41 protein-coding genes and 1 pseudogene (1 of these 42 only partly in view) are annotated in these 57671 nt (G+C 51.8%); 17 read left to right on the top strand and 25 right to left on the bottom strand.

The genetic code is table 11. From position 1 onward, the window contains the following. Positions 1 to 378 precede the first annotated feature (378 nt). The 4 genes from ACQKDS_RS00590 to rluA all read left to right on the top strand — a co-directional run bounded on the left by ACQKDS_RS00590 (position 379) and on the right by rluA (position 6854). Positions 379 to 2745 carry a DNA polymerase II gene (locus ACQKDS_RS00590; RefSeq protein ID WP_399665170.1) on the top strand — a complete coding sequence of 789 codons (2367 nt, stop codon included), beginning with the start codon at positions 379 to 381 and terminating at the stop codon, positions 2743 to 2745. Positions 2746 to 3022: 277 nt separating this feature from the next. Continuing rightward, complete coding sequence (locus ACQKDS_RS00595; protein WP_399664825.1) at positions 3023 to 3166, top strand: hypothetical protein; 144 nt, start codon at positions 3023 to 3025, stop codon at positions 3164 to 3166. Between the two features lie 78 nt (positions 3167 to 3244). Next, a complete protein-coding gene (gene rapA / locus ACQKDS_RS00600) occupies positions 3245 to 6151 on the top strand; it encodes an RNA polymerase-associated protein RapA (protein ID WP_399664822.1) in 2907 nt (968 codons plus the stop codon). Between the two features lie 52 nt (positions 6152 to 6203). Further along, positions 6204 to 6854: a bifunctional tRNA pseudouridine(32) synthase/23S rRNA pseudouridine(746) synthase RluA gene (gene rluA / locus ACQKDS_RS00605; RefSeq protein WP_399664819.1), complete on the top strand. Its 651-nt coding sequence runs from the start codon at positions 6204 to 6206 to the stop codon at positions 6852 to 6854. A 91-nt stretch (positions 6855 to 6945) separates the two neighbouring features. Here the strand turns inward: rluA and djlA are convergent, their stop codons facing one another. Continuing rightward, positions 6946 to 7773 carry a co-chaperone DjlA gene (gene djlA / locus ACQKDS_RS00610; RefSeq protein WP_399664816.1) on the bottom strand — a complete coding sequence of 276 codons (828 nt, stop codon included), beginning with the start codon at positions 7771 to 7773 and terminating at the stop codon, positions 6946 to 6948. Positions 7774 to 7998: 225 nt separating this feature from the next. On the opposite strand from djlA, the gene lptD reads away from it, so the two are divergent. The 6 genes from lptD to apaH all read left to right on the top strand — a co-directional run bounded on the left by lptD (position 7999) and on the right by apaH (position 14776). Beyond that, positions 7999 to 10368: an LPS assembly protein LptD gene (gene lptD / locus ACQKDS_RS00615; protein WP_399664813.1), complete on the top strand. Its 2370-nt coding sequence runs from the start codon at positions 7999 to 8001 to the stop codon at positions 10366 to 10368. Positions 10369 to 10434: 66 nt separating this feature from the next. Next, entirely contained in the window at positions 10435 to 11736 is a 1302-nt protein-coding gene (gene surA, locus ACQKDS_RS00620) for a peptidylprolyl isomerase SurA (RefSeq protein ID WP_399664810.1), read from the top strand. Further along, positions 11714 to 12715: a 4-hydroxythreonine-4-phosphate dehydrogenase PdxA gene (pdxA, locus tag ACQKDS_RS00625; protein WP_399664807.1), complete on the top strand. Its 1002-nt coding sequence runs from the start codon at positions 11714 to 11716 to the stop codon at positions 12713 to 12715. The genes surA and pdxA overlap by 23 nt, the downstream gene beginning before the upstream one ends. After that, complete coding sequence (gene rsmA / locus ACQKDS_RS00630; protein ID WP_399664804.1) at positions 12708 to 13523, top strand: 16S rRNA (adenine(1518)-N(6)/adenine(1519)-N(6))-dimethyltransferase RsmA; 816 nt, start codon at positions 12708 to 12710, stop codon at positions 13521 to 13523. The genes pdxA and rsmA overlap by 8 nt, the downstream gene beginning before the upstream one ends. 21 nt (positions 13524 to 13544) lie before the next feature. Next, positions 13545 to 13922, top strand: coding sequence for a Co2+/Mg2+ efflux protein ApaG (apaG, locus tag ACQKDS_RS00635; RefSeq protein ID WP_399664801.1), 378 nt, complete (start codon positions 13545 to 13547; stop codon positions 13920 to 13922). 2 nt (positions 13923 to 13924) lie between these two features. Next, entirely contained in the window at positions 13925 to 14776 is an 852-nt protein-coding gene (gene apaH, locus ACQKDS_RS00640) for a bis(5'-nucleosyl)-tetraphosphatase (symmetrical) ApaH (RefSeq protein WP_399664798.1), read from the top strand. A gap of 43 nt (positions 14777 to 14819) precedes the next feature. Here the strand turns inward: apaH and ACQKDS_RS00645 are convergent, their stop codons facing one another. The 3 genes from ACQKDS_RS00645 to ygfK all read right to left on the bottom strand — a co-directional run bounded on the left by ACQKDS_RS00645 (position 14820) and on the right by ygfK (position 20786). After that, the gene (locus ACQKDS_RS00645; protein ID WP_399665167.1) at positions 14820 to 16214 is read right to left on the bottom strand and encodes a nucleobase:cation symporter-2 family protein; all 1395 of its coding nucleotides are present in this window, start codon (positions 16212 to 16214) and stop codon (positions 14820 to 14822) included. A 138-nt stretch (positions 16215 to 16352) separates the two neighbouring features. Beyond that, positions 16353 to 17675, bottom strand: coding sequence for a putative aminohydrolase SsnA (gene ssnA, locus ACQKDS_RS00650; protein WP_399664795.1), 1323 nt, complete (start codon positions 17673 to 17675; stop codon positions 16353 to 16355). 3 nt (positions 17676 to 17678) lie between these two features. After that, the gene (ygfK, locus tag ACQKDS_RS00655) at positions 17679 to 20786 is read right to left on the bottom strand and encodes a putative selenate reductase subunit YgfK (RefSeq protein WP_399664792.1); all 3108 of its coding nucleotides are present in this window, start codon (positions 20784 to 20786) and stop codon (positions 17679 to 17681) included. 419 nt (positions 20787 to 21205) lie between these two features. Here ygfK and ACQKDS_RS00660 point away from each other — a divergent pair. Further along, positions 21206 to 21982: pseudogene (locus ACQKDS_RS00660) on the top strand (XdhC family protein); the annotation flags it as partial. A gap of 107 nt (positions 21983 to 22089) precedes the next feature. On the opposite strand, the gene arcC reads toward ACQKDS_RS00660, so the two are convergent. The 5 genes from arcC to ygeW all read right to left on the bottom strand — a co-directional run bounded on the left by arcC (position 22090) and on the right by ygeW (position 28409). Next, a complete protein-coding gene (gene arcC / locus ACQKDS_RS00665) occupies positions 22090 to 23025 on the bottom strand; it encodes a carbamate kinase (protein WP_399664789.1) in 936 nt (311 codons plus the stop codon). Between the two features lie 2 nt (positions 23026 to 23027). Next, positions 23028 to 24419, bottom strand: a complete 1392-nt coding sequence (gene hydA, locus ACQKDS_RS00670; protein WP_399665164.1) for a dihydropyrimidinase — start codon at positions 24417 to 24419, stop codon at positions 23028 to 23030. Positions 24420 to 24665: 246 nt separating this feature from the next. Further along, positions 24666 to 25883 carry a YgeY family selenium metabolism-linked hydrolase gene (locus ACQKDS_RS00675; protein WP_399664786.1) on the bottom strand — a complete coding sequence of 406 codons (1218 nt, stop codon included), beginning with the start codon at positions 25881 to 25883 and terminating at the stop codon, positions 24666 to 24668. A gap of 44 nt (positions 25884 to 25927) precedes the next feature. After that, positions 25928 to 27127 carry a diaminopropionate ammonia-lyase gene (dpaL, locus tag ACQKDS_RS00680; protein ID WP_399664783.1) on the bottom strand — a complete coding sequence of 400 codons (1200 nt, stop codon included), beginning with the start codon at positions 27125 to 27127 and terminating at the stop codon, positions 25928 to 25930. 94 nt (positions 27128 to 27221) lie between these two features. Continuing rightward, the gene (gene ygeW / locus ACQKDS_RS00685; RefSeq protein ID WP_399664780.1) at positions 27222 to 28409 is read right to left on the bottom strand and encodes a knotted carbamoyltransferase YgeW; all 1188 of its coding nucleotides are present in this window, start codon (positions 28407 to 28409) and stop codon (positions 27222 to 27224) included. A gap of 442 nt (positions 28410 to 28851) precedes the next feature. On the opposite strand from ygeW, the gene ACQKDS_RS00690 reads away from it, so the two are divergent. Beyond that, a complete protein-coding gene (locus ACQKDS_RS00690) occupies positions 28852 to 30630 on the top strand; it encodes a sigma 54-interacting transcriptional regulator (protein ID WP_399664777.1) in 1779 nt (592 codons plus the stop codon). Here the strand turns inward: ACQKDS_RS00690 and ACQKDS_RS00695 are convergent. The 3 genes from ACQKDS_RS00695 to ACQKDS_RS00705 all read right to left on the bottom strand — a co-directional run bounded on the left by ACQKDS_RS00695 (position 30627) and on the right by ACQKDS_RS00705 (position 35127). Beyond that, entirely contained in the window at positions 30627 to 31211 is a 585-nt protein-coding gene (locus tag ACQKDS_RS00695; protein ID WP_399664774.1) for an NTP transferase domain-containing protein, read from the bottom strand. The genes ACQKDS_RS00690 and ACQKDS_RS00695 overlap by 4 nt on opposite strands. A gap of 232 nt (positions 31212 to 31443) precedes the next feature. Then, positions 31444 to 31905, bottom strand: coding sequence for a (2Fe-2S)-binding protein (locus ACQKDS_RS00700; RefSeq protein WP_399664771.1), 462 nt, complete (start codon positions 31903 to 31905; stop codon positions 31444 to 31446). Next, positions 31906 to 35127: a molybdopterin cofactor-binding domain-containing protein gene (locus ACQKDS_RS00705; protein ID WP_399664769.1), complete on the bottom strand. Its 3222-nt coding sequence runs from the start codon at positions 35125 to 35127 to the stop codon at positions 31906 to 31908. It lies immediately after the preceding gene. Between the two features lie 404 nt (positions 35128 to 35531). Here ACQKDS_RS00705 and aegA point away from each other — a divergent pair, with 404 nt between their 5' ends. The 3 genes from aegA to fdhF are packed head-to-tail and all read left to right on the top strand — an operon-like array spanning position 35532 to position 40187. Beyond that, positions 35532 to 37502, top strand: coding sequence for a formate-dependent uric acid utilization protein AegA (gene aegA, locus ACQKDS_RS00710; RefSeq protein WP_399664766.1), 1971 nt, complete (start codon positions 35532 to 35534; stop codon positions 37500 to 37502). Beyond that, on the top strand, positions 37502 to 38020 hold the full coding sequence (locus ACQKDS_RS00715; RefSeq protein ID WP_399665162.1) for a 4Fe-4S dicluster domain-containing protein: 519 nt from the start codon (positions 37502 to 37504) through the stop codon (positions 38018 to 38020). Before aegA ends, ACQKDS_RS00715 begins: the two co-directional genes overlap by 1 nt. Positions 38021 to 38042: 22 nt before the next feature. After that, a complete protein-coding gene (gene fdhF, locus ACQKDS_RS00720) occupies positions 38043 to 40187 on the top strand; it encodes a formate dehydrogenase subunit alpha (RefSeq protein ID WP_399664762.1) in 2145 nt (714 codons plus the stop codon). 43 nt (positions 40188 to 40230) lie between these two features. Here the strand turns inward: fdhF and ACQKDS_RS00725 are convergent, their stop codons facing one another. The 4 genes from ACQKDS_RS00725 to ACQKDS_RS00740 form a co-directional block, all read right to left on the bottom strand. Then, positions 40231 to 42120, bottom strand: a complete 1890-nt coding sequence (locus ACQKDS_RS00725; protein WP_399664760.1) for a PhoX family protein — start codon at positions 42118 to 42120, stop codon at positions 40231 to 40233. A gap of 340 nt (positions 42121 to 42460) precedes the next feature. Continuing rightward, positions 42461 to 42943, bottom strand: coding sequence for a type 3 dihydrofolate reductase (gene folA / locus ACQKDS_RS00730; RefSeq protein WP_399664757.1), 483 nt, complete (start codon positions 42941 to 42943; stop codon positions 42461 to 42463). 331 nt (positions 42944 to 43274) lie between these two features. Beyond that, the gene (locus ACQKDS_RS00735; RefSeq protein WP_399664754.1) at positions 43275 to 43739 is read right to left on the bottom strand and encodes a threonine/serine exporter; all 465 of its coding nucleotides are present in this window, start codon (positions 43737 to 43739) and stop codon (positions 43275 to 43277) included. Further along, positions 43736 to 44530, bottom strand: coding sequence for a threonine/serine exporter ThrE family protein (locus ACQKDS_RS00740; RefSeq protein WP_399664751.1), 795 nt, complete (start codon positions 44528 to 44530; stop codon positions 43736 to 43738). Before ACQKDS_RS00740 ends, ACQKDS_RS00735 begins: the two co-directional genes overlap by 4 nt. A 128-nt stretch (positions 44531 to 44658) precedes the next feature. Here ACQKDS_RS00740 and ACQKDS_RS00745 point away from each other — a divergent pair, with 128 nt between their 5' ends. Beyond that, on the top strand, positions 44659 to 45273 hold the full coding sequence (locus ACQKDS_RS00745; protein WP_399664748.1) for a LysE family translocator: 615 nt from the start codon (positions 44659 to 44661) through the stop codon (positions 45271 to 45273). Positions 45274 to 45328: 55 nt separating this feature from the next. On the opposite strand, the gene kefC is transcribed toward ACQKDS_RS00745, so the two are convergent. Beyond that, positions 45329 to 47182 (bottom strand): glutathione-regulated potassium-efflux system protein KefC, encoded by a 1854-nt coding sequence (gene kefC, locus ACQKDS_RS00750; protein ID WP_399664746.1) that lies wholly within the window; start codon positions 47180 to 47182, stop codon positions 45329 to 45331. Further along, positions 47175 to 47732: a glutathione-regulated potassium-efflux system oxidoreductase KefF gene (gene kefF / locus ACQKDS_RS00755; protein ID WP_399664744.1), complete on the bottom strand. Its 558-nt coding sequence runs from the start codon at positions 47730 to 47732 to the stop codon at positions 47175 to 47177. Before kefF ends, kefC begins: the two co-directional genes overlap by 8 nt. 398 nt (positions 47733 to 48130) lie before the next feature. Here kefF and ACQKDS_RS00760 point away from each other — a divergent pair, with 398 nt between their 5' ends. Next, positions 48131 to 48442, top strand: a complete 312-nt coding sequence (locus ACQKDS_RS00760; RefSeq protein WP_399664741.1) for a ubiquitin-like protein — start codon at positions 48131 to 48133, stop codon at positions 48440 to 48442. A gap of 69 nt (positions 48443 to 48511) precedes the next feature. Here the strand turns inward: ACQKDS_RS00760 and carB are convergent, their stop codons facing one another. The 7 genes from carB to ileS all read right to left on the bottom strand — a co-directional run. Continuing rightward, entirely contained in the window at positions 48512 to 51733 is a 3222-nt protein-coding gene (gene carB / locus ACQKDS_RS00765) for a carbamoyl-phosphate synthase large subunit (RefSeq protein ID WP_399664739.1), read from the bottom strand. A gap of 18 nt (positions 51734 to 51751) precedes the next feature. Further along, positions 51752 to 52900 carry a glutamine-hydrolyzing carbamoyl-phosphate synthase small subunit gene (carA, locus tag ACQKDS_RS00770; protein ID WP_399664737.1) on the bottom strand — a complete coding sequence of 383 codons (1149 nt, stop codon included), beginning with the start codon at positions 52898 to 52900 and terminating at the stop codon, positions 51752 to 51754. A 468-nt stretch (positions 52901 to 53368) separates the two neighbouring features. Continuing rightward, positions 53369 to 54190: a 4-hydroxy-tetrahydrodipicolinate reductase gene (dapB, locus tag ACQKDS_RS00775; protein ID WP_399664735.1), complete on the bottom strand. Its 822-nt coding sequence runs from the start codon at positions 54188 to 54190 to the stop codon at positions 53369 to 53371. Positions 54191 to 54753: 563 nt separating this feature from the next. Next, on the bottom strand, positions 54754 to 55707 hold the full coding sequence (ispH, locus tag ACQKDS_RS00780; protein ID WP_399664732.1) for a 4-hydroxy-3-methylbut-2-enyl diphosphate reductase: 954 nt from the start codon (positions 55705 to 55707) through the stop codon (positions 54754 to 54756). Continuing rightward, positions 55688 to 56158, bottom strand: a complete 471-nt coding sequence (fkpB, locus tag ACQKDS_RS00785; RefSeq protein ID WP_399664729.1) for an FKBP-type peptidyl-prolyl cis-trans isomerase — start codon at positions 56156 to 56158, stop codon at positions 55688 to 55690. The genes ispH and fkpB overlap by 20 nt, the downstream gene beginning before the upstream one ends. Position 56159: 1 nt before the next feature. Further along, positions 56160 to 56681: a signal peptidase II gene (gene lspA, locus ACQKDS_RS00790; protein ID WP_399664726.1), complete on the bottom strand. Its 522-nt coding sequence runs from the start codon at positions 56679 to 56681 to the stop codon at positions 56160 to 56162. Positions 56682 to 56695: 14 nt separating this feature from the next. Then, positions 56696 to 57671, bottom strand: partial view of an isoleucine--tRNA ligase gene (gene ileS, locus ACQKDS_RS00795; protein WP_399664723.1) — the 3' end only. It continues 1841 nt past the right edge of the window; the window shows 976 of its 2817 coding nt (coding positions 1842-2817); its start codon lies beyond the right edge, outside the window — the gene reads right to left on this strand; it ends in the stop codon at positions 56696 to 56698.

A 57671-nucleotide genomic window follows, 5' to 3' on the forward strand; every position in this document is an offset into this window, starting at 1 on the left:
AAAGACGAAGTATACCCAATGGATTTCATGTTGCAGCTAGGCGGCCAGAGGGTGAATTCCCAGGAGCTTACTCCGGTAAGTTACGGGGATGAACACACACAGCCAACAACGCTGCGGCTTGAAAGACGAAGTATACCCAATGGATTTCATGTTGCAGCTAGGCGGCCAGAGGGTGAATTCCCAGGAGCTTACTCCGGTAAGTTACGGGGATGAACACGCGCAGCCAACAACGCTGCGGCTTGAAAGACGAAGTATACCCAATGGATTTCATGTTGCAGCTAGGCGGCCAGAGGGTGAATTCCCAGAAGCTTACTCCGGTAAGTGACTGGGATGAACACGCGCAGCCAACAACGCTGCGGCTTGAAAGACGAAGGGTATATGACAACACCACAACAAGGCTTCCTCCTCACGCGCCACTGGCGCGACACGCCAGCGGGCAGCGAAGTCGAATTCTGGCTGGCAACCGATCATGGCCCAAAAAACTTACGTTTACCCCCGCAGACGTCGGTGGCGTTTATTCCGCTAGAACAGCGCCAGCGCGCCGAATTATTGCTCCGTGGCGAACGGCGGATCGAACTGAAAACGCTGCCGTTAAAAGATTTCCACGCCCGGCCGGTATTGGGTTTGTATTGCCTACAGCATCGTCAGTTGATGCGGGTGGAAAAACTGCTGAAAGAGGGTGGCGTTAACATTTATGAAGCGGATATTCGCCCGCCAGAACGTTATTTAATGGAACGCTTCATCACCGCGCCGGTGTGGTTCAATGGGCAAGACAACGGCAGTGGCGTGTTGGTGAACGGTCAAATGAAGCCGTCGCCAGATTATCGTCCGACGTTAAAACTGGTCTCGCTGGATATTGAAACCACCGCCCGCGGCGAACTGTACTCGATCGCCTTGGAAGGCTGTGGGCAGAGGCAAGTTTATATGCTTGGCCCAGCCAACGGGGGGAACGAAACGCTAGATTTCGATTTGGAATATTGCGCCAGCCGTCCGCAACTGCTGGAGCGCCTTAATGAGTGGCTTGAACGCCACGACCCGGATGCGATTATTGGCTGGAACCTGATTCAATTTGATCTACGCGTGCTGCAAAAACATGCTGAACGCTATCAGATCCCGCTACGCTTCGGCCGCGCTGGCAACCTGCTGGAGTGGCGCGAGCACGGTTTCAAACAGAATCACTATTTTTGCTCGGCCGCGGGCAGGCTGATTATTGACGGTATCGAGGCGCTGAAATCCGCCACTTGGAACTTTCCGTCATTCAGTTTGGAATATGTCGCGCAAACGCTGCTGGGAGAAGGTAAATCGATTGATAATCCCTATCAACGCATGGCGGAAATTGATCGACGCTTCGCGGAGGATAAACCGGCGCTGGCGCGTTATAACCTGAAAGACTGTGAGTTAGTGACACGCATCTTCGCTAAAACCGAACTGCTGACCTTCTTACTTGAACGCGCCACCGTGACCGGTCTGGCTGCCGATCGCAGCGGTGGATCCGTCGCCGCTTTCAGCCACTTATATATGCCGCGCATGCACCGGCAAGGTTATGTGGCGCCCAACCTCGGTGAATTGCCCGAAGAACACAGCCCTGGCGGCTTCGTGATGGATTCACAGCCCGGCCTATATGATTCAGTGCTGGTGTTAGATTACAAAAGTCTGTACCCCTCGATTATCCGCACTTTTTTGATCGACCCGGTGGGGCTGGTAGAAGGTTGCCTGCATCCTGATGATGCCGATTCCGTTCCGGGTTTTCGCCAGGCACGTTTTTCACGGAGCAAACATTGCCTACCGGCGATTGTCAGCCAGATTGGGCAAGGTCGTGAAGCGGCCAAACAGCAGCAAAATGCACCGCTGTCGCAAGCATTAAAGATCATCATGAACGCGTTCTACGGTGTGCTGGGTTCCAGCGGCTGTCGGTTTTTCGATCCGCGGCTGGCGTCATCCATTACGCTACGCGGCCATGAAATCATGCGGCAAACGCGCGAACTCATCGAAGCACGCGGTTATCAAGTGATTTATGGCGATACCGACTCCACGTTCGTGTGGTTGAAACAGCCCCACAGCGAAGCACAGGCGACACACATTGGGCGTAAACTAGTCAACTACGTCAATCAGTGGTGGCAGCAACATTTACAAGAAAAATACCAATTGGCAAGCGCGCTGGAGCTGGAGTTTGAAACGCATTATTGCCGCTTTTTAATGCCAACCATTCGTGGGGCAGAGCAAGGCAGCAAAAAACGCTATGCCGGGCTAATCGTCAACGCGGATGGCAGCGAGCATATGGTATATAAGGGGTTGGAAACGGTTCGCACCGACTGGACCCCGCTGGCGCAACAATTCCAGCAACAACTTTATCAGTTGATCTTCAAGCAACAACCCTATCAAGATTTTGTACGTGAATACGTAGCAAAAACGCTCAACGGCGAGTTTGACGATCGACTGGTGTATCGCAAGCGTCTGCGTCGACGGCTAGAGGAATATCAGCGTAACGTGCCGCCGCACGTGCGTGCTGCGCGCATGGCCGATGAGTATAATCGCCAGCAAAATCGGCCACTGCAATACCAGAGCGGCGGTTGGATCAGTTACGTCATGACGCTCTCCGGGCCGGAGCCCTTGGAAACGCTGCGATCGGCTATCGATTACGACCATTACCTTGAACGTCAGCTACAACCGGTAGCAGACGCTATACTTCCTTTCTTGCATGATGATTTTGCCACGTTAGTCACCGGGCAGATGGGGTTATTCTAAACGGCGGCAGGTCAAGCAAAAACGCCGATTTTTTGCCAAATGCCCCTAGAATGCGGAAGGAAAAAATTCCTCGGGTTTTACAGGTGACGAACGCGTCGCCTTCCATTACCATAGCGCCCTTCCCAAATTCTGAACATTGCCCGTGGCGTTGCATGACGTATATACCCGTCATACTTCACGTTGCATGTGTATTGGCTGCGCTCGTTCACCCGAGTTACTTACCAGTGGGATTCACTTCCTTGCCGCCTTCCTGCAACGCGAATTATTTAGGGTATACATGGGAGTTATAGCTATTGCCCGTCAAATCAAAAATATATACCCGGAGTCATTGGCGTTATCGCCAGACGGCCAAAGCGAATCACTACGAGCGTTGACTCAGGTCAGCAACCATGCGATTCGCCCATCAGCTAACGTCACGTGACAAGGGTATTACCGGGTTTAATACAGGTCGTTGTATCACAGCGACAGGACTTACTTTAAAGAATCGAGCCGACAAACTATGCCTTTTACACTTGGTCAACGCTGGATCAGCGATACGGAAAGCGAATTAGGACTGGGAACCGTCGTGGCGCTAGATGCGCGTATGATTACCCTGCTTTTCCCCGCCACCGGTGAAAACCGCCTCTATGCCAGAAATGATTCGCCAATCACCCGCGTGATGTTCAACCCGGGTGACACCATCAGCAACCACGAAGGTTGGCAGCTGCAGGTGGAGGAAGTGAAAGAGGACAACGGGCTTCTGACCTATATCGGTACCCGTCTGGACACCCAAGAAACCGGTGTGGCCATGCGTGAAGTGCTGCTCGACAGCAAACTGACCTTCAGCAAGCCACAGGATCGGCTGTTTGCCGGCCAAATTGACCGTATGGATCGCTTTGCCCTGCGCTTTCGGGCGCGTAAATATCAAAGTGAGCAATATCGTCTGCCGTTTGCTGGCTTGCGCGGTATGCGTGCCAGCCTAATCCCGCATCAGTTGCACATTGCCTATGAAGTCGGCCAGCGTCATGCGCCGCGCGTATTATTGGCTGATGAAGTGGGTTTGGGTAAAACCATCGAAGCCGGCATGATCATTCATCAACAACTGCTAGCTGGCCGCGCTGAACGCGTGCTGATCGTGGTGCCAGAAACCCTACAGCATCAGTGGCTGGTCGAGATGATGCGCCGCTTCAACCTGTATTTCTCTCTGTTTGATGACAGCCGCTATAGCGAAGCCAAGCTCGACAGCAGCAACCCGTTTGAAACAGAACAGTTGGTGATCTGCTCACTGGACTTTGTGCGCCGTAACAAACAACGTCTGGAAGAACTGGCCGATGCTCAATGGGATCTGCTGGTCGTCGATGAAGCACATCACCTGGCCTGGAGCGAAGAAGCACCGAGCCGCGAATATCAAGTGATTGAGCAGTTGGCGGAACATATTCCCGGCGTACTGTTGCTGACCGCAACCCCAGAGCAGTTGGGGCAACAAAGCCACTTTGCCCGCTTGCGCCTGCTGGATCCTAACCGTTTCCACGACTATCACGAGTTCGTGACCGAACAGCAAAAATACCGTCCCGTGGCCGATGCCGTTACCCTGCTGCTGAGCGGTGAACGTCTGGCTAACGACAAACTGAATCTGCTCGGCGAGTTGATTGACGAACAAGATATCGAACCGCTGCTGAAAGCTGCCAACAGCGATAGCGATGGCGCCGAATCGGCCCGTCAGGAACTGGTCACGATGTTGATGGATCGTCACGGTACCAGCCGTGTGCTGTTCCGTAATACCCGCCACGGCGTGAAGGGCTTCCCACATCGTCATCTGCACCAGATCAAGCTGCCGTTGCCGACCCAGTATCAGACTGCAATCAAAGTCTCCGGCATTATGGGCGCGAAAAAGAGTGTTGAGGCACGCGCACGCGACATGCTGTACCCGGAACAGATCTACCAAGAGTTTGAAGGCGAGAACGCCACCTGGTGGAACTTTGACCCACGTGTTGAATGGTTGCTGAACTATCTGGTCGCAAACCGCCACGAGAAAGTGCTGGTCATCTGCGCCAAGGCAACCACCGCATTGCAACTTGAACAAGTGCTGCGCGAACGAGAAGCCATCCGTGCCGCGGTGTTCCACGAAGGGTTAAGCATCATCGAACGTGACCGGGCCGCCGCTTACTTCGCATCCGAAGAGGAAGGCGCTCAGGTGCTGCTGTGTTCTGAAATCGGCTCTGAAGGCCGCAACTTCCAGTTCGCCAGCCATCTGGTGATGTTCGATCTGCCGTTCAACCCTGATCTGCTGGAACAGCGCATCGGCCGTCTGGATCGTATCGGCCAACTGCACGACATCCAAATTATGGTGCCGTATTTGGAAAGTACCGCACAGGCAGTGTTGGGGCGCTGGTTCCATGAAGGGCTGGATGCGTTTGAACACACCTGCCCGACCGGCCGCACCATTTATGACAGCAGCTATGAACGCCTGATTGGCTATCTGGCCGCGCCGACCGAACAAGACGGTTTGGACGAGTTCATTCACGAGTGCCGCCAACAGCATGACCACTTGAAAGCCCAGCTTGAACAAGGCCGTGACCGCCTGCTTGAAATGCATTCTAACGGCGGTGATAAAGCGCAAGCGCTCGCCGATGCCATTGCCGAGCAAGACAATGACGTCAATCTGGTCAGCTTTGCCCTTAACCTGTTCGACATTGTGGGCATCAATCAGGATGACCGCAGTGATAATCTGATTGTACTCACGCCTTCTGACCACATGCTGGTGCCCGATTTCCCAGGCTTGCCGCAAGATGGTTGCACGGTGACGTTCGATCGTGAACAAGCGCTATCGCGGGAAGACGCGCAGTTCGTGAGTTGGGAACACCCGATCATCCGCAACGGGCTGGATCTGATCCTCTCTGGCGACACCGGGAGCTGCGCCGTTTCTTTATTGAAGAACAAAGCATTACCGATCGGCACCCTGTTGGTTGAGCTGGTGTACGTGGTCGAAGCGCAAGCGCCAAAACACTTACAACTCACCCGCTTCCTGCCACCTACGCCAATCCGTATGTTAATGGATCGCAAGGGCACCAACCTGGCAGCGCAGGTCGAGTTTGAAAGCTTCAATCGCCAACTCAATGCGGTTAACCGCCACACCTCAAGCAAATTGGTTAACGCCGTTCAGCAAGACGTACACGCTATGTTGCAGCAGGCTGAAGCGCTGGTGGAAGCCGAAGCACGTACGCTGATTGAACAAGCCAAGCAAGAAGCCGATGACAAACTCAGCACCGAACTGGCGCGTCTGGAGGCATTGAAAGCCGTCAACCCGAACATCCGTGACGACGAAGTCGAGGCGCTGGAGTTCAACCGTAAACAGGTATTGGCCAACCTGAATGAGGCGGGATGGCGTCTGGATGCAATTCGTCTGGTGGTTGTCTCTCACCAATAATCTGCCGCACAGGGAGCTTCGGCTCCCTACTTAGCCACTGAGCGGAGCCGCCATGGAACCCTACAATCCTCCTACCGATCCGATGCATATTTTGTATCAGGATGAGCATATCATCGTCGTTAACAAAGCGAGTGGGTTGCTGTCGGTGCCCGGCCGCGCACCGGAAAATAAAGACAGCCTAATGACACGCATTCAGGCCGATTTCCCCATGGCCGAATCGGTGCATCGGCTAGATATGGCGACCAGCGGCGTCATTGTGGTGGCGCTGAATAAAGCTGCCGAACGTGAACTAAAGCGGCAATTTCGCGAACGTGAGCCGAAGAAAAGCTACATCGCCAGAGTATGGGGCCACTTGGCGCAGGACGAAGGGATGGTGGATTTACCGCTCATTTGCGACTGGCCGAACCGCCCCTTACAGAAAGTGTGTTTTGAAACCGGTAAATCTGCCCAAACTGAATATCAGGTGCTGTCGCGCGATGCTGACGGCAGTACACGCGTAAAACTCACGCCTATCACCGGGCGTTCGCATCAGTTACGGGTACATATGTTAGCACTGGGTCATCCGATCCTTGGCGATGGCTTTTATGCGCCCCCCGCGGCGAAGGCGATGGCTGCTCGGCTACAGCTGCATGCCCAAGAATTACGTATCACTCATCCGGCATATCAAACAGCGATGCATTTCCGCGCCGACCCGGACTTCTAATGAAGTAAAAAAGAGCCCAGCATGCTGGGCTCTACGTTGATTACGAATGGCGACATTGCCAGCCACTGGCCAACGTTTTCAGCACGCGTTTTTACTTAAACCCTTTCTCACGCTTGATCAGGTCATACGCCGCCTGAATTTCTTGGGCTTTCTGTTTCGCCATCTCCATCATTTCCGGCGGTAACCCTTTGGCCACTAATTTATCCGGGTGATGTTCGCTCATTAGCTTGCGATAGGCGCGTTTGATGGTGGTCGCGTCATCGCTGCTATTTACCCCCAGCACTTTGCAGGCATCTTCCAACGTTGGCCCACGCTGCGCTTGCTGATAACCGCCCTGCGAGTAGCCCCCCTGTTGCTGATAGCCACCGCCAAATTGCTGGCCGCCCTCCATCATGCGCAGGAACTGATCGAACTGCGCCCGAGAAATCCCCAGCTCCTCGGCGATCACATACAGTACCTGACGCTCATTGGGGTGCAGCGAACCGTCGGCGAATGCCGCCTGAATCTGAATTTCCAGAAACATCCGAATAAGATCGAAACGCCCAAAACAGATGCTGCGAAACTGTTGCAACGCCTCACGCAGCGGGAAATTGCCCTGCTTACCTTCGCGGAAGGCCTGTTGAGCAGCGGTACGTGCTTCGCCATGCAGTTGCATGCGGTCCATAAACAAACTGGCGATTTGAATATCCGCTTCGGTCACGCGCCCTTTTGATTTGGTGAGGTGCCCCATGACTTGAAAAGTGGTGCGGAAAAACAACGTTTGCCGCGTTTGCTGGTCGGTGAAAAAGCCTCGGCTGCGCTTATTGTTGCGCGCAGTATCGATCATATGGCCGACAATCAGCCCCAAAACTACACCCCAGAATCCTGTACCAGCCCAAACGGCGACAATGACTCCGAGCAGTTTTCCCCAATACTGCATATACTCCTCAATTATATTACTTTAGCGCCGAGCTCTGCGGTAATCGCAAAGGGTTAAGGCGATTTTTCCCAAGATTTCGATTATCATACCTGTCATTTATCTCTGCGCCTAACAACGACGCAGTCGAACGGCAGGATTTAACACTAGCGCAACGCAGATGAGTAATATAGTCTCTGACCGTTTGCCGGACATGACGCCTCTGATGACGGAACACCAAAACCGCGTATGAAAAAAAGTTTCCCAACACTGCTGGCCACAATGATTTGGACGGCACTCTACAGTCAGCATGCGCTGGCTGATCTGGCTGAGCAATGTATGCTCGGCGTTCCTACTTATGATAAACCGCTGATCAGCGGCGATCCCAACAGTCTGCCAGTTATCATCAATTCAGATGATTCCAGTGCCGACTATCCGGGCAGCGCGCTGTTTAGCGGTAACGTCAAAATCGAACAAGGCAATAGCACGCTAACAGCGAAGCAGGTTGAGCTAAAGCAGAAGCAACAGGCTGGCCAAACCGATCCGATTCGCACCGTTACCGCAACGGGCGATGTGCACTATGACGATAACCAAATCAAGCTGAAAGGGCCTAAAGCCTGGTCAAACCTGAATACCAAGGACACCGATGTCTATCAGGGCGATTATCAGATGGTCGGTCGTCAAGGGCGCGGTGATGCCGATAAGATGAAAATGCGTGGCCAGAACCGCTATACCATTCTGGAAAATGGTACCTTTACCTCTTGTCTACCGGGTGACAATAGCTGGAGCGTAGTCGGTTCCGAAGTGATCCACGATCGTGAAGAGCAGGTTGCTGAAATCTGGAACGCGCGTTTCAAAATCGGCGGCGTACCGGTATTTTATAGCCCGTACTTGCAGTTGCCGGTGGGTGACAAACGGCGTTCCGGCTTCCTGATCCCGAACGCCAAATACGGCAGCAATAACGGCTTCGAGTTTATGTTGCCGTATTATTGGAACATTGCGCCAAACTTCGACGCCACCATCACGCCGCATTACATGACCAAGCGTGGTCTGCAATGGCAGAATGAATTCCGTTACCTGACACAACCCGGTGCCGGTACCATCGAGTTCGACTGGTTGCCCAGCGATAACCAATACAGTGATGACAACCCGCAGAGTGACGACGATACCCGCTGGTTGTTCTACTGGAACCACAGCGGCGTGATGGATCAGGTATGGCGCTTCAACATTGACTACACCAAAGTCAGTGATTCGCAATACTTTAACGATCTGGACTCGCGCTACGGTTCAACCACTGACGGCTACGCGACGCAGAAATTCAGCGCCGGTTACGCCGACAAAAATTTCGACGCCACCATCGCCGCTAAACAGTTCCAGATTTTTGACGACATCGACCGCACCCGCAGAGACACTTACAAAGTGCTGCCGCAGCTCGATCTTAATTACTATAAGAACGACTTAGGCCCATTTGATTTCCGTGTGTACGGCCAAGCCGCCAAATTTATCGCCCTCAATCCGTACAGCCCAGACGCCACGCGCTTGCACCTTGAACCTACGCTGAACTTACCGTTGAGCAATGGTTGGGGCTCGCTGAACAGCGAAGTCAAACTGATGGCAACGCACTATCAGCAAGATATTCCTGACGGCTTCGCCAACAACTATAAGAGCCGTACCGGCCGCGATGCGCCCGAGCTGGAAGAATCAGTCAACCGCGTACTGCCGCAGTTCAAGGTTGATGGCAAGATGGTGTTTGACCGCAATATGGACTGGGCAAAAGACTACACCCAGACGCTGGAGCCGCGTCTGCAGTATCTGTATGTGCCCTCGCACGATCAAAGCAATATCTACTCTTATGATTCCACGCTACTGCAAACCGACTACTCCGGCCTGTTCCGCGATCGTACCTACAGTGGTTTGGATCGCATCGCTTCGCAGAACCGCTTAGCCGCCGGTTTAACATCTCGCGTTTATGATGATGCACTGGTTGAACGTTTCAACGTTTCTGTAGGTCAAATCTATTACTTCAGTCGTTCTCGCACCGGCGATCAGAACTCCGGTTACGACAGCAATGATGACACGGGTAGCTTGGTATGGGCCGGTGACACCTATTGGAAGGTTGACGATCGTTGGGGGCTACGCGGCGGCGTGCAGTATGACACCCGCCTCGACACCGTCGCGCTCGCCGATGCGGTAGTGGAATACCGTCAAGATGCGAACCGTATGGTGCAATTGAACTACCGCTACGCCAGCCCGGAGTATATCCAGGCGACGTTGCCACAGGTCACAAGCCCGGGTTATCAAGACGGTATTTCGCAAGTAGGGATGACCGCCAGTTGGCCAATCGCCGACCGTTGGGCTGTGGTTGGGGCGTATTACTACGATACCCGTGCGCAACAATCGGCCGATCAACTGGTTGGCCTACGGTATAACACCTGTTGCTGGGCTGTAAGCCTCGGTTATGAACGTAAGATTACCGATTGGGACAGAGGCAACCAGACCAGCAAATATGACAACAAAGTTTCATTCAACATCGAACTACGTGGCCTAAGCAGCGATCATAGTCTCGGCACCGGTGAAATGCTGCGCTCAGGCATTCTGCCTTACCAACGTGCGTTTTGATGTACTGTAATACTTTGAAAAACGAGAACTTTCACCCGCACTTGCGGATTACATAATGGGAAAAGTATGAAAAACTGGAGAACGCTTATTCTCGGATTGGCGGTTTGTGCCAATGCCGCGTTCGCAGCACCCCAAGAAGTGGATAAAGTCGCCGCCGTCGTGGATAACGGCGTGGTATTGGAGAGCGACGTAAATGGTTTACTGCAATCGGTGAAGCTCAATGCGCAACAAGCCGGCCAGCAATTGCCTGATGCAACCACGCTGCGCCACCAGATCCTTGAACGACTGATCATGGATAACATCCAGTTGCAGATGGCTCAGAAAATGGGCATCAACGTAACCGATGCCGATCTCGATCAGGCCATCACCAGCATCGCGGCGCAGAACCGTATGTCGCTGGATCAGTTGCGTAGCCGTTTGGCGTACGAAGGGTTGAACTACAACACCTATCGCGCCCAGATCCGTAAAGAAATGTTGATCACCGAAGTGCGTAACAACGAAGTCCGTCGTCGCATCAGCATCCTGCCTCAGGAAGTTGACGCGTTGGCAAAACAGGTTGGCGCGCAGAACGGCAGAGACACCGAAATGAATATTAGCCACATCCTGATCCCGCTGCCGGAAAACCCGTCACAGCAGAAGGTGGATGAAGCAGAAGCTCTGGCAAAACGTCTGATTGGTGAGATCAAAGGCGGGGCGGATTTTGGCAAACTGGCGATCACCTACTCTGCGGACTCCCAAGCGCTGAAAGGCGGCAATATGGGATGGGGAAAACTGCAAGAGATCCCGACCCTGTTCGCTGAACGTTTGGCCTCCGCCCAAAAAGGCGATGTGGTTGGCCCTATCCGTTCTGGCGTTGGTTTCCATATTCTGAAGGTCAATGACGTTCGCGGGGCGAACCAATCTATCTCCGTCACGGAAGTCCACGCGCGCCACATTCTGCTGAAACCGTCCGTCGTCATGACCGACGATCAGGCCAGAACAAAACTGCAAGAAGTCGCCGCGGCGATCAATAGCGGTACGGCCAAATTCGCTGACGAAGCCAAACAGCTTTCTCAAGATCCTGGCTCAGCCCTGCAGGGCGGCGATCTCGGTTGGGCTTCACCCGATATCTATGATCCTGCGTTCCGCGATGCACTGATGAAATTGAAGAAAGGTGAACTCAGCAAACCGGTACATTCTGCTTTCGGCTGGCATCTGATTCAGCTAATGGATACCCGCCAGGTTGATAAAACCGACGCGGCGCAGAAAGATCGCGCCTACCGCATGCTGTTCAATCGTAAATTTGCGGAAGAAGCGCAAACCTGGATGCAAGAACTCCGAGCCGCCGCTTACGTAAAAATTCTTGATGGCAGTGATGCAAAGCAATAATCGCATTGTGATAACGCCCGGCGAACCCGCCGGGATAGGGCCGGATTTGGTGGCAGCGCTGGCACAGCAGGATTGGCCTGTTGAGCTGGTGGTCTGCGCCGATCCGGCTTTATTGCTTGAGCGCGCTCAGCAATTAAAGCTGCCGCTGCAACTGCGTGATTACCAACCGAGCCTCCCCGCCGAGCCACAGCGCGCCGGTACGTTGACGATACTGCCAAGTAAACTGGCGGCTGCAACGCTCGCCGGGCAGTTAAACATCGAAAACAGCGCTTATGTCGTGGATTCCCTGACGCGAGCCTGCGACGGTTGTCTGAACGGTGAGTTTGCCGCGCTCGTTACCGGGCCGGTCAACAAAAGCATTATCAATGATGCCGGTATCGCCTTTAGCGGCCATACCGAATTCTTTGCCGATCGCAGCCACTGCGATCGTGTGGTAATGATGTTATCGACAGAAACGCTACGCGTCGCCTTGGCGACCACTCACCTGCCGTTACTGGCCGTGCCGGGTGCCATCACACAGCAAAGCCTGCATGAAGTGATCACCATTCTCAATCATGATTTAAGCACCAAGTTTGGTATCGCGCAGCCACAAATCTATGTCTGCGGGCTCAACCCGCACGCTGGTGAAGGCGGTCATATGGGGCGCGAAGAGCTGGATGTTATTATTCCAGCGCTTGAGTCGCTGCGCACACAGGGGATTAATCTGATTGGTCCGCTACCTGCTGATACGCTATTTCAGCCTAAATATCTGCAACATGCGGATGCTGTGCTAGCGATGTATCACGATCAGGGTTTGCCAGTGCTAAAATACCAAGGGTTTGGTCGTGCGGTGAATATCACTCTCGGCTTACCTTTTATCCGTACCTCGGTGGATCACGGTACCGCGCTGGAACTGGCCGGTACTGGCACCGCCGATGTGGGCAGTTTCAAAACGGCGCTAAATCTCGCCATTAAAATGATAAATAATTGTAATGAATAATAGAGTCCACCAAGGGCATTTTGCCCGCAAACGCTTTGGACAGAACTTTTTAACCGATCAGTTTGTCATCGACAGCATCGTCTCAGCGATTCATCCTCAACCGGGTGAAGCCGTAATTGAAATCGGCCCCGGTCTGGGCGCCTTGACCGAGCCCGTCGGTGCGCGAATGGATCGTATGACAGTGATTGAGCTGGATCGCGATCTGGCCGCCCGTTTAGCCAGTCATCCACAGTTGAAAGATAAACTCACCATTCATCAGCAAGATGCCATGACGGTCAATTTCTCCGAAATGGCCGAACAGGCAGGCCAACCGCTGCGCGTGTTTGGTAACCTGCCGTATAACATTTCGACGCCGTTGATGTTCCATCTTTTCAGCTATACTCAGGCTATTCGCGACATGCACTTCATGTTGCAAAAAGAAGTGGTTAATCGCCTGGTTGCTGGCCCAAATAGCAAAGCCTATGGTCGCTTATCGGTCATGGCGCAGTATTACTGTAACGTCATTCCGGTGCTTGAGGTTCCACCTACCGCCTTTGCACCGCCACCGAAAGTGGATTCCGCAGTGGTACGTCTGGTTCCGCATGTCGTCATGCCACATACGGTGAATGATGTCCGTATGTTAAGTCGCATCACAACCCAAGCGTTTAATCAGCGTCGCAAAACCGTGCGTAACAGCCTGGGTGATCTATTTACCCCAGAACAACTGATTGAGCTCGGTGTCGATCCAACGCTTAGGGCAGAAAATATTTCTGTGGCGCAGTACTGTAAGCTGGCAAACTGGCTTTCAACGCATCCAACGCCGCAGTAGCCGTTATAAGGAGCAGTGGTCATGATTGATTCACCCCGCGTATGTGTTCAGGTACAAAGCGTCTATGTAGAATCGCAATCGCAACCTGAAGAAGAGCGTTATGTCTTCGCTTACACGATTACGATTCGCAATCTGGGGCGTTTCAACGTGCAACTGCTTGGCCGTTACTGGTTAATCACTAACAGCAACGGCCGACAAACTGAAGTTCAGGGCGAAGGCGTGGTCGGCGAACAGCCGATCATCCTGCCCGGCAGTGAATTCCAATATACCAGCGGCGCAATTATCGAAACGCCACTGGGTACTATGGAAGGCCACTACGAGATGGTTGATCATCACGGTCAGCCGTTCCGCACCGCTATTCCCGTCTTTCGACTCGCTATTCCAACGCTGATTCACTAATTATGTCGACATATCTTATCGGCGACGTTCACGGCTGTTTCGATGAACTTAAGTCGCTATTAGCTCAGGTTTCTTTCGACCCGCAACAAGATACGCTATGGTTAACCGGCGATTTGGTTGCTCGAGGGCCAGGCTCACTGGAAGTCCTGCGTTATGTGCGCTCACTGGGTTCTTCGGTGCGAATGGTGCTGGGTAATCATGATCTACACCTATTAGCGGTTTACGCCGGCATCAGCCGTAACAAACCTAAAGATCGCATTACCCCCCTGTTGGAAGCGCCTGACGCCGATGAACTGATCAACTGGCTGCGCCGCCAACCGGTGTTGCAGATCGATGACGAATTGAAGTTAATCATGGCGCATGCCGGTATCACACCGCAGTGGGATATCGACACTGCCAGAATGTGCGCGCGTGAAGTGGAATCCGTATTGAGCAGCGACAGTTACCCGCTGTTTCTCGATGCCATGTACGGTGACATGCCGAACAACTGGAACACCAATCTAGGCGGTTTAGCACGCCTGCGTTTTAGCACCAATGCATTGACACGCATGCGTTACTGCTTCCCGAACGGTCAGTTGGACATGATTAGTAAAGACGCGCCGGGTACTGCGCCAGCCCCGCTGAAACCTTGGTTTGAACTGCCGCGACTCATTGATGAAACTTACACCATCATCTTCGGTCATTGGGCATCTCTTGAAGGAAAAGGCACGCCGGAGGGAGTCATTGCCCTTGATACTGGCTGCTGCTGGGGGGGAGAGTTGACCATGCTACGCTGGGAAGATAAGCGCTACTTTACTCAACCTTCAAGCCGTCGCGATATGCTGGACGGTAGCGAGAAAATAGCCGCTATTTAACGCTAAACGCAGCGATAATAGCCGCTGCGTTTACTGTTTTATCCTACCCTTTTTCATCCTCCCAGTTACACTCTTCACAACCTGGGATCTTCATCTGAGTATTCTTGGCCTTTTCACCGTTTAACAATAGATTCGCAATTATCGCTACGGCGGTGCCGATAGTAATCCCGCTATGCAGGAACATGCCTGCCGCCGTTGGCATTTGCTGAAATATTTGCGGTACTAGCACCGGCAGCATACCGATGCCTAACGTCAGCGCCACCACCATCGGGTTGTTATTATTTTTGTAATCAACCTTGCCCAGCGTTCGAATACCGGAAACAGCCACCATGCCAAACATCACAATACCTGCACCGCCCAATACGGGCTTAGGCACGGCAACCACTAACGCGGCCAGTTTTGGAAACAGCCCCATCACGATCAAAATACAACCGGCCACGCCGACAATAAAGCGGCTGCGTACGCCCGTCAGCCCCACAAGCCCAACGTTCTGGGCAAATGCTGCATAAGGAAACATATTAAAAAAGCCCCCCACAAAGGTCGCTGTACCACAGGCAAACAGCCCGCGTTTTAGCGTATCGCGATCCGCCGGCCGATCGCAGATTTCCCCCATTGCCATCATCGATGACATGGTTTCAACCATCACCACAATCATGACCATCGACATCAGCACCGCAGGAACCAAGTGAAACTCAGGCACGCCGAAACGCATCGGATAGGGGAATGACAGCCAACCGGTCGCTGCAACCTGAGATAGATCCAGATCGTTTACCATACCGTACACCACCGTACCGACAACAATACCGATCAACACAGCAATGTTTTTCCACATACCGCGCCCGAAAATATAGATCAGCATAATGACGACCAGGGTAAACATCGCCATTGCCAACGCACCATAATTCCCAAACCCAGGCATCGTCACATCACCGCCGCCGATCCAACCGCCAGCCACCGGCAAAATAGACAGGCCGATCAGTGTAACAATAGTGCCCATCACCACCTTGGGGAAAAAGCGAACTAGCTTACAAATCAGCGGTGCGCACAGTAGGGTAAAAATCCCAGCGACAATAACCGCCCCAGAGATACCCGCAATACCATATTGATGCCCAATTAACCCCATGGGAATCAGTGCGGCAAAAGTGCAGCCCTGTACAATAGGCAATCGGCTACCTATCCAACGGCCAATACCGATGGACTGCAAAATAGTACCGCATCCGCAGATGAACAAGTCGGTGCTGATTAACAAAATGATCTGCTGATTATTAAACCCTACCGCCTTACCAATAATCAGGGGGACAGCGATGGCACCTGCATACATCACCAGCACGTGTTGCAAAGCATAAATCACCATTTTGCCAAGCGGTAACACTTGGTCAACAGGATGAACCAGGGGCTGATGCTGCGGATCCGAGCCCGGGGGAGTTACCGATTTCAGGCTCCGTTCAGAAAGTTGTGCAGTTTTCACATTCACTCCTTGTACGGCTCTGCGCAGATATTATCTGGCGGCTACCATTCGAGAGCAGCCCATTGCTGCTCCCCTTCCGGTGTTACACTGCAAAAAACGAGAGACTGATTACGGTAATGCGTCCATCCGCTGCCACAGCCGGCGTGCGACCTCACTCGCTTCGCGGTACAGCGGGGCGACATCGAAAGAGAACTGGCGATTTTCATACACCATCTTCCCTTCGACCATCACGCTATGTACGCTGGTTGCACCCAACCCGAAAGCGATATGACCTGCAATGTTGCCCCCCACCATTGGCGTTGGTGCGTCATAGTCACAAATAGTGAGATCGGCTTTAAAACCAGCGGCAACCTGCCCAAAACGTGCGCCAAAGTTACGTGCCAACAACTGATTACCATTGCTGAGAAAACGGGCAAAACTGTCTGGCCAAAGTGGCCCACCGGCATCACGGTGCTTAAAGAACGCGAAACGCAGCTCTTCCCACATATCACAACCGATGCCATCGGTGCCCAATGCCACATTGCGGTAACGTTCTAACCGATGGTTGTAACCAACGTGGTTATTCATGTTGGAGCGAGCGTTATGCACCAAGAAAGCGTCATGCTGGTTAAGAATATTGATGTCGTTTTCGCTTAGGTAAAGCCCATGCGCCACTACAGTTTTCGCGTTGATCAGGCCGTATTTCGCCAGCCTTTCGATCAAATCCTGACTATAGTGATGATGGCTATGAGAAACGTCATAACTGTCTTCCGCCGCGTGGATATGCAGGCCACGGCCGGTGGCCTTGCATGCTTCCGCTAGCATTGCCAACCCCTCATCCGGCACGGTAAACGGCGCATGTGCACCAATATGCGCTTCAACCAAATAAGGTGTTTTGCCTTTTTCTCGGTTAATACCTTGTGCAAAAGCGATATTTTCTTCAATGCCGGCCTGTAACTCGCGTATGCCTTGATTACGATCGGTCGTTTCAAAGCAGGTCATGCCGCGCAACCCGACTTTTAGAAAGGCTCTTCGCAGCGTGTCTAGCGAACCGCGGATATACTGAGGAGAAGCATGGTGATCGATAACGGCAGTACAGCCGTTACGAATCGCCTCAAGTGAGCAAATCAAGCCACTGTAATACAACGATTCCTCATCCACGGCGCGATCCAGTCGCCACCAAAGATTTTTAAGCGTTGAGATAAAATCTGGGCTCGGTTTGATGTCCGCAATAATGCCGCGCGATAATCCCGAGTAAAAATGGTTGTGGGCGCACACTAGCCCCGGCATCACCAACTTACCGTGCATTTCACGGCGTTGTGCTTGCGGATACGAAGCCGCTAATCCACACCCCACCGCTTTGATCACATCCCCTTCAATAACAATATCCTGGTTCTCAAGCACCAGCTCCGGCACCAACTGCGCCACCGTGGCATTCTTTAAAATCAACATGGCCTATTCCTCTACCGCACCCAACAGATAATGATGATGAGTGATCACCTGATTAATTATCCGGCACATATCCTCCAGCTCTTGCGGTGCGGAGTTGATGCCTCCATGGTCATCCAGCATCAGTTGATACACCGTATTTTGTTGGCGGACTCGCAGGCGATTGCCCTGTATTAAGAAGCCAGGATTAGTGCTGTTCTCGAAATCTTGGGGAAGGCTGAAAATGGTGACTTTGTCTTTATAGGGTTTGCCCTGCCACGGACAAAACTGGGCGCAGTTTCCACACTCGTTACAGTAGGCATCGATATGCAACGTTTGGCTACGATCGTGGAACCCCGGCACCGGGATAGAGATATTGGCACGGTTAGGACAAACATCTACGCATTTACTACAAACATAGTTGCACTCCAAGCATCGCTCTGCTTCGCTTACCACGAACGCTGTTCGCTGCTGTTTGTCCACCGGTTCAATATGGATAGCCCCTTTACGTGCATAAATGTCGGCAGTCACCACCTGCGAACGATAGGTTGCACCGTTACCCGAGGCCTTGCGCTCACGTTGCAAAATAGCTTCCGTTGCTCGCCGAGCATCACCAATGGCGGCCACAATGGAAGATGGCCCACTCTGCACGTCACCAATCAGGAACACGTTTTCACGTGCAGTCTCACCGGTATTGCGGTCAACCTGTGGCCAACCATCAGCCCCCAGCGGCACGCCTATTGCCGCCAAAACCCCACAGTCTGGCTGTTCACCAATCGCGGTAATCAAGCTGTCAATATGCAGTGTTACCTGCTCATCGGTTGGCACAGGTTGCCGCCGCCCTTTGCCATCAGGTTCACCTAAGGTCATGACGCGTACCGTCAGCGTGCAGTCGGCATCAAAACGTTCTGGATTGGTCAGGAAACGGAATTGCACATTGTCTTCTACCGCTTCGAGGTACTCTTCACGGTAAGCTGGCATTTCTTTTAGGCTGCGCCGATAAATCACCGTCACATTACGTACACCCGGTACGCGTAACGCGGCTCGGGCACAATCCATCGCGGTATTACCCGCACCAATAACGGCCACCTCGCGCCCTAACGACAATGCATCCCCTTGATTGAAACGCCGCAGAAAATCGAAAGACTTGTAGAGATTGCGATTATCTCCCGCCAGACGGATACCACTGTTTTTATCGGCACCAATACCGACGCACACATATTTAAAACCCTGTTCCTGCAACTGTTCTACCGTCAGTGCCGGATCGCAGCCATACTCAAATTTCACGCCATGATCGGCAACAAAATCAATATCATGCTGAATGAGCTCGGCGGGAATACGGAACTGAGGAATAATATTTTTTACTACCCCGCCCGCATTTTTCTCACGTTCAAACAACGTCACCGGGTGACCCGCGCGAGCCAAGAAATAGCCCGCAGACAAGCCAGCAGGCCCTGCACCAATCACGGCTACAGGGTGTTTTTCACCGCTGCCGGCAGGTTTATGCCAACGTTGCTGATACTCATCCCAGCCCTTTTCCAATGCCACTTTCTTCAACTCTCGAATGTTCAGCGCACTGTCATAATCCAAGCGGGTACAGTTGTACTGGCAGAGGTGATCACAAATATGACCGGTAATCGCGGGTAAGGCATTACGTTGATAGATCACCGCCAACGCATCGGCATAGCGCTGCTCGCCAAGCAAGCGAATGTACTCAGGAATATCCTGCTTGATAGCGCAGGCATTAACGCAGGGTGCGACATAGCAGTCCGTTAACGGCAGCGGCCCCCCCGCATCGATTTCATCAGCGGATTTCCATTCCTTCTGGCTGTATGGCATAGACAATGCCTGCTGCGCCAATACCGCCAGTTTACCGACATCAATCTGCTGCATTTCCCAGGCATCTGACTGATCTAACTCTTTTACACACTGAGTTTGCCGCAGATATCCCCCCGGTTTGAGCAGGTCGGTTGCCATCGTTATCGGGCGAATACCCGTCTCGAATATTTGCCGGATATTGGCCTGACTGGCACCACCGGAATAGGAGATAGGCAACCTGCCGGCAAACGCCTGTGATAATACCAGCGCAACGTTTATCGACAGTGGGAATAACGCTCGGCCGGACATGTACATTTCGTCACCGGGTAAGCGCCCTTTACCGTTGACGGTACCGAGAGTATTGGTGAGCTTGACGCCGAAGGTTAATTGCTTTTGCGCAGCAAGATCCATCAAGCGCTGCAACATGGCCTTAGCCTGATCCAATTGCAGATCGTGCTCAAACGATTCCGGGTTGAGCTCAACATAGTCGAAACCGCAACGATCAAGGATCTCTCGCACCCGCGTAAACCCTAATAACGTAGGGTTTAATTTTACGAAAGTATGCAGCCCCTTCTGTTCCAGCATATAGCGGCAGATAGCTTCGATTTCATTTGGCGGGCAGCCATGCATAGTGGATAAAGTCAGCCCATGTACCAATTGGGCCGGAATGCGATCGACTAATGCAAGCAACTGTGCTTTTCGCGCTTCCAAATGGTAAGTATGTAGAATGTTTTCATCAGTAACCCACTGCCGCAGTGCTTCGCAATATTCAGCAAATTTGGGATGGCAAGATGAATCCATTAAATCATCGATAAAACTTTGCATCGGCGGCTGTTGAATGCCTTTAAGATCATAACCCACGCTCATATTAAAAATAAATGACTTAGGCTCGCCTGGCGCGCGCGGGGAGAAAATCTCTTCCAATAAATACAAACAAAACCACGCTTTTAAATACTCATCGTAGGCTTTTTTTAGCGTGAACTCTGTCGACCATTCGGTATTGAAACACTCATCTTCGGCATCAATACAAGGTTTTTCTAACTCCAATCTATCGAGTATCTGTACCGTTTTTAATTCAATAAATCGCCCACCGGTTAACCAAGCGGTAATGATATTCTGGGCTAATTGGGTATGTGGCCCCGCTGCCGGACCAATGGGTGTTTCACACTTTTCATTAAAGACGACAATACTTTTGTTATTCCCTTTTCGATAAAACTGCTGCTCCGGAATACTAAATATCGACTTAGTGCGTTGATACTCTTCAAAAATCCGTGTTAAGAGCTCGCCGAAAGGGATGGGACGCATGATGTCTCCCATAAATATCTCCTCGCTGTAGCTTGTTTTATGGTTACGCCCTTAAAAAAGAAAGCGTGTAACCCTGCTTATTCTTGTTGCTAACTAAACTTGAGCAACTTTCAGGCCAACTTATAAATAATGCTGTCCGTCACGCTATTTTCGTGAAGCACTTCCGATTATTTACCCATGCAAAGCATGATTACTTAAACAAAAAAATGATTAATAAATATCACCATCAATAAATACGAGTAGAGTAACGCACTCTTTTCCTCTAGCATCTCAAATTAAGATAATTATTCTCACATTGATAAACATTGATGAGAAATAACACGCGCGCTCGCATGAAAAGTGCTATTAAAACGCATTACAACGTTATCTGCTAAGGCATAAATATTGCATGATTGAACTAGCACACCGATACAATTAAAGAGGAGAGCGGAATGAACGTCTTTTCCACTGCGGCACGGTTAGAAAAACAAAATGATCCGTTTGCGATGGTACAAATTATCGAAAGTCGCGGCTCTACCCCGCGTCACTCTGGCCAAATGTTAGTACTCAATAACGGCAGTATTATTGGCACCATTGGTGGCGGCATGATAGAGCGGAAGGTGATTGCAGCCTCGCTGGAGGCCATTGAGCAACAACAAGCCAGAATATTTCATGGCCGTATGGCACGTGAAGGCCACGATGCTATCGGTTCTGATTGCGGCGGAGCTATGACGGTATTCATCAGCGTACACGGTTTGCATCCACGACTCATTTTACTCGGTGGAGGGCATGTTAATCAGGCGATTGCTCATGCCGCCGCACCGCTAGATTTCTCAATCAGCATAGCGGATGTCTACGCCCCAAACCTGGGGTCTGACCTCTTCCCTGACGGTTGCGAACGCCTTCATGCCGACAGCTACCACCAAGCCATTAAACTGTTACAACCCAACGAAAACAGCTATGTGGTGATTGCCACCAACAGCCAAGATAAGGAGGCGTTAGATGCATTGGTTACCATACCGGTAAAATATCTCGGCCTATTAGCCAGCCGGCGGAAGGTGCAAACATTTTTACGGCACTTACAACAATCCGGCATAGACGAAGAGCAGTGGCGGCGGCTACACGCACCGATTGGGTTAGATATTGGTGCAGAAACGCCCGCTGAGATTGCCATTAGCGTATTGGCGGAGATTTTACAGATAAAAAATAATACCGAAGGCAACGCACTGAATCAGGTTAATTCATTCACACCCTCAGCTATCTCAGCCATTGCTTAATCCCCATCATCAGAATCAGGGCGCAATTAAGCTGTGCGCCCGTCCGGACTTTACTTACTTTATAAAGCAATAAGGGTTCCGGTCTTACCTTCAATCCCCTCTTTAGCCTTATCAAGTAATGTTATCAGCGACTTACGCCCCGGTTTGGAGGCGGCAAATGCTAAGGCTGCCTCAACTTTTGGTAACATTGAACCTGCTGCAAACTGATGTTGTTCTATCAACCGCCTGACGTCATCCACGTTCAAACGATCAAGCCATTGTTGTTGCGGTTTACCAAAGTTGATCGCCACCTTTTCTACCGCAGTTAAAATGATCAGCAGATCGGCATCAATTTGTTCCGCCAATCGAGCACTCGCCCAGTCTTTATCAATCACCGCACCGGCCCCCTTCAGATGATGGCCGTGCTCTATCACTGGGATCCCGCCACCACCACAGGTAATCACCACCTGCCCCGCGTCCAGTAACGCCTTCACCGTATCTTTTTCCACAATCGAGACAGGCTTAGGTGAAGCAACCACCCGACGATAGCCACGGCCGGCATCCTCAATCAGATTGAAGCCTTTCTGCCGCAACAGTTTTGCGTCTTCAGCGCTGAAAAATGAACCTATCGGTTTCGTCGGGTTGGCAAACGCCGGATCGGCTTCATCAACGGTGACTTGGGTTATCAACGTCGCCACTGGCTTATGTAAACCACGCGCCAGCAATTCCTCCCGCAAAGCATTTTGTAGATCATAACCGATATATCCTTGGCTCAACGCGACGCATACCGACATCGGTAACATTGGCGTATGCGCATCACTTTTTGCTGCAATTTCAAAAGCCTGATTGATCATTCCTACCTGTGGGCCATTACCGTGCGTCACAACGACTTCATGTCCTTGTTCAATCAATTCAGCCACGGCTTTAGCCGTCGTTTTCACTGCGGTCATCTGTTCAGGTAATCCCTCCCCTAACGCATTACCACCTAACGCTAAAACAATTCTTTGCTTGGCCATGTTCATTCCTTTTCTTGATAATTAAATGGCTGACGAGCGATAAAGCGCCCCTGCCCTGCCCGTCCGGTAAACTTGCCCTCGCGCGCGACCACATTACCGCGTGATAGTGTCATAACCGGAGCACCCTGGCAGACCATTCCCTCATAAGGCGAATAGTCGGCATTATCGTGTAAATATTGATGCTGGATGGTGACAACCCGATTGGGATCGAAGAGAACTAGGTCAGCATCAGCACCCGGTAATAGGCTACCTTTACGTGGCCATAGGCCGAACAACTGTGCAGGACGAGTACTGGTGAGTTGAACAAAACGCGAAGCAGAAATTCGCCCCCGCATGACGCCTTCAGAAAATAACAGCTGTAGACGATTTTCAACGCCAGGTAAGCCATTGGGGCAATGAGAAAAGTTATTAGCGCCCATTGCGATGCGTTGTTTATAGGGAAAGCTGCAATGATCGGTAGCCACGGTATCAATGGAACCGTCGGCGATCCCTACCCATAACCGATCGAGCTCCGATCGCCCACGCAGCGGTGGGCTGAGAATATATTTCAAACCATCCTCTTGCAGATAACGCTGCTCATCCAACAACAAATATTGCGGGCATGTTTCAACCCAAACCGGATGACCAGCGCGTTTGGCTAAACGTACATATTCCAACCCCAACCCATTAGAAAGATGCACAATATACAGCGGCACATTACCTGCCAACTGCGCCAAATTGATCATTCGGCCTATCGCTTCAGCCTCACATTCCAGTGGTCGGCTACGGGCATGGTATATCGGTGCCGTCTTACCCGCGGCCAGCAGTTCCGACTTACGCAAAGCTATCGCTGCGTCATTCTCAGGATGAACCGTCGCCAACGCGCCGACCTGTTGTAGCCGTTGTAACGCAAGCAGCACCTGATCATCCGGCAGTTTATATTGATATGTCAGATACAACTTGAAACTACTGATGCCTTCTTCATGCACCATACTGTGCATTTCTTGCAGGATGTCTTGATTAACATGTTGGATCACCCCGTGAAAGCTGTAATCAATAGCTGCCATATCACGGGCATAGCCATGGTAAACCGCCAACTGGTGATGCAACGAACAACCCGCGGGTCCAAATCCCATATGATCAATGATGCTCGTTGTGCCGCCGCATGCGGCGGCGCGCGTGCCGGTAAAAAAATCATCACAACTACAAGCCTTACCAACATCAATATTAAAATGGGTATGCACGTCTACACCGCCCGGCATCACATACAACCCTTTAGCCTCAATGATTTCCGTATCTGCCGCCACTGATAGCTGCGAACCAACCCGAACTATTTTTCCATTTTCAATCAACAGATCCTGGCGATACTCTCCCTGGGCATCCACCAGCACGCCACCTTTAATAAGTTGCCCCATCATCGCTCCTTAGAAACCGCCGGACGCATCGCCGGCGGTAGGCCAAATTGATACTCCAAGTCATTGGCGTTACATCAAAACGTAAAGAAGCGACCAGCCGATCATCGATAAATTGGAACGACCCGGTTCCCCAATGGAAACCAAAGGCTCATTACGCCGATAAGCCCATCTTGAACACGCGTTTCGGATGGGCAGACACAATTTATGTCGATGCAGCGTCAACCATGAAATGAAGAGTAGATTCAGCTATTGCCCTAACTGTTGCAGATAGACCAGTGGAATAGCGGCATACATTGCTGCACAGGTAACGAGGTGCTCTTTCCACGTTTTTTCGTTCGGCGCATGCGCCTCTGGTTCTTTACCTGGGCCAAAACCGATGACCGGTATCCCGTGACGCCCCATAATAGAAACGCCGTTGGTGGAGAAGGTCCACTTATCAACGACCGGCGGTTTGTTAAACAGGTTTTCATATGCCTGGCTTAACGTTTTCACGGTGATATGATCTTGTTCCACTTTCCAGGTGGGGAAATAACATTCGGTGGGGTAAACCAACCCGGTATAAGCAGGCCGATCGTAGCTATACATCGACACCTCAGCCTTGGCTGCTTGCACCGCAGGCAACGCGCGAATCTCTTCCAGCGCCCCTTCCCAAGTTTCCCCCCATGTCAGACGACGGTCGATTGATACCGCACAGCTGTCCGCTACCGCGCAGCGACTCGGTGAGGTAAAGAAAATCTCCGATACCGTTAACGTCCCTTTCCCCAGAAACTCATCATTACCAAGACGGGTAGCGAGTTGTTGAAGCTCACCCAAAATAGGCCCCATTTTGAAGATGGCGTTATCACCACGCTCGGGTGCAGAGCCATGGCAGCTTACGCCTTGGACATCGATACGAATCTCCATGCGGCCACGGTGTCCACGATAGATCTGACAGTCTGTAGGTTCGGTACTGACAACAAATTCTGGCCTGATGTTGGATTGTTCAATGATGTACTGCCAACACAGGCCGTCACAATCTTCTTCCTGCACCGTGCCTGTCACCAGCAGCGTATACTGATCTTCCAACCCCAAATCTTTGATGATCTTACCGGCATAGACCATCGACGCCATGCCGCCTTCCTGATCCGACGCACCACGTCCACCAATAATGTCGTCATCTTCCATGCCTTGGTAAGGATCAAAATTCCAGTTTTTAAGGTTGCCAACGCCAACCGTATCAATATGTGCATCCATGCCGATCAGATGCGGGCCATGACCGATATAGCCTAAGATATTGCCCATGGGATCGATTTCCACTTTATCAAAACCCACTTTGAGCATTTCTTCTTTTATCCGCAGAACCACGCGCTTCTCATCACAGCTTTCGCTTGGAATCGCAATCATGTCGCGTAAAAACGCGGTCATATCAGCTTTATACTGCTGAGCTTTCTCTAAAATCATTGCAAAAGGCACATGCTTGGCCATTTTTACTCTCCTGTAACGGGTTTAATTTCCTAAAAACTTAGCGCTCACTGTGCCGCTGGGTATTTACCGCCCCACACCACATCACGATAGTGTGCAACGTCGGTATCCCCTTCGGTGCTGAGCAACAACACCACGGAATCGCTATCAAGTTTCAGTTGCTGACGCAGCTGTTGCCGCCTTGGGTGATAATGCACTGCGGCCAGCACCCCCAGCCCCACCGCCCCGGACTCGCCGGAAATGATGCGAGGATCGTCGCCGAGCGGATTACCCAACACCCGCATGCCCAGCGCGGAAACGGCATCCTCGCAAGAGATAAATTGATGCACGCAATGACGCAGCAGCGGCCATCCCAACGGGTTAGGTTCACCACAGGCCAGGCCTGCCATGATGGTCGCCATACTGCCGCCGACGTTGACCATTTCCCCTTTTACGCCCGAACGGTACAAACAATCGGCTAGATCAGGTTCGACTAAAATAGAGTGCAGCTGCTGAGCGCCATAACAATCCACTAGATAGCCCAACACACCTGCCGCCATCGCCCCTACGCCACATTGCAGTAGCACATGCGTGGGTGCCGGCAAATCTGCCTGTTGAATTTGCTCGACAACCTCATCCGCCAGCGTTGAATAACCCTGCATGATCCACGTAGGTATTTGGGTGTACCCCTCCCACGCGGTGTCTTGCACGATAACCCAGCCATTCTCAGTGGCGTTTTTCATCGTTAAACGCACGGTGTCGTCATAATTCATCTCCGTCACGATGCATTCCGCGCCCAAAGCACGTATATGCTCAACGCGCTCGCAAGCCGACCCTTTCGGCATGTATACAACGGCATTTTGCCCAAGTTGTTGGGCTGCCCATGCCACGCCCCGCCCATGGTTACCATCCGTGGTGGTGGCAAACGTCATGGGCTGTTTAATGGCCTTCTTCAACGTGGTGAATGAACTGGAGGAAAGATCTAATTGATATTGTTGGCACAGCAGACGTGCAATGGCGTAAGCGCCACCTAGCATTTTGAAAGCGTTGAGCCCAAAGCGTTTGGACTCATCTTTGACCAAAATTTTGCGTACGCCAAATTGGTTCGCTAAGGCATCTAACTCACACAATGGCGTCGGTTGGTATCCTGTTAACTGACAATGAAACGCGCGGGCTTTTTTAGCTTCCGCGCACGAAAACACAGTTGAGCCTTCGCCGGTAAAAAAGCGATTCTCAGCAATATCCATTTTTAATGCGTATTCAGACATATCGACCTCACAGGGAGGAAAGGTGACCGATTGATGGCGGTCACCAGAAAGGAACGAGCGGTTCTAGTCGATCCGCGATCACCTGCCATGTAAACTATTTGACGCGTTTCTGTCCTTCTTTTAGCAACTGCGCCAAAATTGCACCGGGTTGAGCATATTTACGCGCCAGAATCATCGCGGCGATGATGTAGGGCTTCCAACTCGCTTCCTTATAAGTGGCAATGCGGTATTTCTCGAATACCGTTTCAGTAACCTCACCTTCCTGACAGGACACGCCTGAAATATCTGCTGGCAAGCAGTGCATATACAGCGCCTCACCGCCTTTGGTGAGAGCCATCATCTCTTCAGTACAGTGCCAATCCTTATGTTTAGCGTTTTGCGCCAGGCAATGTTGCTCCAGCGAGCGTAAACCGTCATGGTCATTTTGGCGCAGCAGCTCGGTGCGCTGCTCCATGACTTGATACGGTGCCCACGATTTCGGATAAACGATATCGGCGTCTTTAAATGCTGCAGCCATTGAATCAACCTGCCGGAAACTGCCGCCGGATGCCTCCGCATTACGCCGCGCCACCTCCACGACGTCCGGGATCAAGTCGTAACCTTGCGGGTGTGCCAGCGTGACGTCCATGCCGAAACGTGTCATCAGGCCGATAATGCCCTGCGGCACCGAAAGTGGCTTGCCGTAGCTTGGAGAATAGGCCCACGTCATGGCGATCTTTTTACCTTTGAGGTTTTCCAGACTGCCAAAGTGCTCCTGTAGCCATGCCAAATCAGCCATCGCCTGTGTTGGGTGATCGATATCACACTGCAAATTGATCAACGCTGGCCGATGGGGTAACACCCCCTGCTGCACGCCATCATCCAGCGCGGCACCGACTTCACGCATATAAGCATTACCTGCGCCGAGGAACATATCGTCACGAATACCGATAGCATCAGCACAGAATGAGATCATATTGGCGGTTTCACGCACGGTTTCACCATGTGCGATCTGCGACTTGCCCTCATCCAAATCCTGTTGCGCTAATCCGAGCAAATTAAGAGCCGATGCATATGAAAAACGAGTACGCGTTGAGTTATCACGGAAAACGGAAATGCCTAACCCACTGTTGAACACCTTGGTCGCTATGTTTTCTGCCCGTAGCGTTTTCAACGCCTCTGCAATGGACAACACCTGCTCCAACTCCTGCGTGCTTTGTTCCCACGTGAGTAAGAAGTCTTTACTGTGCAATTCAGATTTCAATCCATTGATTCGCTTAATCAGCTCATTTACCGTATTCATTTTTCCCAATCCTCAAGAAGTGTTATTTCTTCCGGCATTTTTTACCGGCTGATACTTATTGAGGATTCAATATTTATGCCATAAGTAGCTGCTTATCGTGCTCTGGAGAAAAAAAGATGAATTTATGCGACCAGCACCGCAAATTTATCGAATAGAGAAGATGAATCTCGTCATAAATTTAGCAAGTCATGATTAAATAGCTTTCTCTATAAAATTTATAAAAAGTGATTACGTTAATTTCTTGTTAAATACCCATATTACTAAACCAAATTGATACAATATTTGCGGAAAATTATCACAATGAGAAATTCGCATGATATTTACAGTCGTCCATGCCGAAATGCTATCAATAAAATTAAATATTTCCGTTATCTCAACATCTATTTATTCCCGTTTAGGAATACTCTCCTGATATCCCATTCTGCTGTGGAAGGTTGCCAGTATGAACATTGTCAAACCCCAGTCACTTTTGATGCAAATCCAACCCACCATTTTAAAATTTACCAAGATGCTGGCCAGCGTATTACAACTTGAGGTCGAAATTGTTGATGCCGCATTAACGCGGGTCTCCGGTACAGGGCCATATAGCCACACTCTGGGGCATAGCCCCAATGCCAATACCCATCTGTTGCGCTATGTGATAGAAAGCAAAAAAGAAAAGGTCGTAATTCAGTCACATCAGGATCCACTTTGCGAGCGATGTAACTGCCGTGAAAGCTGTACGGAACAGGCTTTCCTCGGTATACCCATCGTCGTCGATAATCAGTGCATTGGGGTCATCAGTCTGGTTGCCTTTACGCAAGCACAACAGGATAAAATTAAAAATAATGTCCAGATGCTGTCCGACTATATTCGTCATATCTCCACTATTTTTGTCGCTAAATTGGTTGAATCATCAGCCACAGAAGAAAACTTTAATAATGTATTAGTTTCATTAATAGAAAATATGGATCAGGGAGTATTAGTTCTCAACAAAGATAATGTCATCACATTGAGTAACGGTTCAGCGCAGAAACAATTGGAGATAGAGGGAGAAAATCTCAATAACATTGAGATTAGCATTAACCCGCTAACACAGTTACAAAATTATAACTGTGGCCATGTTCAATACATCATTAACATTAATCATAGACAGATGCTGATTACCGGCCAATTGCACAATATCCAAGGGCACAGGTTGTTTTTAATGGCGTTTCATCAATCACATATGGCACTGGATGATGGGTTTATTTCAGGCGAGCCGGATATTGATCAGTTAATCGGTAAGTCTAAACCGATGCGCCAATTGAAACAGCTTATTACGCGTATCGCACCCGGTGGCTCCAGCGTCTTAATCGTCGGTGAAAGCGGCACAGGAAAAGAAGTTGTTGCCCGCGCTATCCACCGCTTAAGTCTACGTAACGACAAACCCTTTATTGCTATTAACTGTGCCGCCATTCCCGAACAACTATTAGAGAGTGAGTTGTTCGGTTACGTCAAAGGGGCGTTCACCGGTGCTTCCAATAATGGCAAAGTCGGTTTGATACAATCAGCCAACAGCGGCACGCTGTTTTTAGATGAAATTGGCGATATGCCAATTATGCTGCAGGCAAAACTGCTGCGCGCGATTGAATCGCGGGAAGTACTACCAATCGGCGCAAGTAAACCTATCCCTGTCGATATTCGCATTATTTCCGCTACAAATCAGAATATTGAGCAGTATATCTCTGAAGGGAAATTTCGCGAGGACCTTTATTATCGCCTTAATGTGATTCCAATCAATCTGGCACCGCTGCGTGAACGTCAAGGAGACATTGAGTTGCTAATTAATTTCTTTCTTAACCTACATACACGCCGCATGGGTTGTGTTTATCCCGGTATGGCACCAGACGTGTTGAACCTATTAAAATCTTATCGCTGGCCTGGTAACGTACGCGAACTCAGTAACCTGATGGAATACCTGATTAATATCGTACCCAGCGGGGAAGTGATTTATCGCGATTTACTGCCCCCCAACCTGATAGCCAGCTCTCAGAACATCGTCTCAATAGCGACATCTGCCGACTTGCTCGAAGAGAGCGCCAGTGATAGCAGCACGAGCGCCAGTTTGGAGATTATGGAAAAACAGCTCATCGAAGAAGCCTTGCTACGCCAACCAAACAAAAAGCTTGCAGCAGAAGAGTTAGGCATCGGCGTTGCCACCCTTTATCGCAAAATAAAGAAATACGCGCTAAATAACTAACCTGCCAACGCGGTCGTAGGACAGCGTAATTGTTGGTATTGCTGTGGGGTATCAATATCCAGATGAATTGCCTGATTCCCCACATCTAAAAAGCGATAATCCTGCTGTCCAATCACCTGCTTCATGGTTATTTCGGGCGCCGCAGTGATAATTCGAGGTATGATTGATGCTGGCAATAATACTGGATGCCCTTTGCCCTGATAGCAACGTGGAATCAACGTGAACTCCCCCTTTTCTTGCCAAAGCGCGGCATAAACCCAATCACTGACACAGGGCATATCCCCCAAAGCCAGAAAGAAATGCTTACCGCGTACGTACTGCACACCGGTCTGAATTGAAGAAAACATCCCAGACCGATAATCGGCATTCTGAACCACTTGCACTTGGCTCTGTTGGCAATAACGATCGGCCAATTCGTCACCGCGAAACCCACCGACTAAAATCACTCGATGGCAAAACCCAAGCGCGTTTGCGATGGCGTTATCGAGGATGGTGCTGTCTGCGTAAGGCAGCATCATTTTCCACTTTCCCATACGGGTCGACATACCTGCCGCCAGCATCACACATTCAATTTGTCGCATGGCTACCTCCTTGCCCTTAGAGTCCCCCAGTGGCAATAGCTGGGGGTTAATACTCGTTATACTTGAGGCTAAATAAACCTTGGGGGCGCTATCCCATCGAATCACCTCATCTGAGCCATCCGTTAGAATCTTGCACTTTCTGGTCGGCTAATGGGCCAACGCAAATCAGTTGGCCCCATTAGTGACGTCCTTATTCCCTGGTGTCGCGCCAATTATTTGTACATAACGTTTCTTACCGTGCTTTCAGAACGGCTTTTATCGATTTGATAATCGGCTGGTAACCGGTGCAGCGACACAGGTTGCCCTCAAGCGCTTCATGAATATCCTCATCTTTTGGTTGCGGATTACTATCCAATAACGCCTTGGTACTGAGTAACACCCCCGGCGTACAAAAACCGCACTGCACACCGCCATGCGCAACGAATGCGTTTTGCAATTTCTTACCAACCGGATCATGCTGCAGCGCTTCGATAGTGGTGATTTCTGCACCATGGCATTGGGCCGTTAGCAATAAGCACGAACACACCGATTTGCCATTCATAATGACGGTACACGCACCACACTCCCCGACAGAACACCCTTCTTTAGTGCCCGTCAGTTCCAAATTATCCCGCAGGAAATCCAACAGGCGCAGGTTGCCATCAACGTCTGCACTTACTGTAATGCCATTAACTTTCATTGTGATAGTCGCCATTTACTTCACTCCCTCGGCGTGTGTGTTACGCACATCATTCATCATTTGGCGGAACATATTGAGGAATACCGGCATTTTGTAAGCCGCCGACCAGCGATTACCGATCGCCTGCTGCATTTGTTCAGCCAAGATATCCGCCGCCTTGCCGATAGTTTCGTCAGTCAGGCGTTGCCCTAACAGGCAATCTTCTATTGCCAACAAACGCTGCGGCTTACTAAACAAAGCCCCATCCACCAGACGACAGAAATCCACGCGGCCATCAGCGGTTAACGCGGCTCTACAGCTCAGGCTTTGGCGCGTAATATTCAGCGCATTACGGCGACCGAGTTGTGCATAATGATGCTGCATCGGACGATTATCTACGGCGGGCAGGACTACCTTCACCACTAACTCATCAGCGGCCAACTGAGTTTTATAGCCAGCAACGATAAATTCGCTGAGCGGCATGCGTCGTTTACCCTGTAGGCTGTGTAACTCTACCTGCGCATCGTGAATAACCAGCGGTGGCACCGAGTCCGCGCACGGTGCCGCATTAACGATGTTCCCTCCTAACGTCGCGCGGTTACGCAGTTGAAGCGAGCCAATTGTTTTACAAGCGGTTACCAGTAATGGATAGGATTTTTTTACGCGTTGATCTGCAATAATATCGCTAAAGCAAACACCAGCGCCTATATGCAACTCTCCGCCCTGTTGTTCAATGCGTTTCAGTTCGTCGAGATTAGCGATATTCACTAGCCGTTGCGGCGTCGTTTTCATTCGCGCCTGTACCAAAACGTCGGTGCCACCAGCAATTGCCATACTGTCTGGCTTGGCCAGTAACTCTAGCGCTTGCTGCAATGTCGCGGGTGAATCGACACTCAACGTATTGAGGCGCAGAACCTGCTTTTTATCGCTTTCAGCCACTAGCGCTTCACTTTGACGTACGGGTTTTTTCAAGTTGTAACCCAAATACACCTGTTCTAGCGTTAACGGAATCCGGTGATTGGCATTGCCCATCGCAAAATTCAATGCGTTGTTAGCCGCCGCGGCCGCCAGCTCCAAGACGGGCTCACCAATCACTTTGGCACCATACGGGCCATGAATATCGTTATTTTCTACCGCGATTACATCTACATGCGGCATATCTTTAATGGTCGGGAGCAGGTAGGTGTCGAAATTCTCCGATTTCACCCTACCATTTTCGATATTGAAGTCTTCCAGCAACGCATAACCCAGCCCTTGCAGTACACCGCCGTACACCTGCCCCTCAAAACCGACTTTGTTGATTACTTTGCCGACATCATGCGCCGCAGTGACGTTATTCACGGTGATTTTGCCCGTGTTGGTGTCCACTTGGAGATCGACCACTTGACAGCCATACACCCAAGTGAAATAGGGGCTACCACAGCCTTTTTCTTCATCCCAGTGAATCGGTGGTGCCACGTGCCAACCGTAATCCGACAAGTTACCGCCTGCATTGTGCGTCAGCGTCACCGCCTCTTGCATACTGACACTAAATTGCGGTTGAAGCCGGTTACTGATGAAGCCATTTTGCCAGCTCGTCTCTTCGAGTTGATCGGTATGCAACCGCTCGGCCAACGCTTCCACCATGCGTTTTTTGATTTTCCCTGCGGCATTGAGAATCGCCTGCCCCCCCATCAGCGTACCGCGCGATGAGACGGTGGAACCGCCATCGGCAATCATCGATGACGGCGGTTCGTTAAAGGTGATCCACTCCAGCGGCACACCAAACGCCTCAGCAGCAATCAGCGACATACTGGTCTGCAAGCCTTGGCCGTTTTCTGATACGGAGGTAGAAATATTAATGCTGCCGTCACCGTTAACCTGTACCAATGCTGAAGAGGCATCCATCCCCTCAGCGCCTAGCGAACAGCCGCGATGGCTTACCGCCAGCCCAATACCGTAACGAATCGCCCCACCAGCCGCGTTCAATTGCTGATAGTGTTGGCATTTTGCCTCGAACTCCGCTTTAGCCGTCGCCTTCAGCAGCACCTCTTCAGCAGAAACAACGTGATCGCTCAGCGTCTGACCGGCCATGCTGATATCCCCCTGCCGCAAAATATTGCGGCGGCGAACCTCGACCGGGGAAAGGTTGAAATAACGGGCGACCTCATCCATCAGGGATTCATTGGCGAAAATCACCTGTGGCGCACCGAACCCGCGGAAAGCCGAGGTATAGCTGTTATTGGTGGCCACTGCCGCAATATCAATACGTACGTTAGCGATGTTATACGGCCCCGCCGCCTGCACCACACTGCGCCAAGTGACAAACGGTGAAGAGGCGGTATATCCGCCGCTATCTGCCAGGATATCAATCTTGATCGCCTGTATTTTTGCGTTGTCATCCAGACCAATCTTGTAGTGCATACGATACGGATGGCGCTTGCAGCTTTCGCGGATTGATTGTTCACGGTTATAGGTAAACTTGATCGGTTTGCCGGTCATCAGCGCCAGCAACCCTGCACGGCAGGCTAAGTGGTCTATCACGTCATCCTTACCGCCGAAAGAGCCACCTAATACCGCACGTTTTACATTAACCCGCGACTGCGGTAGCGCAAGAAAGGTTGAGACAAAACTACGCACCCGATGCGCATTCTGTACCGAGCCGGTGATCGTTAACCCCGGTTCGTTTGGGTCGGGATAGACAATGATAGATTCCGGTTCAATGTAGGCATGTTCCTGATAACCAACCTCATATTCGCGCTCAATGACGTGGCTAGAGGCGGCAAACCCGGCTTCAATATCCCCTTTCACCGTATGGTGCTTAACGGCGATATTGCTGTCGGTATCACGATGAACCAGCCGCGCGCCCGGCTTGATCGCTTCATTTATATCGGTGATAGGGACATAGGGTTGGTATTCAATATCAATGCATTCCGCAGCCTGGCAGGCCGCCTCATAGCTGGTTGCGGCGATCACGGCGACAACGTCACCATGAAAGAACACTTCATCATTCACGATCGGCAAATAATCTTGAACCACGATACCAATTTTCGGTGTGCCAGGAATGTCTTTGTAGGTCGCGATCTTAACCACACCGGGCACCTGCTCAGCTCGGCTGAGATCCAGCCGCAGAATTTTACCGGCGGGAATATCCGCATAGCGACAAACGCCGTACAGCATGTTCTTCACTTTGATATCGTCACCGTACAATGCTGACCCAGTCACCTTGGCATGACCATCGACGCGTGGCACCGACGTCCCCACAGTGTTTGTTTCCATGTTGTTCTCCGTAAACGGGATAGCAGAAGGTGTGCTTCCAGGGTTGAGATAAAGTTCAGATGAACATTACCCACAAAGAAGCAATGGTTATGCCAGCAACGGATTTACCGGCGGGTTAAGTTCAACTTTGTGATCGCTCGCGAAAAACCAGCAGGTTTTATCCCTGTAGAGCGTGTGGGCAGCGTAAAAAAAGAGAACCAAATTATCAGCTTGATAATCCGGATTTTCAGATTGAGAAAATTTCTGACAGGGGGGCGTTCAGAAATGACGCAGCCCCTTTCCGAGATAGCGGAAAAATGTGACATGCACCGCAACGATGACACGTCGCCAAGCGAAATCAGACACCTAGCATGCAGTTTGCATAGCCCTGCCCACACCCGTCATTTGTCTGCAGGGATGAAGATATGAATCAGTTTGTCATCGCCGACGCTAAATCCTGTATCGGCTGCCGCGCCTGCGAGGTCGCCTGCGTGATGGCTCATCACCACGGCCAATATCCACAGCGGCGGGAAGCATTTGTCCCGTGCATTACGGTAGTAAAAACCGCGACATTGCGCAGCGCAATCCTCTGCCGCCACTGCGACGATGCGCCCTGCGTTCGTGTGTGCCCAACCACCGCCCTAACGCGTGCAGACAACCGCATCGAGTTAAACGAAACGCATTGCATCGGTTGCAAAAACTGTGTCGTTGCCTGTCCATTCGGCGCTATCGGCATGGTGCCCCAAGACCACGGTGCCGTCGCCCACAAATGCGATCTGTGCGCCAGTAATGATGAAGAGGGACAAGCTTGCGTTAACGCCTGTCCGACGCAGGCATTACATCTAATCAACGATGCCGCCCTCCATCGCACTCGTCACAACAAACAACAGCGCTGTGCCGGTGGTCGTCAGCCTACGGAAACAGCCTCGCCTGTATTGCCGCCGCTCTTGGCCTCGGCATTGCAACAACCCCGTAGCGACGCCATCAAGATACCTATCGAACAACGCAAAACCGGTTTTCACGAAATTTATCGCCGCTTCACTCCTGACTGCGTCACTCAACAAGGGCAACGCTGTCTTACCTGTAGTAAACACGCCTTCTGCGAATGGACTTGCCCGCTGCACAACGACATTCCGCAACTGTTGAAGTTAGCGCGCGAAGGGCGAATTATGGAAGCGGTTGAGCTTTCTCATCGCACCAGCAGTTTGCCAGAAGTCTGCGGCCGTGTTTGCCCTCAGGATAGACTCTGCGAAGGGGCCTGTACGTTAGATGAGCATGGCGCCGTGACCGTGGGCAATATTGAGCGCTACATTACAGATACCGCGCTAGAAATGGGCTGGCAACCCGATCTCAGCCAAGTGACGCCCCGCCCGTATCGCGTCGCGGTCGTCGGCGCAGGCCCCGCCGGATTGGGCTGTGCCGACGTGTTGGCGCGCCACGGCGTAAAAGCCGTGGTGTTCGATCGTCATCCTGAAATCGGCGGGCTGCTGACTTTCGGCATCCCCGCCTTCAAGCTGGAAAAAACCGTACTGATCCGCCGGCGTGAAATTTTCGCCGCAATGGGTATTGAGTTCCGCCTCAACGTTGAGATTGGTAAACACCTATCGCTGGGCGAACTGTTGGCAGATTTCGACGCGGTGTTCCTCGGCGTGGGGACGTATCAATCCATGAAGGCGGGTCTGGACAACGAAGATGTTCCCGGCGTCTATGACGCATTACCTTTTCTGATCGCTAACACCAAACATTTAATGGGTCTACCACCGTTAGCAGAAGAACCTTTTGTCGATATGGCCGGTAAACGCGTTGTGGTGCTCGGCGGCGGCGATACCGCGATGGACTGCTTACGCACCTCGGTTCGCCACGGAGCCAGTAAGGTCATCTGTGCCTACCGTCGCGATGAGAAAAACATGCCAGGCTCGAAGAAGGAAGTAAAAAACGCACGTGAAGAAGGCGTCGAGTTCATGTTCAACGTGCAACCGCTCAGTATTGAGTTAACGCCTCAAGGTGCCGTCGCCGGTATACGGCTGGTGCGTACGGAAATGGGTGAAGCTGATGCAAACGGCCGCCGTCGGCCACAACCGGTAGCCGGTTCCGAATTCTTACTGGAGGCCGATGCCATCATTATGGCGTTTGGCTTTCGCCCTCATCCCATGCCTTGGTTGGCACCGCAACGTGTCAGGCAGGATGATTGGGGGCTAATTGTTGCACCAAACCAAGGGAAATACCCGTATCAAACCAGCCATCCTCGCATCTTTGCCGGCGGCGATGCGGTACGCGGAGCCGATCTGGTGGTTACCGCCATTGCCGATGGCCGCCAGGCGGCATTGAGCATTATCAACGTACTGGAGACCAACGCGTCAGCCACGCACGCAGCCCAATGGGAGGGGCAAGCATGATGAACCAATTTATCTTCGCCGAAGCGGAAAAATGCATTGGTTGCCGCACCTGCGAAATCGCCTGTGCGTTGGCGCACAGCAACGGTGAACTACAATCACACACCTTTTCGCCCCGGCTGCAGGTCGTCAGAACATTCAGCGTTAGCGTGCCCGTCGTGTGCCGACAGTGTGAAAATGCCCCTTGCGCCAGCGTATGTCCACATGACGCGATCGTACGCAGCGACGGCTATTGGGAAGTGATTCAATCCCGTTGTATTGGCTGTAAAAGCTGTGTTGTCGCCTGCCCTTTTGGTGCCATTGACGTGGTGTTAGCGGCGGATAATGAATTATCGCAGACGCGTATCGACAGTGAGGCGCATAAGTGTGATCTATGCCATGGGCAAAGTGCGGGTCCTGCCTGTATTCGTGTCTGCCCGACTCAGGCGTTAACGTTGGTTAAAGCTCGCGATTTACAACGTGCAGTTGCCGATAAACAACACAGAACCGCCAGCAACGACGCCGGTATTCACGGCCTCTAGGTGCTAAAAGGAGAATTCTGAAATGGAAAAAATACTCACGGTATGCCCTTACTGCGGCTCCGGCTGCAAACTTAATTTGCTGGTGGAAAACGGTCGGATAGTCGGCGCTGAAGGTGCCAACGGCGTCACCAATCAAGGTGAATTATGCCTAAAAGGCTATTACGGCTGGGACTTCCTGAATGATACCCAACTGCTAACACCTCGCTTACGCCAACCAATGATTCGCCGCCAACGGGGCGGCGCGCTAGAACCCGTCAGTTGGGAAGAGGCTATTCGCTACACCAGCGAACGGATGGCGGCTATCAAGGCACAGCATGGCGCTCAATCGATCATGGTAACCGGCTCGTCACGCGGGCCAGGCAATGAAACCAATTATCTGATGCAAAAATTCGTTCGTGCCGTGTTGGGCAGCAACAATATCGACTGCTGCGCACGGGTGTGCCACGGCCCTTCTGTCGCCGGTTTACAGGCGACGTTGGGTAACGGTGCCATGAGCAATTCAATAGCAGAGATCGAAAACAGCGACTGTTTGCTGATCTTTGGCTACAACGCGGCCGATTCACACCCGATCGTCGCCAGACGTATCCTAAAAGCCAAACAAAACGGCGCCAAAATTATTGTTTGCGATCCACGTCATATTGAAACCGCCCGTCTCGCCGATCTCTGGCTGCCGCTGCGTAACGGTAGCAACATGGCACTGGTTAACGGTTTAGCGCACGTGATCATTGAGGAAGGCTTATACGATCGTCAGTTCGTCGCGCAGCATACCGAAGGATTTGAGGCGTTTCGCTGCATCGTTTCACGCTACACGCCTCAGTATGTATCTGAGATTACCGGCCTGCCAGCACAACAAATTCGTGATGCCGCGGTGATGTACGCCAACGCCAGCAATGCCACTCTGCTGTGGGGCATGGGCGTCACGCAGTGGGGGCAAGGCGTCGAGGTGGTCAAAGGCCTTGCCGGATTAGCACTGTTAACCGGTAATCTGGGGCGGCCAAACGTGGGTGTCGGGCCAGTACGTGGGCAAAATAACGTTCAAGGTGCCTGTGATATGGGTGCTTTACCGAATACCTTCCCCGGTTATCAATCGGTGAGCGACGAAGCCGTGCGGGAAAAATTCGCGGCAACCTGGGGAGTGCCGGCTCTGAGTGGCGAAATCGGCTGCGCCATCACCGACGTACCCCATAAGGCACTTAATGGTGAGTTGAAAGCCTATTACATCATGGGCGAAGATCCGTTACAGACCGAGCCGGATCTTTCCCTCATGCGCCAGGCATTTAATGAACTGGAACTGATCGTCGTCCAGGATATTTTTATGACGAAAACCGCCGCCATGGCAGACGTTATCCTACCGGCGACCTCATGGGGGGAACACGAAGGCGTCTATACCAGCGCCGATCGCGGTTTCCAACACTTTGCCAAAGCCGTTGAGCCACAAGGCGACGTCAAGACTGACTGGCAGATCATCAGTTTGCTGTCGAGTGCGCTCGGGTATCCGATGCATTACGATAATACCGAACAAATCTGGGACGAAATGCGGGCACTATGCCCACTCTTTGCCGGTGCCAGTTACGACAAATTGGCAGGCTTTGGCTATGTGCAATGGCCATGCCCTGACGAGCCCCACCCCGGTACCTCTTATCTGTATCACGGTAATCAATTTTCCCGCCCCGGTGGCAAAGCCTTGCTATGCACCAGTGAATGGTTGCCGCCACAGGAAAAAACCGACCAAGAGTTTCCCTTCGTATTGTGTACGGTACGCGAAGTGGGGCATTACAGCTGTCGCTCGATGACCGGCAATTGTAGCGCGCTGCAAACGCTGGCTGACGAGCCGGGTTATGTGCAGATTAACCCTCAAGATGCCGAAGCCGTTGGTATCGAAGATCAACAGCTGGTGTGGGTGGCTTCACGCCGTGGCAAAGTCATCAGCCGCGCGGCGCTAAGCGAACGCATCAACCGGGGTGCCGTTTACATGACTTACCAATGGTGGATTGGCGCATGTAACGAATTGACTTTGGATCATCTGGATCCCATTTCAAAAACGCCGGAGTACAAACACTGTGCCGTGCATCTGCTACCGATTATCGATCAGGAAGGTGCTGAAAGTTATGTGAAAACGGAGTATCAAGCGCTGAAAAACCGGCTGAAAAGTGCAGCGTTAGCCTAGTCTGACTCCGCACAGGTTGGCCACCTGTGCGGATTAGTGAGGTTTATGCGCCGATGACGCCCCCGTCTTCACGGGTAATCATTAACACCGAAGAACGTGGGCGCGGGCTATTATTCGGGAAGTGTGAATCGCCTTCTTCGCCAGGATGCTGAACGTTAACGAACATCGTTTTATAATCCGGCGTAAAGGTAATTCCGGTCAGTTCACAGGATTTTGGCCCCACCATAAAGCGGCGAATCTCTCCGCTTTGCGGATCGCCCACCAACATCTGATTATTCCCTTGCCCTTGATAATCGCCCTTATTGCTATACTTGCCATCGGTCAAGATCCACAGCCGTCCAGCATGGTCAAATCCCAAACCATCAGGGCTGTTAAAGGTGTTTTCTTCTGTGATATTCGGCGTGCCGCGATTCACACCTTGTGGATAGGCGATCGGGTTGCCGCAAAGGGCATAAATGTCCCAAGAGAAGTTTTCTGCCGCCGCATCGCCTCCCTCATCCCAACGAATGATTTGGCCATAAACATTTTTCGGCCGCGGATTAGCGGCATTCAATGGCATGCCTTCTTCGCCACGTTTACTGTTGTTAGTCAAGGTGCAGTAGGCACGCCCATCGTGCGGGTTAACAGCGATCCATTCTGGTCGATCCATTTTGGTTGCCCCCACCTGCGCCGCTGCTTTACGGGCAAAGATCAGCACTTCTGCTGCATCACGGAAGCCATTCTCCGGCGTCAGACCATTTTTGCCGAATTCCAGTGCAATCCAACGTCCCGTGCCTTTTAGCGGCGTGCCGTTGGCGTCGCCGTCAAATTGAGCAACATAAAGCATACCGTCATCAAGCAGTCCGCGATTGTTCGCAGGATTGGCGATATCGACTTTCCCTTTCGATACGTATTTATAGATATGCTCACCACGTTCATCATCGCCCATATACACCACTAAACGACCATCTTTTGCGACCGTCACCGCCGCATTTTCATGTTTGAAACGGCCCAGCGCGGTATGTTTGATCGGCGTCGAAGTGGGGTTCATCGGATCAATCTCAACGATCCAACCGTGGCGATTGAATTCATTGGGATTTTTTCCTACATCAAAACGGGCGTCAAAATCAGACCAGTTACGTTCTGGTTTGCTTGGATCCAGCGTATAGCGTTGTTGTTCAGGTGTGGTTTTATAGTCCGCCTGCTGGGTGCCAAAATAGGTATCGTAGTTTTCCTCACACGTCAGGTAAGTCCCCCACGGCGTTTTACCATTCGCACAGTTGCCGAAGGTGCCTAAAACCTTACGGCCAGAAGGATCGGCTGCGGTTTGCAACAGCGGGTGCCCTGCTGCCGGGCCACTAAATTGCATTTCAGTATTTGCGGTAATACGGCGATTATAACGGGAAGGGCGCTCCACTTCCCAACGCTGGCTATCGCCAATACGTTTCACCGCAACAATCGACACGCCGTGCGCCGCCTGGGATTTACGCACATCCTCCAGATTGATGGCTTTATCGCCGCCGTGGGCGAACAGATATTGCTCGTTAACGTATTCGTTGTTGATTGCCATCACGCCGTGATGCTCGTCAATCGGGAAGAAGCTCATGCCATCATTGTTGTCACCAAACTGTTTCTCTTGCTCGGCAGCGCTGTTTCCGCCATGCGGATCAAAGGCAACGGCCCCCTCAACCAACGGATCGCCCCATGAAATCAGTACGTCGGCTCGATAACCGGGCGCGATCGCCACTTCATCGGCGGTCGAGGCCGCAATTCCTTTGAAACCCAGCAGTTTATTGACCGGTAAGTTCTCGGCCAGCGCTTGCGTTGAAACACTCAAAATGCCACCACCGAGGAATCCTGCCAAGCCAACGGCACCCGCACTGCCCAATAGCAGCTTACGGCGAGTGGGGTCGATCAGACGATCGGCATTGAGTTGCTCAATTTTATTGGTCATGATTTTAGCTTCCTGTTAGACATCGCCACGAATAATGTTCACCAGAGTTGCCGAGGCGCTCAAAGTTGGGCTTCATACTAATCAGGAAGTGTGACGAAAATGTTACAAATTTAATCGATGAGAGAATTAAGGCGAGAGAAACAGCAAGGGCGCAATTGCTTGCGCCCTACAGACGGTAGACAAAACGTGTTATTAGACAGAACACGGGTCGTGGTGGCGTAAGCCCGCGCAGCGCCCCTCGTTATGCCAGACTCAGGTCGCTCGTGCCATCAGACGATGAACGTCATTGGCATTGTCATAACCCCCGCGGACATCAAAGCCGCGTGAAATCTGCGACCGTTTAGCGACGTTCTAAAATCTCAAAGCAGTAGCTGTGCGAGTTCTGCTCATCTGCATCATGAAATTCACTGAACGATGTTTCCCACTCATCCGGCTCGTAGTCGGGAAAATGGGTATCGCCACCGATTTCAGCATCTATATGCGTCAAGTACATGCGATTGGCGCGTGCCAAAAATTGAGTGTAAATACGCCCACCGCCCATCACCATCACTTCGGCCACATCACCGGCAGCCGCCAAAGCCTCATCCAATGAGCTGACCCAAGTTACGCCGGTTTCACTGCCCGGCCGACTACTCAAAACGATGTTATGGCGGCCGGGCAACGGGCGACCGATTGATTCAAAGGTTTTACGGCCCATAATGACCGGCTTATTCAACGTGTTACGTTTGAACCACGCCAAATCTGCCGGGAGGTGCCACGGCATGGTATTTTCCATACCGATTACACGATCTGCCGCCAAGGCAGCGATCAGGCTGATAATCATTGTTTAACCCTGTGTATGCCCAATAGATGTCAAGTTGCAGGCAGGCGGCAACTGAATGAACCCACGGAAGCTTGGCCTACCCAATGACCGGAGTGGCAAATCTGCACTAGCAGATTTGATCGCGGTTTGCAGCGCCCCGCAGGGGAGAGGCCCACGGATGAGCCTGTTACTAAAGCCACCCCACACCCCGGCAACGTGAAAGAAGGAGAGTGAGGGTAGCAAGATGGGTGACACTATACGTAAAGCCCTATCAGCCGTCGATAGGGCAAACAAGCAATATGAATATATAAGACAGCTCTTATCAGAGCAGCTAATAATTACCATTAATAAGCTAAACGCTCGGACGCTTGCGATACAGCCATAAACCGGGCAGAGACAGGCCGATCGACAAGGCGCCAACAATAAAACATGCCTTAAGAAAGTTAGTCACCATCACCGCCATTAACGCTTCGTTATAACCAAGGTGCGAGATCTCCACCACCGACAGCATGGCCGTATACGCGGGAATACCGGGGAACATCGGGATCACCGCCGCCACGGTAAACACTTTTGGATGGGCCAATAACCAACGTGACCAATATATGCCAATAATACCTATCAGGATTGCAGCCAGAAACGATGCCCATTCAATATTCAGCCCACCAGACATCATTAACATCCGCGAACCGTGGCCAATCGCACCAAGCAATGCGCAATAACGTAGCGCCCGCGAGGGCACATTAAATACCATGGCAAACCCCAGTGCGGGCACCGCAGCTAACAACATGTCCTGTAATAACGCCCAGAGTAAATTCATGACCACCCCTGCAGATCCCATAACGACATCGCCATCACGACTCCAATACAGGTAGCCAGCGTCAGCAAGCTCGCCATCGCCCAACGAGCCAGCCCAGTATTAACGTGGCCTTTGAACATATCGGCTACTGCATTAATCAGCGGAAAACCAGGCACCAACAGCAATACGCTGGCCGCCATGGCCACACTGGCGGTCTGGCTAAAGATCGGCAAGCGCAACAGTAAACCGGATACCGAAGTCGCAACGAACGCCGTCAGGCAGAAGTTAATCAATGGATTCATGTGTCGTGCGGTCAACACCTGCCGTACGAACATCGCCAGTCCACTGGCGACAAAGGTGACGGCAAAGGCATCAGGTTCCCCGCCGTTGAGCATACTGAAACAGCCGCAAGACAGCGCCACCATCAGCACCACTAACCAACGCGGATAACGCAGCGGGCGGATTTTATCGAAGCGTTTCGCTACCTCATGCACATCCGCAATACGGTGCTCAGCCAAAATAACAATGTGCTGCACTTCAGTGACTATTTGCATATTTATGCCCCGATCGGCATTCTTGCGTGTGGTGGTCAGGCAGGCGCCGTGACTGATAGTCGTCAGTACCACCGCGTTGGCAGAAATTGAGCTTTCCACGCTATCCATACCCAACGCTAGCCCGAGCCGCGTTGACAGTTGTTCAACCACCATACTTTCCGCCCCGTGCTGTAACAGCAGTAATGCACATTGAATACACAGCCGGGTGATTTCTCGTTGTTGCCGGTTAGCTTCCGGCAGCGTTGCTTGCTGTTTCATACCGCACCGTACTTCGCCCTGAATGAATGTTCATCATATTGCTTAATATGCCTGCAATGGATTGATGCGCATCAGGGTCAGCGACGTTATTATCAGCGTCATGACGTATTTTTATTGGGATTGTGACCATGCTTGAAACCTCGCTGTTTGTGGCCGGGATCGCCACCTTGGGAATGCTATCGCCGGGGCCGGACTTTTTCTTGGTGATCAAGAATGCCGCCCGTTATCAACGTTTGGCTGCCATGATGACGGCACTTGGCGTGATTTGCGGCGTCGCGACCCATATGTCGTATTGCGTTGCCGGGCTGGCGGTAGTGATTACCACCACGCCTTGGCTGTTTAACTTATTAAAATACGCCGGGGCGATATACCTTATTTGGGTCGGCATTCAGGCATTGCTGTCGCGGGGTGGCAGTAAAATGAACGTCAGTACGCTATCGCCGCAGCAGACCAGCCTGAAAAGTGCCTTCGTACAGGGCTACCTGTGTAATTTATTGAACCCAAAAGCCACGCTGTTCTTCTTAGCGGTGTTCACCCAGGTATTACAGATCGATTCCGGGATTAACGAAAAGCTGTGGTATGCGGGGATTATTCTTGGCCTGTCGATGATGTGGTGGCCTGCGCTGGTTCTACTGATTCAGAGCGGGCCAATGCGGCGCGGTCTGGAAAAAACGCAAAAAATTGTCGATAAACTACTGGGCGGGATGCTCATTGCCTTGGGCATTAAAGTCGCCCTCAGTTAAGCCAACGCTCAGGGGGCGGCAAAACAATGCCGCCCCTCTCCTCACGATTGACGCGTTACCCTTTGGTGGCCACGCTGTCTTCCTCCGGTGCTTTGCCATCAATACTGCCACGCCAACCGGTCTGCTGCTCGCGCACCAGCCGCGTTTGATCCTGTTCGATAGCATTGCTGAGCATTTCCTTCGCCCGCTGCAAGGTGGCGATACGGAATTCGGTATCCTCGTAATTTTCCATCATTGCTTCCAGCATTTGCCGGTTATAACGGCGGAAAGTATCCGCTTTTTCCCGCGCTTCATAGGCGTCTAGCCCAAGCAGTTCCAGCGTTTTTCGGCCAACCCGCAGCGAACTTTCGAACGTTTCACGCTCTGAGCTTTCCACCCCCAACTGACGCAGTTGATACCAGTGATCCACGTCGCGGGCTCGCGCCACGATCTTAAGATGCGGAAAGTGGTGTTTCGCCAACTCAGTCAATTGCAGGTTAGCGTCAACGTCATCAATCGCATTGATCAACACACTGGCATGTTGCGCCCCGGCCGCTTCCAGTAGATCAACGCGAGTCGCATCACCATAGAACACTTTGGTGCCAAATTTACGCAATGTTTCGATGTGGTCGGGATCGTGATCTAATATCACCGCGTGAACATCGTTAGCCAACAGTAAACGACCGGCTATCTGCCCAAAACGACCAAAACCGGCGATGATCACGCTGGCATTCTCATCATCAATCACATCGGCCGGGCGTTCATCTCTCGGCGCACTTTTCGCCAGTCGGGCGGCGATAACTAACAGCAACGGCGTCGCGGCCATAGACAGTGCCACCGCTAAAGTCAGTGATTTCGCCCAATCCTGCGGCAACACGCCCGACATTTGCGCGGCACCGAAAATCACAAACGCAAATTCACTCCCTTGTCCAAGCAAGATGGCAAACAGCCCGCGCTGACGCTTTGGCACGCCCAACACCGGCGCAACCAGCCATAACATCGCGGCTTTCAACAACATGAAGCCCAGTAACAATGAGGCGATCAACAACGGGTGGCTAAACAAGGTGCCAAAATCAATCGACATGCCAACACCGATGAAAAACAGACCGAGCAATAATCCCTTAAACGGCTGGATATCGCTTTCTAGCGCATGACGGTATTCGGAACTGGCCAACAGCACACCCGCAAGGAATGCCCCCATCGCCATCGATAACCCGGCCATTTCCAGCAAAATACCGAAGCCGAATACCAAAAACAGCGCCACGGCACTAAAGACTTCGCGCATACCGGAGCGCGCAACAAAATGCAGCAGCGGCCGCGTGACATAGCGACCCAGTAATACCACCAGCGCCAATGCCCCAACCACTTTCGCCGCTGACAGTGCGAACGCGCCTGCCGTGGTTTCCGCCCCACTGTTGGCCAACAGCGGGATCATCGCCACCAGCGGAATCGCAGCAATATCCTGGAACAGCAACACCGCAAACGCGCTACGGCCAACCGGTGAAGACGTCAGGTTGCGTTCACTCATTGCCTGCATGGCAATCGCGGTGGAAGAAAGCGCCAGCGTCAGGCCAATCAAGAGCGCTACTTTCCAATCCAGCCCCAGGAAGTAACAAAAGGCGCTCAATACCAGGCCACAACAGCTCATTTGTAACCCGCCGCCGCCAAACACCGAGGCTCGCAGCGTCCAAAGCCGTTTCGGATCGAGTTCCAAGCCGATGATAAACAGCATCAGCACCACGCCAATTTCAGCGAAGGTCAGAATGGATTCCGCATCCGATACCAGCTTCAATCCCCACGGGCCAATAATACAACCGGCGATCAAATAGCCCAGTACCGACCCCAAGCCCAGACGCACCGCAATCGGCACCAGCAACCCGGCCGATCCCAAATAGATCAGGCCTTCAATCATCATGCCGTGATTATCCATTTTCGGCTCCCTGCGCCAGCGGCTGTTCAGCGTTGATCAGATAGTGCATTAACCGGTGGCGATAGGCTTCTCCAGCCGCCTGCAGTGCCGCTTCATCACAGGTGAAGGTATTATGCACGGCAAAATAGGGCTGCCAGTTCATTCCACAGTAAATCGCCGTTGCCTGTAACGGCTGCGCTAATACGGCGAAGTCAGGATAATCACCCAGCTCAAAATGATGCCGATCGCCGCCACTGGTTACCGCCCACAGACAATCTTTACCCACCAAGGCGTTACCGTCGTGGCCGTAGGCCCAGCCGTGTTCCAGCACTTTATCGATCCATAATTTCAGCAACGGCGGCAAGCTGTACCACTGCATCGGATGCTGTAACACCACCAGTTTGGCTCGCGCCAGTGCCTGCTGTTCCGCATGAATATCAATATTAAAGTCGGGATAAAGTTCGTATAGCGATCGAACTTCAACCTCAGGAATATCCTTCACCGCCTGCAATAAGCACTGATTAGCATGAGAGTGTCGAGGATAAGGGTGGGCGTAGATTATCAGAATCATGCGTTGCTCATTGTTGCAAACGGTTTTAAGGCGAAGCCCCGTTAGCTAGACCAGTAATGCAGCCATTAACTGCGGAGCTCAATTCAATATAAATAATTATTACATCTTAACGCACACTGTTTTCATAATCTTCAAACAATATTCCACAGTAAAAACATAAAAATATATTAATTATTAATACCGATAAAATCCGTTACCTGTTCCTCAATCGTCCTCAATTACCTCTTATTTTTGACCACGACTTGTTGGTTGCTAAAGCTTGTTCTAGGCTCTATTAGTGGTTTTATTAACTAAACACATGACCATTATCTGCATAAATGACTAATGAAATGACAGGTTCTGATATTCTTTTTCACTATCACATCAGTCTTGTTCATTATCAATTACGGAGCTTATAAATGAATAATATTAATCTATTCAAGAAAATATTGATCATGTTTATCACGAGCTTGGCGCTACTGCCACAGTTGGTTCTCGCCATGCAAATTTCTATTGTTACGCTCACGGGAACAAATCATGCGTTGACCGTGAATCCAACCGACAGCATTACTGCCGTCAAAGAAAAGTTCGCTGATAAACAAGGCATCCCCGTTGATCAACAAAAATTATTTTTTAATAACAATCAATTAGAAAACAGCAAAACGCTTACAGATTACGGTATTGGGGACGGTAGCAAGCTAAAATTAGAATTGAGGTTGAAAGCAGGTTAACCCACAATAATTGATACTTCCCCAATAAAAAAGGCGCTGGCTGAGCAGCGCCTTTGCATTATTAACGAACTACTTAATGCGTTGGTGCATTTCCTGCACCGATGTTACCTGCTCGGTTGGGTCGGCTTTCAATGCCATTGCGGTAGCAAAGCCGCCATTCAGGGTGGTGTCGTAGTGCACTTTATATTGCAGAGCGCTGCGGCGAATGAGTTTGGAATCCTCAATGGCCTGACGCCCGGCCGTCGTATTGACGATGTAAGTGTACTCACCATTCTTGATACGGTCCTGAATGTGTGGACGACCTTCATGTACCTTGTTGACCAAGCGCGGATTAATCCCTGCTTCGCCCAACACCACTGCCGTGCCGTGGGTCGCATCCAGTTCAAAGCCTTGCTTCAACAGGCTAGCGGCCAAATCCACCACCCGCGCTTTGTCGCCTTCACGTACTGACAATAGCGCTCGCCCCTGTTTCTTCATCCCAGAGTTACTGCCAAGCATCGCTTTGGAGAACGCTTCCGCGAAGGTGCGCCCCACGCCCATCACTTCACCGGTAGAGCGCATTTCTGGCCCCAAAATCGGGTCAACGCCAGGGAATTTGTTGAACGGCAGCACCACCTCTTTGACCGAATAATAAGGTGGGATCACCTCTTCCGTTACCCCTTGTTCAGCCAAGGTTTTACCGGCCATGACGCGCGCGGCCACCTTCGCCAACGGCACACCGGTGGCTTTAGAGACGAACGGTACGGTGCGTGCGGCGCGCGGGTTAACTTCAATCAGGTAAACTTCGTTGTCCTTAACCGCAAACTGCACGTTCATCAACCCGCGCACTTGCAGCTCGAAAGCCAGTTTTTCTACCTGTTGACGCATCACATCCTGGATTTCTTTGCTCAGCGTATACGCAGGCAATGAGCACGCGGAGTCGCCAGAGTGCACGCCCGCCTGTTCGATGTGTTCCATGATGCCGCCAATCAACACGCGCTCACCATCACAGATGGCATCGACGTCCACTTCCACCGCATCATCCAGGAAACGATCCAGCAACACGGGCGCATCGTTAGACACGCTCACCGCATTCTGGAAGTAACGGCGCAGGTCGATTTCGTCGTAGACGATTTCCATCGCGCGGCCACCCAGCACATAAGAAGGACGTACCACTAACGGATAGCCGATACTGGCAGCCTTCTCCACCGCCTGTTCAATCGCCGTCACGGTGGCGTTCGCCGGCTGTTTCAAGCCCAGACGGTTAACCGCCTGCTGGAAACGCTCACGGTCTTCAGCACGGTCGATAGCATCCGGGCTGGTGCCGATAATCGGTACGCCTGCTGCTTCCAGCTCACGCGCCAGTTTCAGCGGCGTCTGACCACCGTACTGCACGATGACGCCCTTCGGCTGTTCGATGCGCACGATTTCCAGCACGTCTTCCAGCGTAACCGGCTCGAAGTAGAGGCGGTCAGAGGTATCGTAATCGGTAGAGACGGTCTCCGGGTTACAGTTAACCATAATGGTTTCGTAACCGTCTTCGCGCAGCGCCAAGGAAGCGTGCACGCAGCAGTAGTCAAACTCGATGCCTTGGCCGATGCGGTTCGGGCCACCGCCCAGCACCATGACTTTCGGGCGATCGTGAGTCGGGTTAGATTCGCACTCTTCTTCATAAGTGGAATACATGTAGGCGGTATCGGTGGAGAACTCGGCCGCACAGGTATCCACACGTTTGTAAACCGGGTGTAAGCCGTAACCGTGACGCAATTTCCGCACCGCGCTTTCCGCGACACCGGCCAGTTTTGCCAAACGCGCATCGGCAAAGCCTTTACGTTTCAAGGTACGCAGGAATTCCGGCGTTAAGCCGTTGATACCAGTCGCTGCGACCTGCTCTTCCAAGCGCACCAGCTCTTCAATCTGCACCAAGAACCAGCGGTCAATGTTGGTCAGGTTGAAGACGCCATCAACTGACAAGCCAGCACGGAAGGCATCTGCGATATACCAGATACGATCAGAACCGGCATCTTTCAATTCGCGGCGGATTTTGGTCAACGCCTCAGGATCGTCCAGGCTCACTTTCGGATCGAAGCCGGTTGCGCCCACTTCCAAGCCACGCAATGCTTTCTGCAAGGATTCTTGTTGGGTACGGCCAATCGCCATCACTTCGCCGACCGATTTCATTTGGGTCGTCAGGCGGTCATTGGAACCGACGAATTTCTCAAAGTTGAAGCGAGGAATTTTAGTCACGACGTAGTCGATGGACGGTTCGAAGGAGGCAGGAGTACGGCCACCGGTGATGTCATTCATCAGTTCGTCGAGGGTATAACCCACCGCCAGTTTGGCCGCGATTTTAGCAATCGGGAAGCCGGTCGCTTTCGATGCCAACGCCGAGGAGCGTGACACGCGCGGGTTCATTTCGATGACAATCAAACGGCCAGTTTTCGGGTTAACCGAAAACTGTACGTTAGAACCGCCGGTTTCCACGCCGATTTCGCGCAATACCGCCATCGAGGCGTTACGCATGATTTGGTATTCTTTGTCGGTCAGCGTTTGTGCTGGTGCAACCGTGATCGAGTCGCCGGTGTGAATACCCATGGCATCAAAGTTTTCAATGGAGCAAACAATGATGCAGTTGTCGTTCTTATCGCGCACCACCTCCATCTCGTACTCTTTCCAACCGATCAGTGATTCATCAATCAGCAGTTCGTTGGTTGGCGACAGATCCAGACCGCGTTCGCAAATTTCTTCGAACTCTTCGCGGTTGTAGGCGATACCGCCACCGGTGCCGCCCATGGTAAAGGACGGACGGATGATGCACGGGAAACCGACGTCGGCCGCCACGGCCAGCGCTTCTTCCATATTATGTGCAATGCCGGAACGTGCAGTATCTAAACCAATTTTCTTCATGGCGACGTCAAAACGACGACGGTCTTCGGCTTTATCGATGGCATCGGCTGTCGCACCGATCATGGTCACACCAAACTCCGCCAATACGCCTTGACGTTCTAGCTCCAGCGCACAGTTCAGCGCCGTCTGCCCCCCCATGGTCGGTAATACCGCGTCTGGGCGCTCTTTTTCGATGATTTTGCGTACCACTTCCCAGTGAATCGGCTCGATGTAGGTGGCATCGGCCATTTCTGGGTCGGTCATGATGGTTGCCGGGTTCGAGTTAACCAAAATAACGCGGTAACCCTCTTCACGCAGCGCCTTACACGCCTGTGCTCCCGAGTAATCGAATTCACATGCCTGGCCGATAACAATCGGGCCAGCGCCGAGGATCAGGATGCTTTTTATATCTGTACGTTTTGGCATGGCTATTATGGCTCCTGATTATTTGGCGTTGGAACGGTAAGTCTCAATCAGTTCGATGAAGTGATCGAACAACGGTGCTGCATCGTGCGGGCCTGGGCTGGCTTCCGGGTGGCCTTGGAAGCTGAACGCTGCCTTATCAGTGCGATGAATACCCTGCACCGTGTGGTCGAACAGTGACTTGTGAGTTACGCGCAGCGTCGCAGGCAAGTTATTTTCGTCAACGGCAAAACCGTGGTTTTGCGCAGTGATCATCACCGTGTTGTTATCCAGGTCTTTTACTGGATGGTTGCCGCCGTGATGGCCGAGTTTCATCTTCACCGTTTGCGCGCCGCTGGCTAGCGCCAACAGTTGGTGACCCAAGCAAATGCCAAAGATCGGAATGTCGGTTTCAAGGAACTGTTGGATAGCGGCAATAGCATAATCACATGGCTCAGGATCGCCCGGTCCGTTAGATAAAAAGATGCCATCAGGATTCATTTTCAACACCTCGTCAGCCGAGGTCTGCGCCGGTACCACCGTCAAGCGGCAACCGCGATCCACCAGCATCCGCAGGATGTTGCGCTTTGCGCCGAAGTCATAGGCCACGACGTGGAACGGCAGCTCGGATTCTGCTTTAGCTGCTGGCAGCTCATCTTCCAGCGTCCAGCTCCCTTGCTGCCAAGGGTAAGCTTCTTGGGTGGTGACTTCTTTTGCCAGATCCATACCTTTCAAACCAGGGAAAGCCTTCGCTCTTTCCAGTGCCAATGCGGCATCCGGCGCGTCACCGGCAATAATGCAGCCGTTCTGTGCGCCTTTTTCACGCAGCAGACGCGTCAGTTTGCGGGTGTCAATATCCGCAATCGCCACAATATTGTTGCGCTTGAGGTAGTCGGATAGGTTTTCTTCACTGCGGTAATTACTGGCAATCAGGGGAAGGTCGCGAATAACCAGACCTTGAGCGTGAACAGCGGAGGATTCTGCGTCGGAAGTATTGGTGCCGACATTGCCGATATGAGGATAAGTAAGAGTAACGATCTGGCGGGAGTAGGAAGGATCAGTGAGGATTTCTTGATAGCCGGTCATCGACGTATTGAAGACCACTTCCCCCACTGCCGTACCTTCTGCCCCGATGGCCCGACCGTGGAATTGGGTTCCGTCTTCCAGAACCAATAGCGCTGACTTAATCAAAACACCCTCCGAGGAATAATAAATCACAATATTTGCATATTAATTCAGATAACACGATCTAAATCAATGCAAAAACCGCCCTCAAGGCTAATTTTTGGCAAATTGGGCGCATTTTAATGATGCGAGCCTAGATTGTCTACTCCAACCGCCATTTTTTATCTTATTTTTGCTGTTTTCGTGGTTTTATCACCGCATCAGCCACGAAAACACATGCAAACTTGAGTTTGTAAACGGTTGCGAGAAATTATGACAGCAAAACCATGTCCCACAGAGATTAAAAGGGCGAGAAAAAGTATCGAGGGTGAATAAATGATGATAAAACGGTAGTTAATGCAGAAAAACAACAGTAATTAATAAAAATTAATCGAAATACCCATTTATCATGTTAAAAAAATAGAGTGATAAAATATCACCCTACTTTTCAAAAAGTTAAATTAAAATAAAACACATTATCCGAATAAAGATCAATCACAACTCATCTAAATTTAGCACATCTCGCATATCAAATAGGCCATTTTGATGGTTAGCAAGCCAATTAGCCGCCCGCACCGCACCATTCGCAAATGTCATGCGACTTGACGCTTTATGCGTAATTTCTACCCGCTCACCGATGTCGGCAAACATCGCGGTGTGCTCACCGACAATATCACCCGCACGAATGGTGGCAAAACCAATACTGTGCGGTTCACGCTCTCCGGTGTAACCTTCACGTGCATACACCGCGCACTGTTTCAAATCACGCCCTAATGCATCAGCGATCGCCTCCCCCATGGCCAAGGCAGTGCCTGATGGCGCATCTACTTTATGCCGATGATGTGCTTCAACGATTTCAATATCGGTGTAGTCGCCCATCACTTTGGCGGCTTTTTCCAGCAGTTTTAGCACCACGTTAACGCCAACGCTAAAATTAGCCGCGAAAACGATGCCAATCTGTTTGGCCGCTTCACGAATTGCCGCTTTACCGGCATCGTCAAAGCCGGTAGTACCAATCACCATGGCTTTGTTATGCGCCACGCAAAATGCCAAATGCGCCAGCGTACCTTCCGGACGGGTGAAATCGATAAGAATATCAAAGTCATCTACCACGTTATCGAGGCTGTCACTAACCTTGATACCTAATGCCCCCACGCCCGCCAGCTCACCCGCATCAGTATTTACCAGGCTCGAACCTGGGCGCTCTAAGGCAGCCCCGAGCACCACGCCTTGCGCCTGCTGGACAGCCTGAATCAATTGACGCCCCATACGGCCACCGGAACCCGCAATCGCGATACGGATTTGTGAATCAGTCATTGTTCTCTCTCTCTTTTGTGATTTGACGTCTATCTCACCGACCCAGCATCATTGGATTTCTCATCAAGAGCGTCAATGTATAACCAATGGATCGGGTATCGATTCGAACCACGTTCTTGCAAGCTCATACCGTGAACAGCCAGAATGATATGTATTAGCCTGATAAACTAACCATTCGGCTGCGTCAACGGCGCCAGCACCGTCGATTTTACGGACATATCGTTTCAGGGTAACTGCCCTGCCTTATCACCACCAGTGGATTTAAATCATGATAAGAAAATAATGATATCGCCGCCTTTTTATCAGTAACACTATCAATCGAATACCATTCAACCTTGGCTGCTGTAGGCGTTGATGGTACATAATCATGCAGTTTCTATTGCGGATAATAGCCCCATATGATGGCATTGGACGAATCCTCGGCGTTTCTACTGCCTTTACCATTTGGCCGTGACGGATAAAGCACACAGACCGCGGAACCCTAATATGGGGCGTTTTACCAACCGATGAATGTAAAAACGGGGAGCCTAGGCTCCCCGTTATTGCTAATGATACCACAGCGGTCAATCGACCTGCTTAATATCCACACGCAGCTCTTTAGGCACTTCGAACACGATGTTCTCTTCACGCCCGCTGATTTCCTGCACGTCTTTACCACCCAGGGCTTTTAAGCGACTGATCACATCCTGCACCAGCACATCTGGCGCGGAAGCGCCGGCTGTCACACCGACATTAACCGCATTCTTGAGCCACTGCTCTTGAATATCCGCTGCGGAATCAATCAGATAAGCGGGTTTTCCGACGCGCTGCGCCAACTCTGCTAAGCGGTTGGAGTTGGACGAGTTCTTCGATCCCACCACCAACACCACATCAGCATCCCCCGCCAGATTGCGCACCGCCTCTTGGCGGTTGGTGGTGGCGTAGCAGATGTCATCCTTGCGTGGACCGATAATTTTCGGGAAGCGTTGGCGCAAGGCGTCAATCACATCCGAGGTATCATCTACCGATAGCGTAGTTTGTGTCATAAAGCACAGGTTGTTCTCATTCTTCACCTGTAGCTTCCAAACGTCCTCCGGCGACTCGACCAGATACATTCCCCCTTCCGGGTTGCTGTACTGCCCCATGGTGCCTTCAACTTCTGGGTGACCCGCATGGCCGATGAGAATAGCTTCGGTGCCTTTACGGCTTGCCCGCGCCACTTCCATGTGCACTTTCGTGACCAGTGGGCATGTGGCATCAAACAGCATGGTCAAGTCACGCGCTTTCGCTTCAGCACGCACCGCCTGAGAGACACCATGGGCCGAAAAGATCAGAATCGAACCGTCCGGCACTTCTGAAATTTCTTCAATAAACACCGCACCGCGCGCACGCAAGCTGTCTACGACGTAGCGGTTATGTACGACTTCGTGACGAACATAGATCGGCGCACCATAAATCTCCAAGGCACGTTCAACAATGCTGATCGCGCGATCAACCCCCGCGCAAAAGCCGCGTGGGTTAGCCAGCAATATTTGCATGCGTTTCCTCCTGCTGCGGATCGATCTCCAATACCTCAATATCGAAGGTGATCGGATGCCCTGCCAGCGGATGATTAAAGTCAACGGTTACCGATTCTTCCGCTACCTCACGCACCACACCCGGCATTTCACTGCCGTCGATCGCGCTAAACAGCATAATCGTACCCACATCGGGTACACCGGTTTCCGCAAAATCACGGCGCAGGAAATACTGGATCAAATCAGGATTATTCGCACCAAAAGCGTCTTCCGGCTGTAGTGTGAAGGTACATTTATCGCCAGGATGCCGCCCTATTAGCTGCTGCTCCAGCGGCGCTGACAGGCTACCGTCGCCCAAACGAAACAGCGCCGGTTTACCGTTGCCACGGGTGGATTCGGCGGTTGAACCGTCTTCCAAGGTCAGCGTGAAGTGAACCAGCACTGCGCTGTTGGGTTGTACCTGAGCCGTCATGTTACTCACCTTGTTGCTCATCTTTATCACGTGTTGTTCGTTTGCTGGCTGGCAAAAAACCCTCCAGCACGATCATCGCCGCCCCGACACAGATGAAGCTATCTGCAAGGTTGAACGTCGGGTAATGCCAATTGCCGATGTAAAAATCAATAAAGTCGACCACGAAGCCATGCCACAGACGATCGAACAAATTGCCAAGCGCCCCGCCGATAATAAATGCGTAGGCGATGTTATTCAGCTTTTGCCGCGCGTGGCTGCGGTACATCATCACCAGTAATACCGCGACGATGGCAATGGCAATGCCTGCGAAGAACCAGCGCTGCCAGCCACCATGATCGGCCAGGAAGCTGAACGCGGCACCGTAGTTACGCGCATAATACAGGTTAAACGAAGGGATCAATGGCTGGGACTGGCCCAGCACAAAATGACTCAAGATCCACTGTTTGCTGGCCAAGTCCAACACCAGTACCACCAAAACTAACCACAGCCAACGCAGGCCGGTCGAACAGATCGGTTTATTCATCAGGCGCTTATTCATTAAGCGTATTTACGCTTTTCGCCGTCGCCGGCGACGTTGGTTACACAGCGGCCACACAGATCTGCGTGCTCCGCCACCTTGCCGATGTCGGTAGTGAAATGCCAACAACGTGGGCACTTCTGGCCTTCAGCGCTGCTGAACGCGATTTTCAAGCCTTTCAGCGCTTCACTTTGCTGCGCGTCATTAGGCGCATCGGCCAGCGGTGCAACCCGGGCAGCAGAGGTCAGCAGCACGAAACGCAGTTCATCTTGCAGGCTGTTCAGGTCTGCCGCTAAGGCATCATCGGCATACAGCGTCACCGCAGCCTCTAATGAACCGCCAAGGCGTTTGTCTGCACGCGCTTGTTCCAGCACCTTATTCACTTCACCGCGGACTTTCAGCAGCTCAGCCCAGAAAGCATCGTTCATGCTTTCGCCTTCGGCCAAACCGAACAGGCCGTCGTACCACTCTTCGGTGAACACGTACTGCGCACGTTTGCCCGGCAAGAAGCCCCAGATTTCATCGGCCGTGAAGGACATAATCGGTGCCATCCAGCGAACCAAGGCTTCCGCGATGTGGAACAGGGCGGTCTGGCAACTGCGGCGCGCACGGCTTTCACTTTGCGCGGTGTACTGACGATCTTTGATGATGTCCAGATAGAACGACCCCATCTCAACCGAGCAGAACTGCATCAGACGTTGTACAACCTCATGGAAATCGTAGTTGGCATAAGCCTGTTCGATATCCTGCTGCGCTGCCTGCGCGCGACCGACGGCCCAGCGATCCAGTACCACCATGTCTTCCGGTGCCACGCAGTCGGTACTTGGATCAAACCCGCTCAAGTTTGCCAGCAGGAAGCGCGCGGTGTTACGAATACGGCGATAAGAGTCCGCTGCACGCTTCAAGATTTCGTCAGACACCGCGATCTCGCCGGTATAGTCGGTCGAGGCCACCCACAGGCGCAGAATGTCGCCACCCAGTTTATTCATCACATCT

This window comes from Serratia sp. NPDC078593 (assembly GCF_050268245.1).
Lineage (GTDB): Bacteria > Pseudomonadota > Gammaproteobacteria > Enterobacterales > Enterobacteriaceae > JBNNGK01.

Coding starts and splice junctions, on each gene's coding strand:
- ACQKDS_RS00590 (WP_399665170.1), top strand. CDS start 379: ATGACAACACCACAACAAGGCTTCCTCCTCACGCGCCACTGGCGCGAC.
- ACQKDS_RS00595 (WP_399664825.1), top strand. CDS start 3,023: ATGGGAGTTATAGCTATTGCCCGTCAAATCAAAAATATATACCCGGAG.
- rapA (WP_399664822.1), top strand. CDS start 3,245: ATGCCTTTTACACTTGGTCAACGCTGGATCAGCGATACGGAAAGCGAA.
- rluA (WP_399664819.1), top strand. CDS start 6,204: ATGGAACCCTACAATCCTCCTACCGATCCGATGCATATTTTGTATCAG.
- djlA (WP_399664816.1), bottom strand. CDS start 7,773: ATGCAGTATTGGGGAAAACTGCTCGGAGTCATTGTCGCCGTTTGGGCT.
- lptD (WP_399664813.1), top strand. CDS start 7,999: ATGAAAAAAAGTTTCCCAACACTGCTGGCCACAATGATTTGGACGGCA.
- surA (WP_399664810.1), top strand. CDS start 10,435: ATGAAAAACTGGAGAACGCTTATTCTCGGATTGGCGGTTTGTGCCAAT.
- pdxA (WP_399664807.1), top strand. CDS start 11,714: ATGGCAGTGATGCAAAGCAATAATCGCATTGTGATAACGCCCGGCGAA.
- rsmA (WP_399664804.1), top strand. CDS start 12,708: ATGAATAATAGAGTCCACCAAGGGCATTTTGCCCGCAAACGCTTTGGA.
- apaG (WP_399664801.1), top strand. CDS start 13,545: ATGATTGATTCACCCCGCGTATGTGTTCAGGTACAAAGCGTCTATGTA.
- apaH (WP_399664798.1), top strand. CDS start 13,925: ATGTCGACATATCTTATCGGCGACGTTCACGGCTGTTTCGATGAACTT.
- ssnA (WP_399664795.1), bottom strand. CDS start 17,675: ATGTTGATTTTAAAGAATGCCACGGTGGCGCAGTTGGTGCCGGAGCTG.
- ygfK (WP_399664792.1), bottom strand. CDS start 20,786: ATGGGAGACATCATGCGTCCCATCCCTTTCGGCGAGCTCTTAACACGG.
- arcC (WP_399664789.1), bottom strand. CDS start 23,025: ATGGCCAAGCAAAGAATTGTTTTAGCGTTAGGTGGTAATGCGTTAGGG.
- hydA (WP_399665164.1), bottom strand. CDS start 24,419: ATGGGGCAACTTATTAAAGGTGGCGTGCTGGTGGATGCCCAGGGAGAG.
- ACQKDS_RS00675 (WP_399664786.1), bottom strand. CDS start 25,883: ATGGCCAAGCATGTGCCTTTTGCAATGATTTTAGAGAAAGCTCAGCAG.
- dpaL (WP_399664783.1), bottom strand. CDS start 27,127: ATGTCTGAATACGCATTAAAAATGGATATTGCTGAGAATCGCTTTTTT.
- ygeW (WP_399664780.1), bottom strand. CDS start 28,409: ATGAATACGGTAAATGAGCTGATTAAGCGAATCAATGGATTGAAATCT.
- ACQKDS_RS00690 (WP_399664777.1), top strand. CDS start 28,852: ATGAACATTGTCAAACCCCAGTCACTTTTGATGCAAATCCAACCCACC.
- ACQKDS_RS00695 (WP_399664774.1), bottom strand. CDS start 31,211: ATGCGACAAATTGAATGTGTGATGCTGGCGGCAGGTATGTCGACCCGT.
- ACQKDS_RS00700 (WP_399664771.1), bottom strand. CDS start 31,905: ATGGCGACTATCACAATGAAAGTTAATGGCATTACAGTAAGTGCAGAC.
- ACQKDS_RS00705 (WP_399664769.1), bottom strand. CDS start 35,127: ATGGAAACAAACACTGTGGGGACGTCGGTGCCACGCGTCGATGGTCAT.
- aegA (WP_399664766.1), top strand. CDS start 35,532: ATGAATCAGTTTGTCATCGCCGACGCTAAATCCTGTATCGGCTGCCGC.
- ACQKDS_RS00715 (WP_399665162.1), top strand. CDS start 37,502: ATGAACCAATTTATCTTCGCCGAAGCGGAAAAATGCATTGGTTGCCGC.
- fdhF (WP_399664762.1), top strand. CDS start 38,043: ATGGAAAAAATACTCACGGTATGCCCTTACTGCGGCTCCGGCTGCAAA.
- ACQKDS_RS00725 (WP_399664760.1), bottom strand. CDS start 42,120: ATGACCAATAAAATTGAGCAACTCAATGCCGATCGTCTGATCGACCCC.
- folA (WP_399664757.1), bottom strand. CDS start 42,943: ATGATTATCAGCCTGATCGCTGCCTTGGCGGCAGATCGTGTAATCGGT.
- ACQKDS_RS00735 (WP_399664754.1), bottom strand. CDS start 43,739: ATGAATTTACTCTGGGCGTTATTACAGGACATGTTGTTAGCTGCGGTG.
- ACQKDS_RS00740 (WP_399664751.1), bottom strand. CDS start 44,530: ATGAAACAGCAAGCAACGCTGCCGGAAGCTAACCGGCAACAACGAGAA.
- ACQKDS_RS00745 (WP_399664748.1), top strand. CDS start 44,659: ATGCTTGAAACCTCGCTGTTTGTGGCCGGGATCGCCACCTTGGGAATG.
- kefC (WP_399664746.1), bottom strand. CDS start 47,182: ATGGATAATCACGGCATGATGATTGAAGGCCTGATCTATTTGGGATCG.
- kefF (WP_399664744.1), bottom strand. CDS start 47,732: ATGATTCTGATAATCTACGCCCACCCTTATCCTCGACACTCTCATGCT.
- ACQKDS_RS00760 (WP_399664741.1), top strand. CDS start 48,131: ATGAATAATATTAATCTATTCAAGAAAATATTGATCATGTTTATCACG.
- carB (WP_399664739.1), bottom strand. CDS start 51,733: ATGCCAAAACGTACAGATATAAAAAGCATCCTGATCCTCGGCGCTGGC.
- dapB (WP_399664735.1), bottom strand. CDS start 54,190: ATGACTGATTCACAAATCCGTATCGCGATTGCGGGTTCCGGTGGCCGT.
- ispH (WP_399664732.1), bottom strand. CDS start 55,707: ATGCAAATATTGCTGGCTAACCCACGCGGCTTTTGCGCGGGGGTTGAT.
- fkpB (WP_399664729.1), bottom strand. CDS start 56,158: ATGACGGCTCAGGTACAACCCAACAGCGCAGTGCTGGTTCACTTCACG.
- lspA (WP_399664726.1), bottom strand. CDS start 56,681: ATGAATAAACCGATCTGTTCGACCGGCCTGCGTTGGCTGTGGTTAGTT.